General features: G+C 69.2%; 52 protein-coding genes and 5 pseudogenes (2 of these 57 cut by a window edge). 21 read left to right on the top strand and 36 right to left on the bottom strand.

The genetic code is table 11. The features are described 5' to 3' along the window. From HD593_RS24845 to HD593_RS24820, 6 genes are all read left to right on the top strand, one after another. Nucleotides 1-1879, top strand: the 3' portion of a protein-coding gene (locus HD593_RS24845) for a family 43 glycosylhydrolase (RefSeq protein ID WP_221524938.1). Its footprint begins 452 nt before the window's first position; only the last 1879 of its 2331 coding nucleotides appear in the window; its start codon lies off the left edge, out of view; the stop codon is at nt 1877-1879. A gap of 242 nt (nt 1880-2121) precedes the next feature. Further along, a complete protein-coding gene (locus tag HD593_RS24840) occupies nt 2122-3435 on the top strand; it encodes an RICIN domain-containing protein (RefSeq protein ID WP_185104512.1) in 1314 nt (437 codons plus the stop codon). 94 nt (nt 3436-3529) lie between these two features. Further along, on the top strand, nt 3530-5053 hold the full coding sequence (locus HD593_RS24835; protein WP_185104511.1) for an RICIN domain-containing protein: 1524 nt from the start codon (nt 3530-3532) through the stop codon (nt 5051-5053). Between the two features lie 178 nt (nt 5054-5231). Further along, nucleotides 5232-6632: a family 43 glycosylhydrolase gene (locus HD593_RS24830; RefSeq protein ID WP_221524937.1), complete on the top strand. Its 1401-nt coding sequence runs from the start codon at nt 5232-5234 to the stop codon at nt 6630-6632. Between the two features lie 11 nt (nt 6633-6643). Next, a complete protein-coding gene (locus HD593_RS24825) occupies nt 6644-6967 on the top strand; it encodes a hypothetical protein (protein ID WP_185104509.1) in 324 nt (107 codons plus the stop codon). Next, nucleotides 6964-8433, top strand: coding sequence for an RICIN domain-containing protein (locus HD593_RS24820; protein WP_185104508.1), 1470 nt, complete (start codon nt 6964-6966; stop codon nt 8431-8433). The genes HD593_RS24825 and HD593_RS24820 overlap by 4 nt, the downstream gene beginning before the upstream one ends. 355 nt (nt 8434-8788) lie before the next feature. Here HD593_RS24820 and HD593_RS61700 read toward each other — a convergent pair. The 8 genes and pseudogenes from HD593_RS61700 to HD593_RS24775 form a co-directional block, all read right to left on the bottom strand. Next, nucleotides 8789-9163, bottom strand: a pseudogene (locus tag HD593_RS61700) (transposase); the annotation flags it as partial. 28 nt (nt 9164-9191) lie between these two features. Then, complete coding sequence (locus HD593_RS63565) at nt 9192-9398, bottom strand: trehalase-like domain-containing protein (RefSeq protein WP_185104505.1); 207 nt, start codon at nt 9396-9398, stop codon at nt 9192-9194. Further along, the gene (locus tag HD593_RS24800) at nt 9395-9907 is read right to left on the bottom strand and encodes a hypothetical protein (RefSeq protein ID WP_185104504.1); all 513 of its coding nucleotides are present in this window, start codon (nt 9905-9907) and stop codon (nt 9395-9397) included. Before HD593_RS24800 ends, HD593_RS63565 begins: the two co-directional genes overlap by 4 nt. Continuing rightward, nucleotides 9904-11247 carry a molybdopterin-dependent oxidoreductase gene (locus tag HD593_RS24795; RefSeq protein ID WP_312903675.1) on the bottom strand — a complete coding sequence of 448 codons (1344 nt, stop codon included), beginning with the start codon at nt 11245-11247 and terminating at the stop codon, nt 9904-9906. Before HD593_RS24795 ends, HD593_RS24800 begins: the two co-directional genes overlap by 4 nt. Nucleotides 11248-11285: 38 nt before the next feature. Beyond that, the gene (locus HD593_RS24790) at nt 11286-12737 is read right to left on the bottom strand and encodes a glycosyltransferase 87 family protein (RefSeq protein ID WP_221524935.1); all 1452 of its coding nucleotides are present in this window, start codon (nt 12735-12737) and stop codon (nt 11286-11288) included. Then, nucleotides 12734-13747 (bottom strand): NAD-dependent epimerase/dehydratase family protein, encoded by a 1014-nt coding sequence (locus tag HD593_RS24785; protein WP_185104503.1) that lies wholly within the window; start codon nt 13745-13747, stop codon nt 12734-12736. The genes HD593_RS24790 and HD593_RS24785 overlap by 4 nt, the downstream gene beginning before the upstream one ends. Beyond that, on the bottom strand, nt 13744-14397 hold the full coding sequence (locus HD593_RS24780) for a TIGR04282 family arsenosugar biosynthesis glycosyltransferase (RefSeq protein ID WP_185104502.1): 654 nt from the start codon (nt 14395-14397) through the stop codon (nt 13744-13746). Before HD593_RS24780 ends, HD593_RS24785 begins: the two co-directional genes overlap by 4 nt. Nucleotide 14398: 1 nt before the next feature. After that, nucleotides 14399-15058: a glycosyltransferase family 2 protein gene (locus tag HD593_RS24775; RefSeq protein WP_185104501.1), complete on the bottom strand. Its 660-nt coding sequence runs from the start codon at nt 15056-15058 to the stop codon at nt 14399-14401. A gap of 317 nt (nt 15059-15375) precedes the next feature. On the opposite strand from HD593_RS24775, the gene HD593_RS24770 reads away from it, so the two are divergent. Next, the gene (locus HD593_RS24770; protein ID WP_185104500.1) at nt 15376-15987 is read left to right on the top strand and encodes a methyltransferase domain-containing protein; all 612 of its coding nucleotides are present in this window, start codon (nt 15376-15378) and stop codon (nt 15985-15987) included. 117 nt (nt 15988-16104) lie between these two features. On the opposite strand, the gene HD593_RS64965 is transcribed toward HD593_RS24770, so the two are convergent. Then, a complete protein-coding gene (locus tag HD593_RS64965; protein WP_341850712.1) occupies nt 16105-16560 on the bottom strand; it encodes a hypothetical protein in 456 nt (151 codons plus the stop codon). Then, a complete protein-coding gene (locus tag HD593_RS60370) occupies nt 16484-16966 on the bottom strand; it encodes a zinc-binding dehydrogenase (protein WP_221524933.1) in 483 nt (160 codons plus the stop codon). Before HD593_RS60370 ends, HD593_RS64965 begins: the two co-directional genes overlap by 77 nt. 135 nt (nt 16967-17101) lie before the next feature. Between HD593_RS60370 and HD593_RS24760 the strand changes: the two genes are divergently transcribed. Further along, entirely contained in the window at nt 17102-18520 is a 1419-nt protein-coding gene (locus HD593_RS24760; protein WP_185104499.1) for an IS4 family transposase, read from the top strand. Between the two features lie 274 nt (nt 18521-18794). Here HD593_RS24760 and HD593_RS24755 read toward each other — a convergent pair. The 4 genes and pseudogenes from HD593_RS24755 to HD593_RS24740 all read right to left on the bottom strand — a co-directional run. Continuing rightward, nucleotides 18795-19338, bottom strand: a pseudogene (locus HD593_RS24755) (transposase family protein); the annotation flags it as partial. A gap of 252 nt (nt 19339-19590) precedes the next feature. Further along, on the bottom strand, nt 19591-19953 hold the full coding sequence (locus tag HD593_RS24750) for a PadR family transcriptional regulator (RefSeq protein WP_185104497.1): 363 nt from the start codon (nt 19951-19953) through the stop codon (nt 19591-19593). 232 nt (nt 19954-20185) lie between these two features. Then, entirely contained in the window at nt 20186-22651 is a 2466-nt protein-coding gene (locus HD593_RS24745) for a tetratricopeptide repeat protein (protein ID WP_185104496.1), read from the bottom strand. Between the two features lie 203 nt (nt 22652-22854). Next, complete coding sequence (locus HD593_RS24740) at nt 22855-23493, bottom strand: hypothetical protein (protein ID WP_185104495.1); 639 nt, start codon at nt 23491-23493, stop codon at nt 22855-22857. Between the two features lie 283 nt (nt 23494-23776). On the opposite strand from HD593_RS24740, the gene HD593_RS24735 reads away from it, so the two are divergent. Both HD593_RS24735 and HD593_RS24730 read left to right on the top strand, forming a co-directional pair. Next, a complete protein-coding gene (locus HD593_RS24735; protein WP_185104494.1) occupies nt 23777-24196 on the top strand; it encodes a hypothetical protein in 420 nt (139 codons plus the stop codon). 339 nt (nt 24197-24535) lie between these two features. Continuing rightward, entirely contained in the window at nt 24536-26494 is a 1959-nt protein-coding gene (locus tag HD593_RS24730; protein WP_185104493.1) for a WD40 repeat domain-containing protein, read from the top strand. Here the strand turns inward: HD593_RS24730 and HD593_RS24725 are convergent. The 3 genes and pseudogenes from HD593_RS24725 to HD593_RS65175 form a co-directional block, all read right to left on the bottom strand. Next, a complete protein-coding gene (locus HD593_RS24725) occupies nt 26479-28497 on the bottom strand; it encodes a ligand-binding sensor domain-containing protein (protein WP_185104492.1) in 2019 nt (672 codons plus the stop codon). The genes HD593_RS24730 and HD593_RS24725 overlap by 16 nt on opposite strands. A gap of 320 nt (nt 28498-28817) precedes the next feature. Then, nucleotides 28818-28976 (bottom strand): annotated as a pseudogene (locus HD593_RS61690) (IS5-like element ISFal3A family transposase); the annotation flags it as partial. A 31-nt stretch (nt 28977-29007) separates the two neighbouring features. Beyond that, complete coding sequence (locus HD593_RS65175) at nt 29008-29598, bottom strand: tetratricopeptide repeat protein (RefSeq protein ID WP_185104491.1); 591 nt, start codon at nt 29596-29598, stop codon at nt 29008-29010. A 75-nt stretch (nt 29599-29673) separates the two neighbouring features. Here HD593_RS65175 and HD593_RS24715 point away from each other — a divergent pair, with 75 nt between their 5' ends. Next, nucleotides 29674-30189 carry a hypothetical protein gene (locus tag HD593_RS24715; RefSeq protein ID WP_185104490.1) on the top strand — a complete coding sequence of 172 codons (516 nt, stop codon included), beginning with the start codon at nt 29674-29676 and terminating at the stop codon, nt 30187-30189. A gap of 236 nt (nt 30190-30425) precedes the next feature. Here the strand turns inward: HD593_RS24715 and HD593_RS24710 are convergent, their stop codons facing one another. Beyond that, nucleotides 30426-33164, bottom strand: a complete 2739-nt coding sequence (locus tag HD593_RS24710) for a carbohydrate-binding protein (RefSeq protein ID WP_185104489.1) — start codon at nt 33162-33164, stop codon at nt 30426-30428. 119 nt (nt 33165-33283) lie between these two features. Between HD593_RS24710 and HD593_RS24705 the strand changes: the two genes are divergently transcribed. The 6 genes from HD593_RS24705 (at nt 33284) to HD593_RS24680 (ending at nt 39718) form a co-directional block, all read left to right on the top strand. Continuing rightward, nucleotides 33284-33934, top strand: a complete 651-nt coding sequence (locus HD593_RS24705) for a GntR family transcriptional regulator (RefSeq protein WP_185104488.1) — start codon at nt 33284-33286, stop codon at nt 33932-33934. A 77-nt stretch (nt 33935-34011) separates the two neighbouring features. Beyond that, nucleotides 34012-35256 carry an ABC transporter substrate-binding protein gene (locus HD593_RS24700; protein ID WP_185104487.1) on the top strand — a complete coding sequence of 415 codons (1245 nt, stop codon included), beginning with the start codon at nt 34012-34014 and terminating at the stop codon, nt 35254-35256. Further along, on the top strand, nt 35243-36178 hold the full coding sequence (locus HD593_RS24695; protein WP_185104486.1) for a carbohydrate ABC transporter permease: 936 nt from the start codon (nt 35243-35245) through the stop codon (nt 36176-36178). The genes HD593_RS24700 and HD593_RS24695 overlap by 14 nt, the downstream gene beginning before the upstream one ends. Further along, complete coding sequence (locus HD593_RS24690; protein ID WP_221524932.1) at nt 36175-37005, top strand: carbohydrate ABC transporter permease; 831 nt, start codon at nt 36175-36177, stop codon at nt 37003-37005. The genes HD593_RS24695 and HD593_RS24690 overlap by 4 nt, the downstream gene beginning before the upstream one ends. Beyond that, nucleotides 37002-38930 carry a DUF8034 domain-containing protein gene (locus tag HD593_RS24685; RefSeq protein WP_185104485.1) on the top strand — a complete coding sequence of 643 codons (1929 nt, stop codon included), beginning with the start codon at nt 37002-37004 and terminating at the stop codon, nt 38928-38930. The genes HD593_RS24690 and HD593_RS24685 overlap by 4 nt, the downstream gene beginning before the upstream one ends. Further along, complete coding sequence (locus HD593_RS24680; protein ID WP_185104484.1) at nt 38927-39718, top strand: RraA family protein; 792 nt, start codon at nt 38927-38929, stop codon at nt 39716-39718. Before HD593_RS24685 ends, HD593_RS24680 begins: the two co-directional genes overlap by 4 nt. Before the next feature lie 385 nt (nt 39719-40103). Here the strand turns inward: HD593_RS24680 and HD593_RS24675 are convergent, their stop codons facing one another. From HD593_RS24675 to HD593_RS24615, 14 genes and pseudogenes are all read right to left on the bottom strand, one after another. After that, complete coding sequence (locus HD593_RS24675; RefSeq protein ID WP_185104483.1) at nt 40104-41207, bottom strand: SDR family oxidoreductase; 1104 nt, start codon at nt 41205-41207, stop codon at nt 40104-40106. 15 nt (nt 41208-41222) lie between these two features. Then, nucleotides 41223-41678 carry a MerR family transcriptional regulator gene (locus tag HD593_RS24670; RefSeq protein WP_185104482.1) on the bottom strand — a complete coding sequence of 152 codons (456 nt, stop codon included), beginning with the start codon at nt 41676-41678 and terminating at the stop codon, nt 41223-41225. A gap of 88 nt (nt 41679-41766) precedes the next feature. Beyond that, nucleotides 41767-42063 (bottom strand): WhiB family transcriptional regulator, encoded by a 297-nt coding sequence (locus HD593_RS24665; RefSeq protein ID WP_379478794.1) that lies wholly within the window; start codon nt 42061-42063, stop codon nt 41767-41769. A gap of 231 nt (nt 42064-42294) precedes the next feature. Then, the gene (locus tag HD593_RS24660) at nt 42295-42711 is read right to left on the bottom strand and encodes an STAS domain-containing protein (RefSeq protein ID WP_185104481.1); all 417 of its coding nucleotides are present in this window, start codon (nt 42709-42711) and stop codon (nt 42295-42297) included. A 74-nt stretch (nt 42712-42785) separates the two neighbouring features. Further along, complete coding sequence (locus tag HD593_RS24655) at nt 42786-44090, bottom strand: FAD-binding oxidoreductase (protein WP_185104480.1); 1305 nt, start codon at nt 44088-44090, stop codon at nt 42786-42788. Next, nucleotides 44087-45052 (bottom strand): LLM class flavin-dependent oxidoreductase, encoded by a 966-nt coding sequence (locus tag HD593_RS24650; protein ID WP_185104479.1) that lies wholly within the window; start codon nt 45050-45052, stop codon nt 44087-44089. Before HD593_RS24650 ends, HD593_RS24655 begins: the two co-directional genes overlap by 4 nt. A gap of 47 nt (nt 45053-45099) precedes the next feature. Beyond that, the gene (locus tag HD593_RS65170) at nt 45100-45375 is read right to left on the bottom strand and encodes a universal stress protein (protein ID WP_350668603.1); all 276 of its coding nucleotides are present in this window, start codon (nt 45373-45375) and stop codon (nt 45100-45102) included. Between the two features lie 170 nt (nt 45376-45545). Then, nucleotides 45546-45743, bottom strand: a pseudogene (locus tag HD593_RS65165) (universal stress protein); the annotation flags it as partial. 253 nt (nt 45744-45996) lie between these two features. After that, nucleotides 45997-46977, bottom strand: coding sequence for an aldo/keto reductase (locus tag HD593_RS24640; protein WP_185104477.1), 981 nt, complete (start codon nt 46975-46977; stop codon nt 45997-45999). Between the two features lie 414 nt (nt 46978-47391). Further along, nucleotides 47392-47634: a hypothetical protein gene (locus HD593_RS24635; RefSeq protein ID WP_185104476.1), complete on the bottom strand. Its 243-nt coding sequence runs from the start codon at nt 47632-47634 to the stop codon at nt 47392-47394. Nucleotides 47635-47694: 60 nt separating this feature from the next. Then, entirely contained in the window at nt 47695-48429 is a 735-nt protein-coding gene (locus tag HD593_RS24630; RefSeq protein ID WP_185104475.1) for an alpha/beta fold hydrolase, read from the bottom strand. 7 nt (nt 48430-48436) lie between these two features. Then, nucleotides 48437-49162 (bottom strand): alpha/beta fold hydrolase, encoded by a 726-nt coding sequence (locus HD593_RS24625; RefSeq protein WP_185104474.1) that lies wholly within the window; start codon nt 49160-49162, stop codon nt 48437-48439. Further along, the gene (locus HD593_RS24620; protein WP_185104473.1) at nt 49159-50121 is read right to left on the bottom strand and encodes an alpha/beta hydrolase; all 963 of its coding nucleotides are present in this window, start codon (nt 50119-50121) and stop codon (nt 49159-49161) included. Before HD593_RS24620 ends, HD593_RS24625 begins: the two co-directional genes overlap by 4 nt. Nucleotides 50122-50336: 215 nt before the next feature. Then, the gene (locus tag HD593_RS24615) at nt 50337-51083 is read right to left on the bottom strand and encodes an SDR family oxidoreductase (RefSeq protein ID WP_185104472.1); all 747 of its coding nucleotides are present in this window, start codon (nt 51081-51083) and stop codon (nt 50337-50339) included. Nucleotides 51084-51224: 141 nt separating this feature from the next. Between HD593_RS24615 and HD593_RS24610 the strand changes: the two genes are divergently transcribed. Both HD593_RS24610 and HD593_RS24605 read left to right on the top strand, forming a co-directional pair. Beyond that, on the top strand, nt 51225-51701 hold the full coding sequence (locus HD593_RS24610) for a hypothetical protein (RefSeq protein ID WP_185104471.1): 477 nt from the start codon (nt 51225-51227) through the stop codon (nt 51699-51701). After that, nucleotides 51698-52516, top strand: coding sequence for a carotenoid biosynthesis protein (locus HD593_RS24605; RefSeq protein ID WP_185104470.1), 819 nt, complete (start codon nt 51698-51700; stop codon nt 52514-52516). Before HD593_RS24610 ends, HD593_RS24605 begins: the two co-directional genes overlap by 4 nt. Nucleotides 52517-52777: 261 nt before the next feature. On the opposite strand, the gene HD593_RS24600 is transcribed toward HD593_RS24605, so the two are convergent. Continuing rightward, nucleotides 52778-53485 carry a sigma-70 family RNA polymerase sigma factor gene (locus tag HD593_RS24600; RefSeq protein WP_312903673.1) on the bottom strand — a complete coding sequence of 236 codons (708 nt, stop codon included), beginning with the start codon at nt 53483-53485 and terminating at the stop codon, nt 52778-52780. On the opposite strand from HD593_RS24600, the gene HD593_RS24595 reads away from it, so the two are divergent. After that, on the top strand, nt 53440-53658 hold the full coding sequence (locus tag HD593_RS24595) for a hypothetical protein (RefSeq protein WP_185104468.1): 219 nt from the start codon (nt 53440-53442) through the stop codon (nt 53656-53658). The genes HD593_RS24600 and HD593_RS24595 overlap by 46 nt on opposite strands. A 483-nt stretch (nt 53659-54141) precedes the next feature. On the opposite strand, the gene HD593_RS24590 is transcribed toward HD593_RS24595, so the two are convergent. Both HD593_RS24590 and HD593_RS65160 read right to left on the bottom strand, forming a co-directional pair. Then, nucleotides 54142-55077 (bottom strand): DUF5996 family protein, encoded by a 936-nt coding sequence (locus HD593_RS24590; RefSeq protein WP_185104467.1) that lies wholly within the window; start codon nt 55075-55077, stop codon nt 54142-54144. A gap of 814 nt (nt 55078-55891) precedes the next feature. Then, a pseudogene (locus HD593_RS65160) lies at nt 55892-56347 on the bottom strand (SDR family NAD(P)-dependent oxidoreductase); the annotation flags it as partial. Here HD593_RS65160 and HD593_RS24585 point away from each other — a divergent pair. After that, nucleotides 56346-56939, top strand: coding sequence for a TetR/AcrR family transcriptional regulator (locus tag HD593_RS24585; protein WP_246546706.1), 594 nt, complete (start codon nt 56346-56348; stop codon nt 56937-56939). The pseudogene HD593_RS65160 and the gene HD593_RS24585 sit on opposite strands and share 2 nt — an antisense overlap. Before the next feature lie 134 nt (nt 56940-57073). On the opposite strand, the gene HD593_RS24580 is transcribed toward HD593_RS24585, so the two are convergent. Next, on the bottom strand, nt 57074-57531 hold the end of the coding sequence (locus tag HD593_RS24580; protein WP_221524931.1) for a helix-turn-helix transcriptional regulator. It continues 2329 nt past the right edge of the window; only the last 458 of its 2787 coding nucleotides appear in the window; the start codon falls outside the window, past its right edge — the gene reads right to left on this strand; the stop codon is at nt 57074-57076.

The following is a 57531-nucleotide window of genomic DNA, read 5'->3' as shown; positions in this document are numbered from 1 at the left end:
GCTCGCGGCCGCCGACGAGGGGACGTTCCAGACCATCACGAACGATGTCTTCTGGAACGACACGAGCGGCAACCCCATCTATTCGCAAGGCGGCGGTGTCTTCAGGTTCGGCGACACCTACTACTGGTACGGCGTGCACTACACGGGCGCCGAGCTCTACCGGGCCAACCCGACGAGAAAGTACGACGGCGACGTCTCGTTCGTCTCGATCCCCGTGTACTCGTCGAAGGATCTGGTGAACTGGAAGTTCGAGAACCGCGTCGCCACCCGCTCCACGAGCCTCGCCAGCGGGGCCACCCTCGGCCAGGCGGGCTGGGTAGGACGGCTGGGCGTCTCCTACAACGAGAACACCGGAAAGTACGTGCTGGTCGTGCAGGCGTATCTCCCGTCGATGGGTGGCGACGGGGTTCTGTTCCTCCGGGGCGACTCCCCCACCGACACCTTCGACTACGCCTACTTCCAGACCCAGGTCGTCAACTCTCCGACGACGGGCACCGGAGATCAGACCGTCTTCACGGACGAGGACGGAAAGGACTACCTGATCTTCTCCAACCGGGAAGGGCGCTCCCGTGCCTTTGTCTCCAAGCTGAGAGAGTCCGACTCGCTGCGAGTGGAGCCCGCCGTGCAGATCGGCTACAACTCCGCCGGGCGCGAGGGCAACGCCATGTTCAAGCTCGACGGCAAGTACTACCACGCCGCGTCGGACCTGCACGGCTGGAACACCTCGGTGACCCATGTCATCGAGTCGACCGGCAGCAACGTTCAAGGCTCCTACACCGGTGAGTACACCCTCGCCGGCACCGAGATGGACTACAGCCACGTGACCCAGACCGGGTTCTTCGTGACCGTCAAGGGAACCAAGCAGAACACGGTCATCTACGCCGGCGACCGCTGGGCCGACTTCGCCTGGAACGGCATCGGGTACAACCAGTGGATGCCGGTGACCAAGACCGGCGCCCGGCCCCAGTTCCATTCCGTGAGCCAATGGCAGTTCAACGTCACGACCGGAGAATGGCGTGTCGGTCCGGCGAACAACTACGCTCTCAACCCCAATTTCCAGGCCGACCGCATCATCGTCCCCCAGGTTCAGGGGTGGACGAACTTCCGCGAGTCGGGGCCGACCTCCCTCGTGACCAACGTCGACGGCGGCGCCAACGGGTCCCGCTTCGCGCTGCGGATCGGGGCCACGCAATCCTACGCGGGTGGCGTGCGGCAACAGATCACTGTGCCGGCCGGCGTCTACAGGCTGTCGGCGTTCGCCAGGACCACCGGTTCACTCAGCGCCGCGCAGGTGACGATCACGGACGCCGGCGGTGCCTCGCGCACGCTCGACATCCCGGCATCCAGCGGCTGGACCCGCCGCGAACTCACGGAGATCCCGGTGTCCGCGGGCACGGCCACCATCACGATCCGGGCGGCGTCCGGCAACGGATACCTGTTCGTCGACGACCTCGGACTCGTCAGGACGTCCGGGGACACGCCGCCGGGGCAGCGTTACGAGGCCGAGACCGCGCCGGCGGTGTGTCAGGGCACGATCGATGCGAACTGGGCCGGCTTCTCCGGCAGCGGTTTCTGTAACGGCACCAACGCGGCCGGAGCCTATGCCCAGTTCACCGTGAACCCGTCGGCGGCCGGAACGGCGTCGCTCGGAATCCGGTATGCCAACGGCGCCGGCAGCGCCAGGGCCGCCAACCTGATCGTCAACGGATCCGCGGTGGCGACAGTGTCGTTCGAACCCACCGGCGCCTGGACGACGTGGGCCACCAAGACCATGACCGTCCCGCTGACCACCGGCGGCAACACCATCCGAGTGGACCCCACCACCACAGCCGGACTGCCCAACATCGACCACCTCGACCTCGGCCCCACGGCCGGCTGACACCTCACTACGTGAGGTCAGGAGGATGTCCGCGGCGCTGCAGTGTGCGGGCCCGCGTACGACGCCGCGCTGGACAACGGCTGGACCCGCCCGACATCAACAACTCCGGCAACGGCTGAGAGAACCAGGCCGTCTTCAACCGGAACGGCCGCATCCAACCCCAGCGTCTGCGGGCTCCCCTGACAAGCGGACCCAACCGAACTCCGATGGCTACAGCCACCCCTGCACTCAAGGAGTCATCCATGACCATGCAACGGCGGACATTCCTCAGCGTGAGCGCGGCCGGAGCGGCGGGCCTCGGCCTGTCCCTGCTCGGCGCAGGGCAGGCGCTCTCCGCCGTCGGGCCGCTGGACACGGCGCCGACCACGCCGTTCGCGGTCGGCGTGCGCCGGTATGACTGGACCCGGGGCAGCCGCCCGTGTACCACCTACGTCTACTACCCCGCCACCGGCGCCCCCGGCGGCAACCCGGTGACGAACGCCCCGGTCGCCGACGGCGTCTTCCCCGTCTACAACTTCACCCACGGCTACGGCAGCAGCCCGCAGAACTCGCTGTTCATCATCCGGGCCCTGGCCGCGGCCGGCTTCATCGTCCCCGCCCCGCACTTCAACCATAACTTCAACGACGTCAACAACGGCAACACCTCCAAGGACGTCTCGCAGATCCTCACCCAGACCCTCGCCCTCAACACCAGCGGAGCGCTCGCCGGGCACATCAACACCGGCATCGGCGTCGGAGTGTCAGGCCACTCCCTGGGCGGCATGACCACCCACGGCCTGCTGACCTCCTGGCCCGACAGCCGGATCATCTCCGCCAACCCGCAGTCCTGCGTAGACATGGGCAACCCGGCCGGCTCGGTCTCGGCCAAGGTCCTGTTCGTCCACGGCGACCGCGACTCGACCACGCAGTACTCCTCGGCCCGGCAGGCGTACACGGAAATGACCTGGCCCAAGGCGTTCCTCACCTTCGTCGGCGGCAGCCACACCAGCTTCTGGAGCGACAACCGCTTCCCGAACACCGTCGTCGACTGGGCCCGCTGGACCATGTACGGCGACACCGCCGCCCGTGACCGCCTTCCGGCCGGCGCGGCCGGGCCCAACACCAGGTGGGAAGCCCAGCTGGGTGACTCGCCCGGCGGCCCGGCCGCCTACACCCTGGTGGCCCAGCACAGCGGCAAGGCCGCCGACATCGACCAGGCCTCCACCGCCGCCGGCGCACGGCTCATCCAATACACCGCCAACAGCCGCCCCAACCAGCAGTTCGAGTTCGTGGACTCCAGCGACGGCCACGTCCGCGTCAAGGCCCGGCACAGTGGCCTGTTCCTCCAGCCCACGGGCACCGCGACCGGCGCGGACGTCGTCCAACAGGCCGACACCGGCGCCACCGGCCAGCAGTGGCGCGTGGTCGACCACGGCGGTGACGTCATCAGCCTCGTCAACCGGGAGTCCGGCCTGGCCATGGACGTCTGGGAACACTCCACCGCCGACGGCGCCCGCATCTCCCAGTGGACCTACAACGGCAGCTCCAACCAGCGCTTCACCCGCCGCCGCGTCTGACACGAGACCTGACCGGGGCACCGCTCGGACGACAGGGCGGGCGGTGCCCCGACATGGCGCCGGCCACCCTTCACCATCACACGGGACGGGTTCAATGACACAGCCTCTCCACGCTCGGACCTCACCGCGACGTCCGCACAGACGCCGCACCACCTTCGTCCTCCTCGGCGCACTGATCGCGAGCAGCGCCGCCGCACTGGTCACGGAACCGCCGGCGAACGCGGCCGTGATCGACCCGGCGGCGTACTACCAGATCGTCTCCCGGCACAGCGGCAAAGCGATCGACATCGCCGGCCAGTCGACCGCCGACGGCGCCGCCGTCCAGCAACAGACCCGCGCCGGCCAGGCGAGCCAGCAGTTCCAGTTCGCCGACGCCGGCAACGGCCACTACAAGCTCCGAGCCCGGCACAGCGGCAAGGTGATGGACATCGCCTCGGCGTCCACGGCGAACGGGGCGAACGTCGTCCAGTGGACCGACAACGGCGGCACCAACCAGCACTTCCGCGTCGTGGACACCGACAGCGGATATGTCAAGCTCATCAACCGCAACAGCGGCAAGGCCCTCGACGTCTGGGAGCAGTCCACCGCCGACGGCGCCCGCATCTCCCAGTACACCGACACGGGCGCCGCCAACCAGCAGTGGCAACTGGTCCGGGCCGACACGCCATCGGCCCCGAAGTACGCCGGCTATCTGTTCACCTACTTCACCGGCGAGAACACCTCCGCCGGCGAGCAGATCTACTTCGCGCTCAGCCAGGGCAACGACCCGACCCGGTGGCGCCAGCTCAACGGTGGACGGCCCGTGCTGACCTCGACCCTGGGTACCCGCGGCGTACGCGACCCGTTCATCATCCGTTCACCGCAGGGCGACAGGTTCTACCAGATCGCCACCGACCTGCGGATGTACGGCAACGGCAACTGGGAGCAGGTCCAGCGGACCGGCAGCAAGTCCATCGTGGTCTGGGAATCGACCGACCTCGTCAACTGGAGCGCGCCACGCCTGGCACGCGTCTCACCGGACACGGCCGGCAACACATGGGCCCCGGAGGCGTACTACGACGAGGGACTCGGCCAGTACGTCGTGTTCTGGGCGTCGAAACTGTACTCCGCCGGCGACCCCGACCACACCGGCACCACCTACAACCGGATGATGTACGCCACCACATCCGACTTCCGGACCTTCAGCGCCGCGCAGATCTGGGTCGACAAGGGCTACTCGACGATCGACTCGACGATCACCAAGCACAACGGAACCTACTACCGCTTCACGAAGGACGAGCGGAGCACATCGCAGACCCCGTGCGGCAAGTTCATCCTCGCCGAGAAGTCGGCGACCATGCTCAACCGCACCTACTCCTTCGTCGCAGACTGCCTCGGGAACAACGCGATCAGCCAGGGCGAGGGCCCGCTGGTCTTCAAATCGAACACCGACGAGCGCTGGTACATGTTCATCGACGAGTACGGAGGCCGGGGCTACGTACCGTTCACGACCACCGACCTGAACACCCGGCAATGGTCACCCGTCTCCAGCTACACCATGCCCGGCCGGCCGCGCCACGGCACCGTCCTGCCGATCACCCAGGCCGAGTACGACCGGCTACTGCAACACTGGGGCTGAGCCGCCGGCCGCTCGGCACGCCGAGCGGCCCACCCGTGTGATCATCCGTCAGCGGCTCGGCCTGCGCGGTGGCGCGGTCACCGATCCCAATGACGGTGCCTGACCTGGCCGGATGCTAATCAGCTCTCCAGCCAAGATTGATAGCGCTAACATCGATGGCGCTCAGACGGAGGCACGCATGACGGTGAGCAGATGGGCGGCCGCCACGGCCGCGCTCGTTCTGGCCTGCTTCGACCTGGTGGCCACGGCCGCTCCGGCGCTCGCGGCGACGCTGCCGACCGGCGCCCGGTCCCTGGAGTCGGTCAACTACCCCGGCCGGTACGTCCGGCACGCCGACGCGCTCGGCCGCGTCGACCCGGTCACCTCGGCCGCCGCGACCCAAACCAAGCTCGACGCGACCTTCACGATCGTCAACGGCCTGGCCACGCCCTCCTGCTTCTCCTTCCAGACCAAGGAGGGCCGATTTCTGCGACACCGCGACTGGCGGCTGCGTGTGGACGCCAACACCGGCGACGCGACGTTCCGGGCTGACGCCACGTTCTGCGCCGTCGACGATTCCGTCGCCGGATCGACGTCGCTGATTTCCTACAACTATCCGAGCCGCCGGATCAGGCACCGGGACTTCGAGCTCTGGCTGGACCCGTACCAGGACACCGCGACCTTCCGCGCGGACAGCTCGTTCCGGATCGCCGCGCCGTGGGCACCCAAGACGAACCGGAACCCGGTGATTCCCGGCCTGTTCGCCGACCCGCACGTCACCGCGATCAACGGCCGCTACTACCTGTACGCGACGACCGACGGCTACGCGAGCTGGCGCGGCACGTACTACAAGGCATTCTCCTCCGCCGACCTGGTGACCTGGACCGACCACGGCGTTGTCCTGGATCACGGCCCCGACGTGTCCTGGGCAGACGACTCGGCCTGGGCCCCGGCGGTCGCGGCGGCCAATGGCCGCTACTACCTGTACTTCAGCGGCGGCGCCGCCACCGGAAACACCGCCAAGCAGCTAGGCGTCGCGGTCTCCGACTCGCCGACGGGCCCGTTCCGGGACGCGCTCGGACGGCCGCTCATCGCCGCCGGCCAGTACTCCGGCCAGGCGATCGATCCGATGGTCTTCACCGACGACGACGGCCGCTCATACCTCTACTGGGGGCAGGGCGTCGCCCGCGTCGTGCCGCTGAACGGCGACATGACCTCCTTCAACCCAGCGCAAGTACGGACGATCACCCCATCGGGCTACAACGAAGCGCCGTTCGTGTTCAAACGCGGCGGGATCTACTACTTCATGTGGTCGGAGAACGACACCCGCAGCGAGGACTACCGAGTGGCGTATGCGACCGGGTCGAGCCCGCTGGGACCGTGGACCAAGCGCGGCGTGGTGCTGCAGAAGCGGCTGGAGGCCGCGATCAAGGGCACCGGGCACCATTCGGTCGTCCGCATGCCCGACACCGACACGTGGTACATCGCCTACCACCGGTTCGCCGTGCCAGCGGGGAACGGGACCAACAGGGAGGTGGCCGTCGACCGGATGGAGTTCGCCGCAGACGGAACGATCCGTCCGATCGTGCCGACCCTCTGAGCCTGTGGGTGGTGATTCATCATCCGGCCAGGTCGAGCCGCATGCCGATACGCCCTCAGGATGCCTCCAAGCAGGGCGTCCCCAAGACGATCACGTCGATGGATGCCGAGCGCCATGACGCGGATCCCGGCATCGACCAGCACGGCGTCGAAGGCATCGGCAACACGGCCGACGTAAGCCACCGCCGCCGTCCCTACGTACGCAGCAATGTCCCACAACCGCCGATCCTGTTGCTGGAGCAGCACGATGCGGGCGGCCCTGAGGTGCGTCATCAAGATGATGTCGCAAGTGAGGTTCGACCCAGGAATTTGGATCTAGTGATGGGAGTTCCATGACACCGATCACGGCGTTACGCCGGTTACTGACCGCCCTTGTGGTGACCGCGCTCACCGCGGCGGCAAGCCTCGTCGTCTCCGCGGCGCCGGCCCATGCCGCCACCAGCCAGTTCCGAGGCATGAACTGGGCCGTACTGGGTGACAACTTCAGCACCGGCACGCTCGTCCTGCACGGCCTGAGCCAGTCCGACAGCAACGCGACCGTACGCGCCAAGGCCGGCGCCCTCTACGACGACATGGCCTCCACCATGGGCGTCAACACCGTCCGGCTGCCCATCAACACGCACACGGTGGCCAACACCACCTGGTGGAACGCCTACCGCGGCGCCATCGACGCCGCCACCGCCCGCGGATTCAAGGTCATCCTCGCCTACTGGGAGGACGGCGCCGCCTCCGGCGGCAGGATCACGAACCTCGCCGCGTGGAACACGATGTGGTCCAGCGTCACCAGCACCTACGGCTCGAACGGCAACGTCTACTTCGAGCCGATGAACGAGCCGCACGGCTACAGCTCGGCCGAATGGCGCGACGTCGCCGCCGCCTGGCTCGCCCACCACTACTCGGCCCCGGCGAACCGGGTGCTCATCGGCGGCACCGGCTACAGCCAGGACCTGCGCGACATCTGCAACGACAGCCGCTTCAACGCGACCCTGCTGTCCTTCCACCACTACGCCTTCTTCTACAGCGCGATGACCTACGACGCCTTCCGGAACCACATCCAGACGCGGCTGGGCACCTGCGCCTCCCGCGCGATCGCGACCGAGTTCGGCGCGCCGATGTCCACCGGCCTCAACTACGGCGACGCCAACAGCACCGACAACTTCGTGCGCCACATCCGCGCCATGGCCCAGGTCATGCGGGACAACCAGATGGGCGGCACCTACTGGCCCGCCCTCGGCGGCAAACCAGGCGACATCGGCTACGACTGGTACTCGATGTACGCCCTGAGCGGCAGCGGCACCGATCTCCACCTGACCGTCCGCAACCCCTCCGGCGCCGACCGGATCCGGTACGCCTGGGGCGACACCATCGGCCCCACCCCTCCGCCGACGTACTACGCGATCACCGTGCGCCACAGCGGCAAGGCCATGGACGTCCAGCAACCGAACACCGACAACGGAGCCCGCGTCGGCCAGTACACCTACAACGGCAACGCATGGCAGCAGTGGCAGTTCCAGGACGCCGGCAGCGGCTACTGGCGCATCATCAGCCGCCACAGCGGAAGGTGCCTCGACGTGGTGAGCGCTTCGGCCGCCGACGGCGCCGAGCTCATCCAGTACACCTGCGGCACCGGCACCAACCAGCAGTTCCAGCTGATCGCCAACGGCGGCTACTTCCAGCTCCGGGCACGACACAGCGGCAAATGCGTGGACGTACCGTCCGCATCGACCGCGGACGGCGCGATCCTCAAGCAGTACCCGTGCAACACCGGCACCAACCAGCAGTGGTCACGCAGGGCCGTCTGACCATCGTCTCGACGTGACCGCGGGCCCGCGGAACGGCCCTCATGCCCCCGGTGCCGAGCGCGTGCTGTGTGCTTGGTGCCGGGGAGCCGGACGGATCGGGAAACGAGCAAGCGATCGACGATACCAGCGGCGCCTGGCCAATCTGCTGGCCAGGCGCCGTGACGTGGTCGTCGAGCTGCCCGCGGCGCCCACAAGGTGTCGACCTTCCCGCTGCCCTGTGTGGTCAGCCGCGGTGAATGTCCACGACATGCTCCTGATCGACCTCCAAGAAGATCGGCTCGGCTTGGAATGAACCGATCCGGGTTCCTTGGAGGCTGGTGTGCCCCGAGTTGGGTGGAGTCGCGTTTTTGGATTGTCATGCCACGGTGGGTGTGTTCTCGAACTGTATCGGGGTGGGCATGCCCAGGCTGCTGTGTCGTCGTTGCCGGTTGTGCCAGATCTCCAGGTACTCGAAGTTCGCGTTGGCGAGCTCGATGCGGGTGTTCCAGCGCCGGCGGTCGAGGAGTTCGACCTGCATCCGGGATCAGAACGACTCCATCATGGCGTTGTCGAAGCGATCGCCGACGCTGCCCATGGAGGGCAGCAGGCCGGAGTCCTTGGCCCGCTGGGTGAAGGCCCAGGAGCCGAACTGGTCGGAGTGGATGATCGTTCCGGCGGGTGGCGTGCGGTTGTCGATGGCCATGCCTAGCGCGCTGGTCACCAGGGTGGCGGTCTGGGTGGAGTCGATGGACTCAACTCGGGGCACACCACGGCCTCCATCAAACTCGGCGCGGTTCATTCACCTCAGCCGGGCTCGCCGGCCGGATCGCCCAGAAGCCGGCCTCTTCATCCAGTAGCCGGGCGAAGAGCGCCGGACTGTCGAAACGCGGCAGGCACAGCCAGTCGACAGAGCCGTCGGAGGTGACCAGCGCGGCGGACCGGCAGTCCGACAGCATCGCGTAGTCGCCGATCGGCGGGGTACTCAACGGCCGACCCGCCCGGCGGCCAGGCGTCGCAGCACGTAGAGCAGTGCCGAGGCGGCGAAGAGTACCAGGGTGATCAGAATCCATCGGTTGAGATAAGGGATGGTGCTCAAGCCGGCCGCCGCCCTGTAGTTGGGCTCAGCGCCGCGCAGGATGAGCGGGAACCACACCAGCAGCAGCAGACCGGAGAACGCGGTCGGCACACGCAGGTGGTTGATCGCAGCCACCGGCCGCCCCGGCGGCCGAGGCCGAGCCGCTGTACGACGACGGCGACGGGTATGGGTATGGGTGGTGGCGGCCTGGGCGGCGAGGTCGGCGGCGGAGTAGAGGGGAAACAGCACCAGATCGTGGAAGATGACGGCTCCCACGAACCACACCAGGAAGCCCGGCCATATTCCCGCGCCGACCACCCGGGTGGCGGTGTAAGCGGCGAGCAGAAAACAGAGGACGAGTGCGAGCAGGTGCCACGGCGGAGCGCCGTAGGTCCTTGCCCACCGGCTGTGGCTGTTCACGGTCGCTTCCGGGTGAAGTCGAGCTCGCGCACCCACTTCGTGTTGTGTACTCCGGGAGCGTTGGGGACAATGACCCGCGCCGGGTATCCGTGGTCGAGGGACAGGTCGGCACCGTTGACCCGCAGTGCCAGCAGCGAGCGCGGGTCGGCGACCTGCACGGCGCTGAGTGAGGCCTGGCCGAAGTAGCCCCCGCGTTGCAGAGACCTGGTGGTGACGCCTGCCGAGCCGGTCTGGGTCCCGGCGAGCCGGGCGAGGTCGGCCAGCCGTACGCCGGTCCAGGTCTGGACGGTCGACCATCCTTCTACGCAGGCGATCGGCAAGGCGTAGGTGTACAGCGGCATCGCCAGCAGGTCTTCACGGGAAAGTGCCATCCGGTGCGGTCCGACGAGTGCCAGCCGCCAGGACTCGCCGGTGCTGGCCGGTGTGACGCCGAGGCTCGCCGCTGTCTTGTTGACCTGGAAGTCGTTGGGGCCGGTACCGTAGTGGCGCCCATGGGGCGCGAGCAGCGCGGTGCGGCGCAACGGCCCGTCGAGGCACTGGCCGACGGACAGGCCGAACATGATCATGGAGCCGCCGCCGGCGAAGGCCAGCAGGCCGCGTCTGGACATCGTGGCGGGCGCCGGGTGGGTGGCGACCAGGCCGTCGGGGTCCGGCGGCTCAGGGCGGGTGTCGGCCACAGAGGTGCGCAGGTAGTCGCGCAGGCCGTGCTTCCGCAGAGTGCGGAGGACGCGGGGCAGCTTGATGGCGACGTGTACGGCGAAGGCGGCCAGGAAGATCCATGCGCCATAGAAGTGGGCCGGGTAGAAGGAGAACGGGAAGACGTAGAAAAGCTGGATGTTGAGGATCCCGGTCACGAACTGGAATATCGCTCCGCCGACCAGCAGCAGCAGGCTGGCCCGCTCGACGGCCTCCGCCACCGAGCGGGCTGGCGGCCACGCGAACAGCCTGGGGATGACCGACCACAGCTTGGCCAGCAGGATCGGCACCAGTGTCAGCCCGCCGACGACGTGCGCGCCCTGGGTGACCCGGTACAACCAGACCGGGTCCGTGGGCCAGTCGAAGAGGTAGAAGCCCAGCAGGCCCTTGCCCGGGGTGGTGTCGTTGCCCGGCAACCGAGGCTCGTAGGCGGCGTACGAGATCAGTCCGGTGATCGCGACGAGGGTGATCCCGGCCAGCAGGACCAGTCCGAGCACCGAGGTCAGCCAGGGGCCGCGGAGCGGACTGCGCCAGAACTCCGGCCGGAACGGCCCCGGCGGCCCGCTCCACCCCCCAAGGCGCGCGGCCAGGCGGCTCTTCTTGCCGGGCTTGACACGATCGCGCCCCCGCGACACATCCGGCACCGATCCCCCCGAAATCCGATGTCGGCCGTTCGGTCTCCTTACCAGAACGAGCCTCTCCAAAACCGCGCCCCGGCACCCCTTCGCTGTCTTGGGGCGTTGCAGGCGCTGCTGGTCGAGGGACGGACCGCGCGTGCGACAAGCCCGGTGGCCACCGCCAGCGCGGCAAGGGCGTAGCCGATGGTCCCCGCGCCGGTGCCGGGGCCCATGTACGCCGCGCCGCTCGCCAGCGGGACGCCGAGCCACTCCCACCGGCCGTCGAGGGCGACCAGCGCGACGACCAGTACGGCGTACCAGGAATAGCCGGGCGTGAACACGAGGAACCCCACACCGGTCACCGCCAGGGCGCCTTGCCACGGCCGGTCCGCGTCACCGCGGCGCAGTACGTGGAAGATCGCGATTGTGAGGATGAGAAGGGCCGCGGGGAACGCCCACGAGTCCGGGAGGACCAGCCTCAGCAATGCGTACCGGTCCCTGCTGCCGGCGTCGTCGTAACCCTCCTCGGTCACGTAGCCGGAGAAATATCCGAGTACCGAGCCGCGCGAGGCGAGCACGTACGGCAGGTAGGCGAGCGCCACGACGAGGGCGGCGGGGCCGAGCACGGCCAGGGCATCGAGCATCCGGCGCGCCGGCGACCTCCCGTCTGTCGCGAGGATCCCGGAGAGCGCTCCGGGTACGGTGATGGCGGGCAGCAGTTTGACGGCGGTCGCCGCGCCGAGCAGCGTGCCGCCGAGGGCCCTGTGCCTGTTCGTCGTGGTCATGGCGATGACGGCGAGCAGGACGGCGAGCGCGTCGACGTGGGCGTTGTTCACCAGTTCGAGCGGAACGGCGGGGCACCACGCGTAGCAGGCGGCGTACGCGGGAGCGCTGTCCCGGGTCCCGGGCCGGCGGCTGAGTGTGATCAGCAGCACGGCTGAGGTGGCGAGCGCCAGGAGCGCACCGCCGATCTGCAGCGGCTTGTGCCGTGCCCCTTCGGGCGAGAGTCCGTGCACCAGGAGGAAGTACGCCTCCGCCAGGGGCGGATAGATCGTGTGCACGCCGGGGCGGTTGATCCGCGTGCACGACGCGACCGAGTCCCCGGAGGTGATCGGATAACGGTCGGGCCCCTCGCAGCCGGCGCCGCGCGGGAAGAGCCAGAGGTCGCGCAGGGGCGCCAGCACCGCCTCGGCCGGGGCGTGATCGTAGGGCGAGACACCCGCGGCCTGCACCCGCCCGTCCCAGGCGTAGCGGTAGGAGTCGGTGCTGGTGACGGGCGGCGAGAGGAGGCCGGTGGCGGTCACGGCGACCCCACCGGCGATCAGCAGGCACATCGCCTGGCGCGCCCGCAGCCCGCGCACGGCCCACGTCGCCGCGCCGAAGAACGCCCACGCCAGCGCGTACGGCCAGAACAGGCCGTGACGATCCGCGGGAACGGCGTTCTGGCCGGCCGTCCACGCGAGCGTGCCGACCAGTGCGACCAGCAGGACGGCCGTTCCCGCCGCGCGGCAGGTCACTCCGGGCAGGCCAGGGGTGCGGTGGCGAACTCCTTCATCCCCTCGTCGAACCCGATCCGGGCATGGAACCCGAGCTCCGCGCCCGCCTTGTGCGGAGCGGCCACGATGTGGCGGACGTCGCCCAGCCGGTATCCCCCCGTTATCACCGGCTCCGGCCCGCCGCAGTGCGTGGCCAGTGCCACCGCCATGTCGCCGACACTGCGCGGCTGCCCGCTGGCGATGTTGTACGCGGCCAGCAGGCCCGGCCGGCCGCCGCGGAGCGCGGCGACGTTCGCGCAAGCGACGTCCCGGACGTGGACGAAATCCCGCAACTGCGCGCCGTCCTCGAACACCCTGGGTGCTCGACCGGCCTCCAGCGCGGATCGGAAGATCGCCGCCACCCCGGAGTACGGCGTGTCCTGGGGCATCCTGGGCCCGTACACGTTGTGGTACCGCAACGCGACGGCCGTGCCCCCGGTCTCGCGCGCCCAGTTGGCGGCCAGATGCTCCTGCGCCAGCTTGCTGGTGGCGTACGCGTTGCGGGGATCGGCCGGCGCGTCCTCCTCGATGCCGGCGTAGACCACCTCCGAATCGCACCGGGGGCAATGCGGTTCGAAGTGCCCGCGTGCCAGGGCGGCGGCGGAACGGGGTGCGGGCCGTACCCTGCCGTGAGTCGGACAGTCGTAGGCGCCCTCGCCGTAGACCACCATCGAGGAGGCCAGCACCAGCCGAGCGATGTCATGCCGGGCCATCGCGGCCAGCAGCACGGCCGTGCCGTACACGTTGACCGAGGCGTAGTCCGGCAGGTCGGCCACGTTCACGCCGAGCCCGACCTTGGCCGCCTGGTGCACGACGACGCCGACGCCTGCCATCGCGCGGTCGAGTGCGGCACCGTCGCGCACATCGTCGCCGGTCCTGAGATCGAGGCGGACCACCTCGTGTCCGGCCGCTTCCAGCGCCTCCGCCACATGGCTCCCGATGAATCCGGCCGCGCCGGTGACCAGCACCTTCGCCTCGCGGGGAGGGATCATGACCGCACCGCCGTTCCGGCCAGCGCGACGGCGAAGCGGGAGCGTGGAGCCAGTGCCGCCACCTCGACCGCGTCCGCCATGGTGTCCACATCGGTCAGGCAAGGCAGGCAGGCGACGCTCATCCCGGCCTCAGTCAGTCTCTTCAGCTGGATCTCCCCTGTGGTCGGCTCGGACATCGGCACGCCGAGCAGCAGATCGGGGTCGGGGGCGCGCAGCCCGAGAAGCCAGAATCCCCCGTCCGTCGCGGGGCCGAACACCGCGTCGTGGGAGCCGAGCAAGGACACGGCGTCGGCCAGCAGGCCGGCGGACACCTGCGGGGTGTCCATGCCGATGAGCACGATCGGGATGTGCGACAGCCTGTGGGCGTCGTCGAACGCGGCGGCGAGCCGTTCGTCCAGGCCGCCGCCGCGCTGCGGAACGACCGTGAACCCGGCGGGCAGCCACGGCCCAGGAGCCCCGTCGAGAGCGAGCACGCGGCGGGCCACCGGAACCCGGGCGACCGTCCGCAACGTGTCCTCCAGCGCGGCACCGGCCAGCGCGGCGGCCTCGCGGGGAGTGCAGGGCGGGCTCAGCCGGGTCTTCACCTTCCCCGGTACGGGCTCCTTGGCGATCACCAGGAGCTGCGCGCCGCCGAGACGATGAGAACTCACCTCATGCCGTCCTGTCGGCCATGACCCGGCGCATGTCACCGATCGCCCGCAGTGTGCCGCGCACCGTCCCGGTCACCTTCGACCTCCCCGTACGGGCCAGATAGTCCACATCGACCTCGGCGATCCGCCAGCCGGCCGCACCGGCGCGCAGCACCATCTCCAAGGGGTAGCCGAACCGCCGGTCCACCAGTTCCAAGGCCAGCAGGGCGGCACGTCCGCACGCCCGCATCGGCCCCAGGTCGTGCAGGTCGGCACCGGTACGACGGCGCAGCCTGCGGGCCAGCACGGCGTTGCCGAGCCGGGCGTGCACCGGCCAGGAGGCGCCCGCCCCGAGGACGCGGCGACCGAGGACCAGATCGGCCCTGCCCGCCTGGACCGGCCCCGCGACGCACGGCAACTGCCCGGGATCGAGAGATGCGTCGGCGTCCATGAAGCACACCACCTCCGCCGTCGCGGCCGTCAGCCCCGCGTGGCACGCGGCCCCGAATCCGGGCCGGGGCTCGACCACCACCGACGCGCCCAACTCCGTCGCGACCCTCGCGGACCCGTCGGTCGAACCGTTGTCGACCACGATCGGGCGGAAGCCGGGCGGCATCCGCCCGAGCACCCAGGGCAGGGCCGCCTCCTCATTCAGGCAGGGCAGAACCACATCGATCTCCATGGGCCGACGCTAACGCGGCGGCAGCGCCCCTTTCCCTTACGAAGACATGACGTCGTTCCGAGAAATGACCGGAACGGGTCCGCGAAAATGCATTTTTATGGTGTACGCCGCGGTTTGGGCCGCTGGTTTCTATGTCCTGAGCGGGGCGTGCGGCCTGTCCCGTCTGCCAGATTCTGACTTTCCCCTGAGGGCACGCTGAACGCTTTTTTGCCAGGCGACCGCGGCCCCGCGTCCATGACGGCTCCGCAAGGATCGGCACCGGCCCACCAGGGTAATGGTGGCCGTGTGAACATCGTGCTCCTCTATGGAAAAGCCGCGTGATTGGCGCCTTCTACGAGAGTTGCCTTAGAGGTGGAGACGTCGACATCGAATATGCCGACGGCCGGATACGGTCACTCGCCGCCCAGCGCTGGCTCCGGTACAACGAGGGCGACGAACACATTCTGGCCCGATGCGGCGGACCCACTCTCGATGTCGGTTCGGGGCCCGGAAGACTGACCGTGGCACTCACCCGTATGGGAATTCCCGCTCTGGGCATCGACATCACGCCCCTGGCCGTGGAGCTGACCCGCCGCGCAGGCGGCCCGGCGCTGCGCAGATGCGTCTTCGAACCCCTTCCGGGAACCGGGTGGTGGGCCGAGGCGCTCCTGGCCGACGGCAACATCGGCATCGGCGGCGACCCGGCAGCCCTCCTGCAGCGCCTGCGCGAGCTGGTCAGGCCGGGAGGAACGGTGATCGCGGAGCTCTCGCCGCCGGGCGCACAGAGCGGGGTCCACACCATCCGGCTGCGCCAGGCCGGCCGTACGAGCGACTGGTTCACCTGGGCGACTGTCTCGATCGACGATATCGCCCCCCTTGCCGGGCGATCCGGGTTCCCCGTCGTCGAGCGCTGGAACGCGGCGGGGCGATGGTTCGCATCCCTCTCATGACTCGCCCGGTCCGCCGCCGAACTTGCGTCGCGCCGGGACGGTCGGGTGAGAACGGGCCGGCCTGGCCGCGCTACCAGGTGCATGTCCTGACATCGATGGGGGAGGATCAACTTTTCGTCACGGAAGAGGGCCAGTTGGATGCGGTCGTTGCCGGGGCGGGAGACCAGGGCATGATCGTGGTGCCAGGTGTCCGGGCTGACGAGGCTCGGGTCGGGCACGCCGGTGAGGTACTGCCACTTGATCGCATCGAGGGTGAGCGCCTCGCGGATCGCCGCCTCGGTCTGCGGAGTCTGCTCGCACTGGTAGTCCCAGACCGTCCCCCAGAAGGCGTCGACGAAGCCGGCCTCGTAGGCGTTGCCGTTCTGGGTGATGATCGCGCTGATCGCCGCGGGGTCGTTCAGGGCGAGGCGCCATCCGATCGGGGCACCGTAGTCCTGGACGTAGATGGCGTAATGGGCGACGCCCAGGTGGTCGAGCAGGGCGGCGGTCAGGTCGGTCAGCGTCGAAGGTGTAGGCGAACTCGTCTGCGGGTGGCGCATCGGAGAGCCCGAAGCCCAGATGGTCGGGGGCGATGACGTGGTAGTCGTCGGCCAGCGCGGGGACGAGGCCGCGGAACATGAACGAGCTGGTGGGAATCCGTGCAGGAGCACCACGGCCGGCATGTCAGCGGGGCCCGCCTCACGTGCGCCTCGCGTACCTGCTCGAAGCCGAAGACACGCGACGGCTTGGCCTTCAGCCGGCCCTCCGCCACCTGCTCGGCGATCTCCTGCAAGGGAACGTCGGACAGCGGGAAACCGGGGGTCCCGAAGACGAAACTGCCGAAGAACGTCAGATAGACGCCGCTGGCCATCTGCAGCAGCGGATTGAAGTCGGCGATCGGATCCAGGCCGCCCAGCCAGCCGGCCAGGCAGGCGCGACCGCCACGCCGCAGCATCGCCAGGGAATCGAGGATGGTGCTGTTGCCCACCAGGTCCAGCACCGAGGGGGCTCACCCAAGGCCAGGTAGTTAAGGTCGTCGTGGTGCTGTCAAGCACGCGAGTTCTCAGAACATGGCAACGGAGATCCAGTAGAACGGTGATCTTCCACAACCAGCCGTCGAAGAACTGGATCTCCGTTGCTTGCCGAGTATGCCAGCTTTGCTGTTTCCCACGCTGTCGAGACGGGATCTTCGCCCCGCTCAGCAGCCGGGAGATTGTTCGCTCCCGGGCATTTGGGGGAGCTGACCGCGCTCGTACCGTTCGAGCTCGTCGATGCAGTCCTTGAGGAAACCCGCGGCGTGCAGCGCCGCCTGCGCGCGCTGCCCTCGCGTGTCGGGGTCTACTTCCTGCTGGCGATGTGTCTGTCCCCCGAGGTCGGCTACCTGCTGGTCTGGCAGAAGCTGACGGCCTCGCTGGCTGCCCTGCCGGTCGTGACGCCCACCGCCAAAGCGCTGCGTGACCTGCGCCGCAGAGTCGGCTGCGCGCCGATGCGGCGCCTGTTCGAGGTGCTGAGCGGACCGCTGGCCCAGCCCACGACGCCTGGAGTACGGTTCGGGAACTACCGCACGGTCTCCTTCGACGGCTCCAGTTCACTCAAGGCGCCCGACACCGTCCGTCATCGGGCCTGGCTGGGCAGCCCGGGTCACGGCGGCTACCCGCTGCTGGAGCTGATGACGCTGGCAGAGACCGGAACGCGGGCCCTGATTGGCGCGGTTTTCGGCCCCACCGGCGAGGGCGAGAGCGGCTATGCCCGGCGCCTGCTGCACCTACTGACGCCCGACATGCTCGTGTTATGGGACAAGGGCTTCGACGGCAACGCCTTCCTCGCCCAGGTCAACGCCACCGGCGCTAAGGTGCTCGGCCGGCTGCGCAGCAACCGCCGCACCCCCATCCTGACCACCATCACCGACGGCTCCTATCTCTCGATGATCGGCAGCTTGCAGATCCGCGTTATCGAGGCCCGCATCACGGTGACCTGCGCCGACGGCACCACCTTCACCGGCACCTACCGCCTGGTCACCACCTTGACCGATGCCCGCCGCTACCCGGCCGCCACCCTGGTCAGGCTCTACCACCAGCGATGGGAACACGAGTCCGCCTACTACGCGCTCCGCCACACCATCATGCAAGGACGGATCCTGCGCTCGGGCGACCCCGCCGGACTGGAGCAGGAGATGTGGTCGGTGCTCACGCTCCATCAACTGCTGCGCAGCGTGATGGTCGACGCCGCTGAATCCCGGCCCGGCACCGACCCCGACCGCTGCAGCTTCTCCATCGCCCTGCACACCGCCCGCGACCTGGTCATTCAGCCGGGCGACAACCCCGGCATGCCCACCGGCCTGATCGCAACCATCGCACGCCGCGTCCTGGCGGCGCTACTGCCACCACGCCGCCCGCGCGTCAGCACCCGCAAGGTCAAATCACCCACCTCCCGCTACAACGAACGGCTCGACGACGGCCGGCCTGACCACAGCCGCACCATCACCGACCTCGACATCACTCTCCTGCCACCCCCGCCACGCTGCCCGCCGCGTCCCGGGACGAGCGACCCATGACCCCACCGACCGCCGCAGACAACAACAGGTCCTGGCCCTCCTTCACCAAGATCCCAACCGCCCCTGGAAGGCCCGTGACATCGCCCAACACCTCGGCGATGTCACCCTGAACACGATGTATCGGCAGCTATCGCGCGGGGCCGCCAGCCAACTCATCCGCAAGATAAGACCAGGCATCTACACCGCCGAGCCGATCTCCACAGCGCGCTTGCCAACCGCCCAGAAACCTTGACTACCTGGCCTTGGGTGAGCCCCCCGGGCCTTCGGCGCCTTGGTACCCCTTGTCGGCCAGGGTCCGGACGCCGGCCTGCGTCAGCGCTCGCAGGATGCCCCCAGATGCGGGCGGCGGTCAGGTCATGGGTGCTGCCGGGCAGCGAGCCGGAGGTCCAGATGATCGTGCCGTCGGGCGCGGCGATGACCTGGACGTTCATGCCGTGCATGCGGTGCTTGGCCGAGTAGTACGGCCGGTCGGCGCGCACGCGGTCGATAGGAATGAGCATGCCGTCCAGCACCAGGTAGTGCAGCCCGTCCCGGATGGCCTGGCGTAAGGCGCGGTCGACCTTGGCGGCGCGGGCGCGCAGCAGGGCGACGGTTTCTTCCACGTACCGCCAGGCGGTGGCCACCGAGACGCCGAACCCGGCGCTGAGCTCGGTGAACGTCTCGCCTTTGCGCAGGTAGACCAGCACCAGCAGGGCCTGCTGGGCGGGGTTGAGCCGCCGCCAGGTGGAGCCGATGGCCTTGCGGTGGCGGCGGATGATGCCGGCCATGTAGTTCAGCGTTGGGCGCGACAAATCGACGGCAGCACGATAGAAAAGCATCCGAGCCCCTGGTGGTGACGGCGTTGATTGTGGTGATCCACCCGTCTACCAGGGGTTTCGATACATCCTCAGGCGAACGTCGGACTCTCGATCATGCTGTGATCAGCATCCTCCCAACCAAGGATGAAAACAGCTCACAGTACCGGCGACGAGCGGACCATCGGACCAACCTGCGGGCCAGCCAGGGAGAGACGTCGCACGTCTCGTTGACGAGCAGTCCCAGTATGGCGTCGAGGACGATCTCACCGCCGTTCAACAGGCCTCACCGCCCTGGACCTTCCCGTATCCCAGGAGAGAGACGCCGAACGCAGGCTTTGGGCAGAGAGCGGATGGTCTCCTCTCGGCGAGGAGTGTGCGTGCGACTGCCGCACCTTCCCCAGTGAGATGGTAGAAACGCCGCCTTGGGCCGGGTTGGTCAGGGCCAAGCTCTTCCCACGCGCCGGTGATCATACCGGCGTCTTCGAGACGGTCAAGCGCCTTATAGACAGTAGGACCTGCTCGTTTAGTCCTTTTGATGATGGCCCAACCGTGAATGTCCTCGTTGTTGTCGAAGGCGTGAAGGAGCGTCTCAAGGACGTCAAGGGTGGGCTGAGTGATCCGTTCAAGACCTGCCATGCCGCTATCGTACCTAGATGAAATAAACTCGCGCGGCTTATGGTGAGGTGCGGTTCGTAGCAGTCCGGGCTGCCCAGGACTGGCAACGTGACGTATTCGACTGTGTCGTATCCGCCGCTCGGATGGTGCAATGTGGGGCGGGTGGGGCCTGGTCGCCGAAGGGCCTGGATGATCTTCCCCGTGTAACTGGATTAGATTGGCCCGATAATCGCCTCGAAGTCCGAATGTGAACCTACTGATTCTCGTTGGAGGAACCCGCATTTCCGTCCTCGCAGCGCCGCGTCCAGTAGGCGAGGTGGGCTCGGGCGGTCAGCGTGTCCGGATGCTCGGCACCCGAGACCCGCTCACGGATCGGCACCAGCGCCGCGAACTGATCACGCGCCCCCACCACATCCCCCGCCTCCCCCGACCAGCGCGCCAGGTTGGCCCGGTCGGCCAGCGTGTCCGGATGCTCGGCACCCGAGACCCGCTCGCGGATCGGCACCAGCGCCGCGAACTGATCACGCGCCCCCACCACATCCCCCGCCTCCCCCGACCAGCGCGCCAGGTTGGCCCGGTCGGCCAGCGTGTCCGGATGCTCGGCGCCCAAGACCCGCTCGCGGATCGACAGCAGCGCCGCGGACTGATCACGCGCCCCCACCACATCCCCGGCCCGCCCCGACCAGTAGGCCAGGTTGGCCCGGTCGGTCAGCGTGTCCGGATGCTCGGCACCCGAAACCCGCTCACGGATCGGCAGCAGCGCCGCGGACTGATCACGCGCCCCGGCCGCATCCCCCGCCTCCCCCCACCAGTAGGCCAGGTGGGCCCGGACGTTCAGCGTGTCCGGATGCTCAGCACCCGAGACCCGCTCACGGATCGGTACCAGCTCGGCGAGTTGATCGCGCGCCCCGGCCGCATCCCCCGCCTCCCCCGACCAGCGCGCCAGGTTGGCCCGGACGGCCAGCGTGTCCGGATGCTCGGCACCCGAGACCCGCTCGCGGATCGGCAGCAGCGCCGCGAACTGATCACGCGCCCCCACCACATCGCCCACCATGGCGGTGTAATAGGCCAGCTCAGCCTGGGCGACCAGGGTGCGGAGGTGGTGCGGGCCATCGCGATCAAGCAGGGCTCGGTAGCGGTGGTGTTGCACGGTCATGGCGGTGGCGTAGGCGCCGCTGGCCTTCAGGTAGTCGATCACCTGGTTCATCGCGTCCGATTCGGGCGCCAGAGCCGTGCGTGCGTGGGGAAGCAGCCGTCCGTAGAGAGCCCAGGTGCCGATCACGGTCGGGTTCTCGGGCAGCGCGGCCGCCAGCACGCTGGCCGCCTCCTCCCTAACGGTTCGGCGCTGCTGGCCGGACAGGTCGGCCAGGGTGACGGCCTGGACCAGGCGATGCACGCTGACCGCGTCCCGATCGTTGCTGATGGTGATCATGCTGTAGGAGGCCAGCAACGCCAGCGCCTTACCGACCCGCACAGGCTCGACCTCGGGCAGGTGGTGCAGCACATCAACGGGCAACTGGTCAGGGGCATAGCAGGCCAGCAGCGCCAGCAGCCGCGGCGCCAGCGCGTCGCGTTCGGCGATCCGCTGACGGGTGATCGCCCACACCCGGGCCAGCACCTCCTCCCCATCGGGAGCCTGGTGCAGCAGCCGGCGGTAGTCGGTGACGGTTACTCCGGGGGTGCGGGCGATGAACGCGCCCGCCTGCCGCAACGCCAGCGGCAAGAACCCCAGCTCCTCGGCCAGGCGCGCCAGCTCCCGCGCCGCCGGTTCTTCGCCGTCTTCGGTGGTGGGCCGGATGCCGATCAGCTTGGCCAGCAGCTGCCGGGCCGCCTCGGGCTCCAGCACCTCCAGGCTGATGGGGGTGCAGCCCACGTCCTGCCAGCCGGTATCGCGGCGGCTGGTGATCAGCACCCGCCCGCCGCTCAGCCGCCCCAAAGACGGGTGCAGATCCTCGGCATCCTCGACGTTGTCGAAGATCAGCAGCCAGCCCGGGTGGGCGGCCAGCCACACCAGCGCCCAGGCCGCGGCCTCCTCCGCACTCGCCTGCGCCGCCGCCACCGAATCAGCCCCCACGCACACGGTTCGCGCCAGCTCGGCCAGCGACGCCTGAATCTGGGTGGGGTTGTCGGCCTCGGACCACCACACCAGCGTGTACTTGTCGCGGTGGCGGGCGGCGTACTGCAACGCCAGCTCGCTCTTCCCGATACCGCCTAGCCCGTAGACGGCCGCTTGCGTGATCACCACCGATCCCGTCTTCTGCGTCCTGGTCAGCGTCCGGTGCAACCGGGTCAGAACCTGGCCGCGGCCCAGGAACACCGCCGCCGGCGGGCGCGGGAGCCTGCCCAGCCCATCCGGCGCGGCGGTCGTGGCGGCGTCGGGCAACGCCCGTCGGTTCGGCGTCGCCGGCCCGGGTTGGATAAGGTCGGGGCCGGCTGCGGCCAGTGGCGGTCGTCCCACCGGCGCCTCATGAGCGGGGTCCTCATCCTGCGGCAGGTCCAGCTGGTCAGGCGAGCTTGTGCGTTCGCGCTGCTGTTCATCGGCGGGGCGGACGGCCGGGCGGGATGGCGGGCCGCTGGTGCGGGACTGCCGCAGCGCCAGCGCCGCCAGCAGCAGCGAGGCCAGCCCGATGGTGGCACCGGCCGGATCGACGCTCCCCTCGGAGGTGACCCACACGACCACCACGGCCGCGATGAACCCCACCGCGCCGGCGCCCGCCAAGACCCGGAAGACCCACGTGCGGCGGCGCCTGATTCCCGACATCATCGACGGCCTACCGTCGGCGCCGCGATCGGCTGGTTCCTCCTGGTGTCCACGTGGTCATCGTCGCGGCCGTACATGCGAACCGGCATCAGATGCACACAAATCGTCCACCGACCACGGGAAGACCGTCAGCACACTGCGTGGCTTGGGCGGTGAGCCCTTCATGGCCTTGCCGAACCGGACGTAGGCCACACCCCGGTTTCCGAATTCCGCGGCGTGGTGATTGCGGCCGAAGTCCGCCAGGTCGAGCATCTGGGCTTCACGGCGACGCAGCCCGTAGGCGTACGCGGTCTTGAACAGGGTCGCGTCCCGGAACGCGGCAGCCAGCCTTTGCGCCCCTCGCTACGGATCCGGGCCACCTCGGCGTCGGCATGGTCGAAGAACGCCTGTAGTTCCTCTCGCGTGAACGCACGCTTGACCGGGTCACCCTCGGCGTCCTGAAGATGGGTGATCGCGGTCCACTCGTGCACGACCTGGACCGGATGCGTGCCGAACCGCGCCTGGCGCTCCGCTGGCCAGGCGTAGACCTGGTCGGTGATGTAGTGGCAGAACAGTTTCACCGACAACTGATAGTTCCGTAGCGTCGACCTGCGGAGCCGCCGCACCGCCTGCAGATCGGTCATCCACTCATCCACCATCTGCGGAGACCACACCCACGGGAACGCCCCGGCATGCGCGGTGAACATCCGCACGCTCCGCTCCCGGCCTTCCACCGTCGCGAACGCCAGGCGCCGAGCCAGTTGCTGGTTTCGCCAGCCGTCCAGCATCGCGGCGAAGACCTGCTCCTCCGGCCGCAGCAACGGCAGGCCGCCAACGAGATGAAGCCGCGCCGATCCCGGCCCAACCCCTCCGCACTCACCCGGAACCCCTCCGGACCGTTGCATCTGATGCGAAAAATTCGCATAGATACAAGTTCCAGTGAACCACCCAGGTCAGCCCTTCGCACCCCCTTTCAGCGGATCGAATCCCGCTGGTCGCCCCAGCCGCAGGCCCAGCTCTGTCGAGCGGCAGGAGGACGTCAGCCAGCCGCGACACCCAATGTCAGTAGCAGAATGTGATCAGGCAGGTAGACGGAGAGTCTCGATGAACAGCGGCACCGAGGCCGCCCTTGACGCCTGGGCGGGGGCCCGAGCTCTGGCCGACGACGTCCGCTACCGCGCTCCGCTCACTGACGAAGAAGCCAACATCCTGCTGGCCGCCTACGTCCTCCACGGCCACGGTGAATATGACAGCTGGCGCCAGGACCACCTCGACGCCGAACAAGCGCTGAAGGACAGCGGCCTGATCCACAGCCAGAACGGGCCGCACCGCGTCAGCCTGGACGACGATGTTCGTTTCAGTCTTGACCACCGGCCCATTGCGCTGGCCGACACCTATGCACCGCGAGACGGTCCCGCGCGCCACGCCGCCCGGCTTCACCTTCAGAAGCACAGTGACTCAGCGTCACCCTCACTGACATCAACTTGTCGCGAGCCACTGCCAAGAACCTGTCGTTTCCACTGACAGTGCCAACTGCCACGAGAGTGTCAGTGGTCCTTTGCCATGAGCCCGCCAGTGACGCCTGTCACATCACGTCTTCGGGTCGAGCATCAGGGGGTCGTCGCCCTAGCGCAAGTCCTCCCCCGAATCGAGGCGTGCCCGCCGCCGCCCTCGCTGAAGTTGGTCAGCCTCGGCCGCTACGCCCGGCTCACCGCGGAGACCTCCGCTCGCATCACGCCAAGAACGACCTGCAACCCGACGGCGCCGGCGCTAGTCACCTACACCACGGTGTGTTCCTGACTTGCCAGGATCCTCTGAGCGAATTACGGTCAGGTCCGTTATGCATTGATCGTGGAGGCCTTCATGCGTGTCATCCTGGTAGCGCTACTCCTCGTCTTATCCATCTCCTCTCCGGCCCGGGCCGAATCGACAGCATCCCCACCCACAGGATGCGGCTTCCAGACCCTCGGCACGCTGCCCCTCACCGGCGCCACCACTGCGGGCACCGCCCTGGACGCCCGGCATCCGCAGGGCCCGCGCGTCTACTCCGTCACCTCCAGCGCCTCAGGCCCGGCGCTCCTGGGGATCAGGGACGCGCGGGACGGCCGCTTGATCGGCGAGCGGCCGCTGCCCCTGGCGCTGGGCTCGTGGGCCGTGACCGTGGCCCCCGACCACTCCGTCTACGTGGGGAGCTACAACGCCACAGCCGGCGCCATGGGCCGTCTCTTCCGCTACAGCCCGGCCACCGACCAGGTGAACGAGCTGGGCATTCCCATCGCGACCGAAACGTTCGTCTGGACGGTGGCCGCCACCCCCGACGGATCTGCCGTTTACGGCGGCACCTCGCCGTCGGGCAAGCTCTTCCGGTACGACACCGCGACCGGCCGGAGCACCGACCTGGGCAGCCCCGTGCCCGGCGACCAGTTCGTGAGAGACCTCGCCGTCGGCGAGGACGGCACCGTGTACGCCGGCGTCGGCGCGCTCAGCATGAAGGTCGCGGTGCTGGCCCGCGAAGGGACGGTCGAGCGGGTGATCGACCCGCCTGTCCAGGGCACCGGCTACGCCTACGACGTGGACGTGGCGGGCCGTTACCTGCTGGTCCGCTTCGTCACCTCCACGGGAGCCAACCCGATGGGCGTGTACGACCTGGTCGCGAGCAGATGGAAGGACGTCGTCGAGGACGTCGACAGCCTGACCGTCGGAGGCGGCCGTCTCGGCGCCGACCTCTACCTGTTCCAGAACGACGAGCTCGTCACGTACGACCTCAGGTCCGGAAAGATCACGAAGCTGGGCTTCAAGGACTACGGTGACGGCGCGGCCCGCCCCCTCGGCTGGGTCGGTCACACGCTCGTCGGCACCAGCTCGACGGGCCGCATCTGGCACTTCGACCGCAAGAAGGGCCAGGGCGAGCTGCTCGACGCGACCCTGACCGGCCAGCACGTCAGCATCCGTTCCCTCGGCGCGGGGCCGGACGGCCGCGTCTACGCCGGCGGCTTCTTCACCGGCGGCCTGGCGGCCTACGACCCCGCCGGCGGGCAGACGCAGAACTGGCCGGGCGTCGGCCAGAGCGAGGGCATCGTCACCCACAAGGGCAAGCTCTACCTCGGCGTCTATCCGGGAGCCCGCATCTACGAGTTCGACGGGAACGCGCCCCGGCTGCTGCTCGACCTCGGCGGGCAGGAACAGGACCGCCCGTTCGCGATGATCTCAGCCGGCGACTGGCTTGCCTTCGGCACGGTGCCCAAGTCAGGCACGCTGGGCGGGGCGCTCGGCCTGCTCGATCCCGCCACCGGCCAGTCGGTGATCAGGCGGAACATCGTCCCCGGGCACAGCGTCGTGGGCCTGGCCTACCGCGACGGCGTGATCTACGGCGCCACCTCCGCCTTCGGGGGCACCGCCACTCCGCAGGGCGAGGCGGCGGCCTTCGCGTACGACGTCGCCACGGACTCCGTGCTGTGGCGGACCACCCCGGTCGCCGGAGACCTGGCACTCGGCTCAATCGCCTTCGACGGCGAGGGGCGGCTGTGGGGGCTGACCCCGGACATGCTGTTCGAGCTCGACCCGGCGACGGGGCGGACAGTCAGGTCGGTCAAGCACCAGACCTACCCGTGGGCCACCGCCACGCAGGTCTGGCTCGACACCAACCTGGTGTTCCACCAGGGGTTCCTCTGGGGCAAGGTGCAGGGGAAGGCGTACCGGATAGATCCGGGGACGATGGCGCTCACGCTCATCGCCCGCCCGATCTCCAACCTCCTCCTCGGCCCTGACGGCCACCTCTACTTGTCACGCTTCGAGAACTTCTACACCTACCGGATCTGCTGACGGGTCAGCCGGAACAGGCGTGGCCCCTCGGCGAAGTAGACGTCTCCGGACCCGTGCACCGCGAGCTGGTGCACGGGTCCCTCCTTCACCACGGCGTGCCGGCCGGTCAGCGGGTTCAGGGAGAAGACGTATTGGCCGGCGTGCGCTCCGTACAGGGTCAGGTCGCGCCGGTTGAAGGTGAGCTGTCCGCTGGCGCTCTTGCTGTCCGACAGCGTGACGCGCCGGGTCACCTTGCGGGTCGTCGTGCTGATGGAGAACACCTCGCCACCCGCGATGCCCCACAGCCGGCCCAGCGCGTCGAACGTCAGCGCGGGGACGGCCGGCTTGCCGGGGGCGGGGACGAGCTCCCACAGCAGCCGGTCCTCCTTCACCGACCAGGCGAACACCTTGGCTTCCGGCTGCGTGGGCGGTGTGGCGGACTGGCCGCTGTAGATGGAGGTGCCGCCGTAGAGCACGCCGTCGCGGTAGGCGAGCGAGACGATGCTCTGGTCCTTGACCACGTTCCGCTCGGCGTGCTTGAGCGCCCCCGTACGCGGGTCCCAGATCGCCAGCACGCCGCCCAGATGGCCCAGGTCGGGCATGGTGCCGGCGGCGAGATAGCGGCCCGCCGAGGCCAGCGCCCGCGGGCGGATCTGGTGGTCGGGGGCGAGGTCGAACAGCCGGGCGGGGTTCGGCGCAGGGCCCGGCTCCGGGCTTGGGGAGTACTCGGTACTGTGCCACGGCAGCTTGGGGTCGTAGGCGTAGACCCTGGCCTCGGGGTAGGCGCCGACGTAGAGCTTGCCGTCGTGCGCGGTCATGTCCTCGCTCTGGGAGAACGTGTGGAACTCCGCCCGCTCGCCGGTCTCCGGGTCCAGCGCGGCGAAGCCGCCGTTGAGGAACCCTCCGGCGTACATGCGCCGGTCGGGGCCCTCCGCGAGGGCGGTCACGTCAATGGGCTCCCCCCTGACGCCCGTCTGCACGAACGACTTGGCCCCGGTCTGCGGGTTGTAGCGGAACATCAGGCCGCGCCAGAGCAGGCCGACGACGCTCTTGCCCGGATAGTCCGGCAGGCCCAGCTCCGCCCAGCCGATGCCGCGGGTGTTGGCGACGCGGCCCGTGATCGGCACCCCCGTTCCCGTGGCGGTCTTCGTCGTCGCGTCGTAGCGGACGAGCTCGCCGTCCCTGACCAGGTAAACGGCGCCGTCCTGGTCGGGGGGCGAGACGTCCAGGCCGTGCGCGGACTGCAGGACGTCGCTCCACCGTCCAGCGGCGATGTCCCACACGTGCAGCGGCCCGGGAGAGGCGCCACCGTAGCGTACGTAGAGGTGACCGGCGGCCACGTTCACGTCGTAGGCCCACTTCCCCGCGGGATCCAGGCCGTCGGGCACGGGGAGTTGCCTGGCCGCGCCGGAGACCGCGTCGATCTCGAAGACGGCGGCGGGGGCCTCGGTGCCCGCGTAGATCTTCCCGTCGGCATAGGCGACACTGCGGACGTAGGCGTGGGACGGCGAGAGCCGGCCGTAGTCGCGCACCCCTGTCGCGGGGTCGTAGGCGAACAGGCGGCCGCCCGGCGAGGTGCCCCCGTAGATCGTGGCGCCTTCGCCCGCAGCCACGGACCAGATGAAGTTCTCCGAGGCCAGGGGCCGGCCGAGGTCCGTAATCCCGCCGCCGTCCTTCCAGCGGTAGAGGCGGCCGTCGCCGTACGTGCCCGCGTACACGCTGCCGTCAGGGGTGGCCTCCAGGGCCCACGAGCCACCTGCGCCCGGCAGGTCGTACCTGGCCTTCTCGGCGCCTGTGGCGGGGTCGACGGCGTTGAGGTGAGCGGGATCGCCGGAGGAGGCGCCCCACAGGACGGTCTCGCCGCCCGGCCCCGCCGCCACGACGCCGCCGATCAGCAGCACGTCCTCGAGAGGGATCCCCAGGTCCTCGATCCGGCGGGCGGACGCGTCCGCCGGGGCCGCGACGGTGAACGCGGCGAGCACGGCACCCAGCCCGGCCGCTAACGATCGTTTGATTAAGGTCATGACCGAAATCTTGAAACGCGCGCCATGTCTCGTCAATAGGGCATTACGGTGAAGGCCGAAACGAAACGACCGAACCTATGTGGGAAGATCGGCGATGCGAGATGGTTCCGATGGCCGCCTGCGCCGGGCGAGCGGGATTGCTCGCCGCAGGACCACCGTCACTCGCGGGAGGGATGCGGGCCAGCTCACGCGTTGCCGGCCCCTCGTCGGTCTCGTGTCGATGCGTTGGCGTCGCAGCCGGGCCGGAGTCCAGGTGGGCGCCGGAAGAAGGAAGAAGAGGCCTCCCGCGATGAGGGCCGAGTGGCTTTCCCCGTCCAGCGTGCGGTCATGACGACGACCGTGGCGAGCAGGCCTGTGGTGTCGGTGACGATGAATCGCTTACGGCCGTCGGCCTTCTTGCGCGCGTCGTAGCCGCGGATGTCGGCGCCCTTGACGCTTTGCGAGCCGACGATCCCCGCCGGCGGCTCGTCTTCCCGTCCGGCCTGGCGAATCCCACTGTGCGTCGGTCATCTACCGGTGGGGCCAATACAACCGTGCACCAGCGGGACCCCCGGCCGCGGTCAGGTGCAGCTCGGTGTCGGCGAGTTGGGCGCGGATGCGACTGGCGTCGGGGTGAGCGAGCTCATCGAGAATGGTGAGGGCTTGCCGCCAGGTGTCGCGGGCATTGTCATGATCGCCGCCGGTGTGGTGGGCGTTGCCGAGACGGATCAGCGCCTCGACTTCGCCGATGCGGTCGCCCAGGTCCAGGTGCAGTTTGAGCGCCTGCTGGTGACAGCGTTTGGCCAGGTCGTACTGACCGAGGTGGTGGTGTGCGTAGCCGAGACCGTCGAGAGATGCGGCCTGGCCGTTGAGGTCGCCGAGTTCCTGGAACAGGGTGAGGGCTCGGCGGCAGTACGCAAGAGCTCGGTTGTGGTATCCGAGTAGGGCGTGGCAGTTGCCGACTCCGTTGAGCGCCTTGGCGTGTCCAGGGAAGTGGCCGGCGGCTCGGAACAGGTCGAGGGCTCGCTCCGCGTGGTCGAGTGCCTCTCTGTAGCGACCTTGTCGTGACAGGGCCCAGGTGAGCTCGTGATGTGCGTGCGCCCGGCCGGGCTGATCGCCCACGCGCACACCCGGCTGCCCGGCGCGTACCAGTTCGAGCTGCCGGACACCCGGCTTGTGATCGACTGGACGTGACCCATGGACGCGCCCCTTGACCTCGCACAGATCGCGCAGCGCTTCCCGCTGACTGCGCGGCCCATACCCCTGTACCGGCCGCTGCAGGCTCGCATCGACGAGGTGCTCACGCTGGCACGCACGACGTACGCCGACGAGGGCAGCCCAGTCCTGCCCGACGGACAGCCGGCCAAAACGGAGATCGCGGCCATGCCACAGCGATATCTCGCCTTCAAGCCCGCCGACGAGCTGATCGTCTTCCGCACGCGACTTGGCCTGGCCGTGATCGACTTCGCCAGCGGCCCGAGCCGGCAAGACGCCAAGCCGATCGCCGCCATGCTCGTGGACGACATCCTCACCACACAAGACGGATACGCAGCGCAGGACATGCTCGCCACGAGGCATGCCGCGCGGCTCTCCCGCAAGCGCGCCTGCAGTGCCCTCACCACGGCCGCCCAAGCTGCCGGGCTCGGCACCGACGCCCTTCCCACCCACTCGCAGCCGACCTTCACACCGCAGTCGAGGCGAGCGAAACACTGATCATGGCCCACTACGGTGCCCGTCTTGGCTTAAGCGTGCCAGGTGTGCGACCTTCTGGCCCTCGTCCCATCGACGGGGCCGGCCACACACGCCCGGTGGAGGAGCCACGGCTGACGGGTTCACCGGCAGGAGACGAGCCGCTGCATGTATGGTTCGTCACCCACTGCGCGGCCCATCCGCCCGCTGAGGCGTACAACGCAACCGGAATCACAAAAAATATGTCCCGGATGTCGGGGCTACTCCAACGCCACCCAGTCGATGTTGGCGACGCCCGCTCCACCGGTCGCCACCAGGAACACGTCGTGCATGCCGGTAGTGCTCGCGATGGTGGTGCTCTGCGTCGCGAAGCGGGTCCAACCGCCGGTCGGGGACGTCGTGAGCGTGCCGATCACCGGGCCCGCCGGGTCGTCGATACGGATCTCGAAGGTCTGGCCCGCGTAGGCGGGCTCCACGGCCAGGGAGGCGGAGAGTGACGTGCGGCCTGTCCCGAAGTCGACGGAGCGGAAGGCCAGGCTGTCGCCGCCGTCGAAGCTGCCGGCGAACATCCCAGTTCCGCCGACCGCCACGCTCGTGCCGAAGCCGGCGTCTGCGTGCTCCGCCTCCAGCTTCGCCGGGGTACGGGTGAAGGCGATCGTGTCGATGTCGCCGACGCCCGCACCTGTGCCGAGGGCGATGAGGTAGACGTCGTGGGTACCGCTGGTGGGAGTGATCGGGGTGTACTGGGGGACGAACCGGTCGAAGCTTCCGGTCGAGGAGACCGTCGCGGTGCCGATGACGGAGCCGGTGGGGGAATCGAGGCGGATCTCGAAGCGCTGATTGGCGTACTGGGTCTCGGTCGCGAGGGTTGCGGCGAACATGGTGCGGCCGTTGCCGAAGGGCACGTTCGCGTAGCGGAGCCAGTCGCCGCCGTCGAAGCTGCCGACGACAGTGCCGGTGCCGCCGGAGCGGGTGTTGGTGCCGGAGCTGGCCGCGGCAGACTCCGCCTGGATGGCTGCGGCGGTGGAGCGCACGCCGCCGGTCCACTTCGCCGCGCCGTACTGGTAGGCGCCGATGGTGGGGGTCGCGTCGGTGGAGCCGTCCGTCCAGGGTGGCAGCACCGCGCCGGCGTTGCGGGCCGGGGAGCCGGCGGTGACCGTGAAGTCGAGCGCGGCGGCGTTCGTGAAGTGCGGGTTGGTGGAGTTGGGCAGGTTGTTGGTGACGGTGACCCCTGGCGCGGTGTCGACCGTGCCGATGTTGTTCTTCACCTCGGAGGTGGAGTAGGTGCCGCCGAACAGGCTGACGGCCTTCGGGTCGGTGCCACTCGTGTTGCCGTAGATCTTGTTGCCCGAGGTGGTGCCGCCGTTCGGGTTGATGAGGACGACGCCGTAGGTGGTGCGGTTCCAGGCGACGTTGTCGGCGACCGTGGCGTTGTGGGTCTCCAGGTCGAGGTAGACGCCGGGCGCCGGGCCGTCCTGGGCGACGCCGGGGGCCGCGTCGTGCAGCAGGTTGTGGTCGATGACCGTGCCGGCCAGGTCCACGCGGCAGCAGACGTAGATGGCGCCGACGTCGTTGACGAGCTTGCCGTAGTCGCCGAAGTCGTTGTAGCGGATCAGATGACCCGGCGCGGTGGTGCCGGCGACCTTGTTGTCGATGTTGAGGTTGCTGCGCCCGCTGCCCCATGCCGTGTTGTGGCTGATGAGGTGGCCGCTGCCGAGCACGTTGATGCTCGCGGCGTAGCTGCCCATGTAGTCGGCGTTCGTGATGCGGTTGTTGGTCACCGTGTTGCCGGTGCCGGCCACCAGCACGCCGTTGCCCGCGCTCCAGTCGATCGTGCTGTTGCGCAGCATGTTGGCCGTGCCGCGCAGCTGGATGCCGCTGGTGGTCTCGCCGGCGGTGAGCACGTCGCAGGGGTCGGCGGGCGTGATCTTGCCTGGGTCGACGACCAGGTCGCTGTACGCCGAGACGTAGCGCGCGGTGATCCCGTCGAGCACCACGTGGTGGGTGGTGGACGAGGTCCGCACGGTGGCGCCCTTGATCCCGATCCCCAGCACGGTCGTGTACGCCCGGCCGGACAGGTCGAAGGCGAGGTCGCGCTTCTTCAGCTCGACGGCGTGACTGGATGGGGCGGCCCCGTCGGGGGTCCAGAGGTAGAGGTGGCCGTCGTCCGGGCGGTAGTGCCATTCGCCGGGCCTGCCGAGCAGGGCCAGCTTGCCGCTCAGCGAGTAGAGGTTGCGCTGGTTGGGGCTGAGCCCGACGCAGGCCGGCAGGCTGCCGGCGGTCACCGACCCCACCGCCGAGCTGGTCACGGTGCCGGTCTCGCTGACGAACCAGTTGTGGGACGTGAGCCGGGCGCCGACCCACCACCCGGCCGGTTGGGTGAGCGCCGGGTCGGAGAGCGTGGTCTGGGTGCCGGATTGCGCGGAGGCGAGCACCGGCTCGGCCGGGTTGTTGCCCGGGTGTGGCCAGGCGGCCTCGGGTTGCATCGCGCCGTCCACGAACACCTGCTGCCCGGGCAGGCCGCCGTTGACGGTGACGGCGGCGCGGTGGATCCGGCCGGCGGTGACGGCGGCGGCGAACTCCGACCCGTTGAGGGTGGGGTCGTCCGCCTGCAGCGCGGCCAGGTGCGCCGGGGTGACCTGTGTCCAGCCGGTCACCGGGTCGCTGCCGTCGACGACGACGGCGGCGCCCGGGGCGGCGGTGTAGGTGATGCGGGCGGACGCCGTGCCGTCGGCGGCCGGGGTGATGGTCTCGCGGTAGGTCCCGGAGGCGATCTGGCAGGTGTCCCCCGCGGTCATGACCGTGGCGCAGCGCTGGATGTGCCGGAACGGCGAGCTGGAGGTCCCGGGGTTGGCGTCGGAGCCGGAGGGACTGACGTGGTAGGTGGTCCCTGCCGCGGCTGTGGCCGGGAACGCGCTGGTGAGGGTGCCGCTGAGTAGGACTGCGGCGGTGATTGTGGCGAGTGCGGCGGCACGCGCCGCAACGCTCCGAGGGGCCATGCGGAGATCCAATCACTAATCGATTATCGAAAGTTAGCGAGCAAGATCCCGCGCGGTCAATGGGGACAATCGACTATCGCTAGCCTAGGCAGCACCACCGGACCACAGGGAAAGGCGCCATGACTGACACCGGAATCAACCGGGGACTGCTCTCAGACCAGGTGTACGACCTGATCCTCACCTCGATCCTCGACGGCACGCGCGCGCCCGGATCCCGTGTCGTGGAGTCGGAGCTCGCCCGTCAGCTCAGCATCAGCCAGGCGCCCGTGCGCGAGGCGGTGAAGCGGCTGGTACACGCGGGGCTCGTCGTCTCGGTCCCCCGCCACGGTAGCTACGTGACCGAGATCTCGCCCGAGGAGTTCGCGGTCGCGCGGCAGATGCGAGCCTCGATCGAGGCCGCGGGTGCCCGAATCGCGGTCACCACCGCGAACGCCACCGTTCTCGCCCGGCTGCGGGCGATCGTCACACGAATGCAGGCGGCCGTCGACGCCGACGACTGGGCGGCCTTCCGCAAACTCGACGTCGAGTTCCACCGCAGCGTGATCGCCTCCACCGGCGTCTCGGTGCTCGCCAGGCTGTGGGACACGCTGGAGCCGATGCTCATCAGCCAGCGCGCCATCGGCGACCCCTCCTATCTGGGGGATCGCGCGCAGGTTGTCCGCTGGCACGCCGACCTCATCGACGCGCTCACGAGCGGAGATCCCGAGGTCGCGGCGAGCGCCTTCACCGCGCACGCATCCGGTGACCTGGGGACGCAGAAGGCTCCCTAGGCTTGCCGCTCAGCGCGCGGGGGCGTACTGTGCCAATCGCCTATCGATAGGCGATTACTTCAGATCAAGGAAGACTCATGCGACACAGCATGCGCGGTATCGCGATCCTGCTGGTTTCGGCCGTGACGGCCGGACTGCTGACGGGATGCGCGACCGGCGGCGGGGACAGCGGAGGCGGCGGGGGCGAGCTCCGCATCCTGGCCAACATCACCCCCGTCCTGACCAAGGAGTACTACCAGAACCTCGTCCAGCCCTGGGTCGACCAGCACAAGGGTGTGACCGTCACCATCGAGGTGCCGAGCGCCGAGGACGTGCAGGCGACCCTCCAGCAGGAGCTCGCCTCGGGCGACGTGCCGGACATCGTCGCCAGCAACCTCGACCCGGTGGTGGCGCCGCAGCTCCTCGCCTTCCCGGAGGAGGACTGGGTGCTCGACACGCCGCTCGCCCAGCAGAACAAGGTCGGCGGCAAGATCTGGCAGGTCGCCACCGGCGCGCAGATCCAGTCGCTGGTCTTCTACAACAAGAAGGCGTTCGCCGACGCCGGCATCGACGGGCCGCCCGTCAGCCTCGGGGAGTTCACCGAGGACCTCAAGGCCCTCAAGAAGGCCGGCTACCTGCCGCTGCAAACGGCCGGCGAATGGGTCACCGGGGCGCAGTTCGCCATGCTGGCCAACCCGCAGTTGCTCGCCTCCGTCGATTTCTACGCCCAGCGCACCGCCGGCTCGGCCACCTTCGCGGCCAGCGCGTACAAGGACTACCTCGACGCCTACGCCGGCTGGATCGCCGACGGGCTGGTGGACCGCGACGCGCTCGGTCTGAAGTACCAGGACTCGATCGACGGCTTCACCTCCGGCAAGGCGGCGACGTACGTGATGGGCAACTGGATCGTGCCGTCGATCGACGAGGCCAAGCCCCCGTTCGGCGTGGGCGTCTTCGCGGCGCCGTCGACCGACGGGAGCCCCGCGGGGCAGCTCGGCGGGCCCGCGCAGCCGTACTCGATCCTGCAGGGCTCCAAGAACCGGGACCTGGCGCTCAGTCTGGTCAAATACCTGGTCAGCGACAAGAAGGCGGTCTCCGCGTCGCTCGCCTCCGAGGGCAACTTCCGCCAGGGGTTCCCGTACGAGGGCAGCCCGCTCAACCGGGAGGTCGCGGCGATCCACGACGCCGCTGCCCGCCTCGTGATCGGCACCTCCGGGCCGACGATCCCCGGCGGCTTCGGCGACGAGCTCAACAAGCAGGTGCAGGCCCTCTACGTCGGCACCGAGCCGGCGAAGGCGGCGGCCGCCCTGGACTCCTGGTGGGATCTGAATGCCGGGTCGTGACGCCCGGACCGGAGCCGCCGGGGCGGCTCCGGTCACCCGCCGCCGGGGCGCCCGCCTCGACCTGCTCACCGACACCGTCATGATCGCACCGGCGCTCGTGCTGGTCGCGCTGTTCGTCATCGTCCCGATCGCGATCGCGGTGTACCTCAGCCTCACCGACTGGGACGGCTTCACGATCCCGCCCTCGTGGGTCGGTACCCGCAACTACCAGCGGCTCGTCCAGGATCCCGAGGTGCTGCGAGCCGCCGGCTTCACCGCCGTGATCGCCGTCGTGGGCACCCTCGCCTGCAACGCGCTCGGCCTCGGCGTCGCCGTGCTGCTCAACCGCAGCACCCGCGTCAACACGGTCATGCGCGTACTGGTCTTCTCCCCATACGTGATCGGACCCGTCATCCTCGGCTTCCTCTGGGCCTCGATCCTCGGCAGCAACGGCGCGGTCAACGCGTTGCTCACCGGCCTCGGCCTGGAACGCCTCCCCTTCCTCGCCAGCCCCGCCTGGGCCACCGTCACGACCGTGGTGGTGATCATCTGGGCGAGTTTCGGGGTCAACGTCGTGCTCTACCTCGCGGGTCTGCAGACGATCGACGCCTCGCTGCTGGAGGCGGCCGTCATCGACGGGGCCGGACCGTGGCAGACCTTCTGGCGGGTCAAGCTGCCCGTGCTCGCCCCAGCCGTCACGCTCAACGTCGTGCTCGCCGCGATCGGCCTGCTCCGCGTGTACGAGCTGGTGCTCGCGCTCACCGCCGGCGGGCCGGCGGGGGCCACGCAGACGTCCGTGTTCGCCATCCTCACGACCTCCTTCAGCCGCTCGCAGCTCGGCTACGGCGCGGCCCAGTCGGTCGTGCTCATGATCGCGATCATCGCGATGACGGTCGTCGTCACCCAGCTCCGCCGCCGCGGTGAGCAGGCGGTGGCCGCGTGAGCGCCGCCCGCCTGCTCCGGGGCGCCGTGCTCGTCGTCCTCGCCGCCGTGATGGCCGCGCCGCTCTACCTGCTCGTGACCAACGCCTTCAAGAGCCAGGACGACATCGTCGGGGCGCCGTTCGGCGTGCCCGCCGGCGGGTTCACGCTCGACAACATCGTCCGAGCCGCGACCTCCGCCGACTTCAACGTGATCGCCGCGTACGGCACGACCGCGCTGCTCGTGGCGGCCGTCAACGTGCTGTCGATCCTCATCACCGGCCCGGCCGCGTACGCGATCGCCCGCGGCACCCGGCGCGGCCACCGGCTGGTGCTGCTCGTACTGCTGACCGGCCTGTTCATTCCGAGCCAGGCGATCGTCATCCCGGTGATCTACGTGCTGCGGACGATCGGCCTCATGGGCACCGTCCCCGGCCTCGTCCTGTTCCAGACGGCGCTGACGATCCCGACGACGGTGTTCCTGTTCACCGCGTTCGTGCAGAGCATCCCACGTGAGCTGGACAAGGCGGCCCGCATCGACGGGGCCGGCCGGATGGGCACCTTCTGGCGCATCATCTTCCCCCTCATGCGGCCGGCCGTCGCGACGGCCGTCGTGCTCAACTCCGTGAGCGTCTGGTCGGACTTCGTGAACCCGCGCATCATCCTGGGACCCGGCTCCGGGATCTACACGGTGACCACCGGCGTGTTCGCGGCGGTCAGCAAGTACTCGACCGACTTCACGATCGTCTACTCGAACATGCTGCTCGCGGTCGCGCCCGCGATCGTGTTCTACGTCCTGCTGCAGAAGCGCATCATCGGCGGTCTCACTTCGGGGGCGATCAAGGGATGATCAGGATCTCCGCCACCGTGCCCGTCCGGGCACTGCCCCGCTGGGCGCTGCTCGAACGCGAGCTGCTCGCGCGCCTCGACCGGGCCTGGCGCACGTTCGAGAGCCGCTTCTGCGAGCCCGACGGCCGGCTGCGCTACCGGGGCCGGATGTACGGCCGCGACGGCGTCGACGACTTCTACGAGCCGTTCTTCAACTGGCCCGTGCTCTACCGCCTCGGCGGGGCCGGCGACCTGCTCGACGCCGCCAAGCATCACTGGGAGGGCGTCACCCGGCAACTCGCCGGGTTCGGGTTCGTGCGGGAGGAGTACGAGGTCGGCTACGACTGGTTTCACCAGGGCGAGTCGCTGCCGTTCTTCCTCGCGATCTGCGCCGCGGACCCCGCCGATGCCGCGTTCCGCGCGCGGGCCCGCCGCTTCGCCGAGCTCTACCTGCCCGGCGCCGGCAACTACGATCCGGCCACCCGGACGATCGTGGCCCCGCACACCGGGTCGGGCGGCCCGCGCTGGGGCGTCGGCGAGGACTGGGAGGAGTACCGCGCCGATCAGCCCGGCATGGAGATCTACGGCCTGCCGCTGCTCGACGTCCCCGGCGTCCGCACCTGGGACGATCTGCGCGACCCGGCCGCGGCCCGCGCCATGGGCCGGGCGATGCAGGAGCGCATGGGCCGCGGCGACACCGCCGTGAACCTCGCCGCGACGACCCTGGCGACCAACGCCTGGCTCTACGACCACGACCCGCGCCTGTCGGACTGGGTGATCGAGTACGTCGACGCCTGGCGCGAGCGCGCGGCCGCGAACGGCGGCGTGCTGCCCGACAACGTGGGCCCCGGCGGGACCGTCGGCGAGCTGCACGGCGGCGCCTGGTACGGCGGCCACTACGGCTGGACCTGGCCCCACGGCCTGCACTCGATCGCCCCCGCCGCCACGGTCGCCGCGCTCAACTCCGTCGTGCTCACCGGCACGCTCGACCGGCTCGACCTCGTCGGCGGCACCCTCGACGCCGTGATGGCGCAGGGCGAGGTCGCCGACCGCATCGCCACCCGCGGCAGCCTCGGCCCCGGCTGGGCCGAACGGCTCGGCGCCGACGACAGCACCCGCGAGCTGCTCGTGCCCTACCGGCACGGCCCGCAGGGCTGGTTCGACCGGCACCCGGTGCCGCTCGCGCCCGTGCTGTGGCTGGCGTGGGCGCGCGGCGACGTCGCGCACGACCCCCGCCTGGAGCGGCTGCGCGCCGACTCCGACTCCGACTGGGAGGCGGTGCGCTGGTTCCATGACAAGGAGGAGCAGGGCCACGAGGCGCCCTGGATCGGCTACCTCGCCGGCCGCAACCCGGACTACCCCGAACGCGCGCTGGAGCTGGCCCTCGCCCAGACCCTCCGCAGAACGGCCCTGATCGCGCAGGCCCCGGACGAGCCGGAGGACGGCGACATCCACTTCTGGCAGCGCCTCAACCCCGTGGTGACGGAGGTGCTGACCCAGCTCGTGTCCGGCGCCCCGCCGGCCGTCTACTACGGCGGCCTCGCGCTCGCCCGCGTCGTCATCGGCGACGGCACGCGCGGGCGCCCCGGCCTGCCGCCCGGGGTCGCGGCCCTGGTCAGCGCGGCCGAGGAGCGCCGCATCGTGCTGGAGCTGGTCAACACCGGCGACGACGACCAGCTCGCGGTCGTGCAGGCCGGCGCTTTCGGTGAGGACGAGATCGTCAGCGCCGGCCACGACATCGCCGAACCCGGTTACCCCGGCGACGACCGCCGCTACGACATCCCGCCCGCCCCTGCCGGGCGCCGCCGCGTCCCGGCCGGTACCCCGCGGATCGAGGTGTTCCTGCCCGCCCGCACGCGGATCACCCTCGACCTCGAGATCAACCGGCGCGTCCACCGCGCCGCCCACCAGAACTTCGCCCGTACCGCTCAGGAGAACAACGCATGAACACCTCCCCCGGGTCGCCGTCCGCCGTCTGGCCCCTGCCGGTCCGCGGCGAGCCCTTCGACCGGGCCGACCCCGACATCCTGCGCCGCCTGAAGGTGGTCAGCGCCGCCACCGCCTGCGCCAAGCTCAACGGCATGGGCATCAGCCGCACCGCCGTGCAGGGCCCCGCCCCGCTGGAGCGCGGCAGGGCCGTCGTCGGCTCGGCGCTGACGCTGCAGTTCATGCCGCAGCGCGAGGACGTCGCGAGCGGCCTCGGCCAGGAGTACGTCGAGCGCGACACCGCCCTGTGGGCCGTGCTGGAGACCGTGCAGGAAGGCGACGTACTCGTCGTACAGGCCTACGGCAGCTCGTTCACCGGCTGCTTCGGCGACATGCTCGTGCGCTACTTCAAGCGTCGTGGCGGCGCCGGCATCGTCGTCGACGGCCGCATCCGGGACGCCGCGCGGGTGCGCGAGCTCGGCGTGCCGATCTGGTGCACCGGCACGACGCCGCACTACGCCTCGCAGATGGACCTGTTTCCCTGGGCGTACGACGTGCCGGTCGCCGCCGGCGGGGTGCTCTGCCTGCCAGGCGACGTCGTGATCGCCGACGACGACGGTGCGGTGATCGTACCCGCGGGCAAGGCCGCGGAGCTGGTGCGCTCGGCCGAGGACCACGAGAACTGGGAGGAGTTCAGCCGGATGCGGCTCGAACAAGGCGCCCGGCTGTCCGACTACTACCCGCTCAGCCCGGACAGCCGCGCCGAGTACGAGGCCTGGCGCGACGCCGGCCGCCGGCCGCTCGTCTGAGCCCGCTGAAAATCTTCGACGCCCACGTCCCATGTCCTGGGGCAGATCTCCCCGACGGGCCGGCTCGCCCCGGCCCGTCGGGGGATCTGCCGGACATTGCAGGCTCGACGGCTCACCGAGGACAGCGATGCGGAAGCCGAGCGGCCGCTGCCGAGCGTCGCTCGCCGACCCGGCGATTGTGCACAAGTCGGCTGGGTGGAGCTCACCCGCTGGGACCTTGCGGCATGGCCCGCACCGCTGCCCAGGTAGAAGGCGGACCGAGCCGGCGACAAGAGCAAGACCCGTCGCTCCGAGAGGCGTTTCTGCCCGTGCGTCTGCCCCGGGGGCGGCGCGCTCGCCGCACGCCAAAGGATCGGGAAGAGCGAACTTCTGGACGCCTGTCGGGTCAGGCGTGATCGTGCTCTGCCGACCGAGGAGCCGGTTGACTGTCGATCAGCCCGTGCCGGAAGAGGCTCTCCGCGGTGTCGACGATGGTGGTGACCACGTCGCGTGGCTGCCAGCCGAGCAGCTTGCGGGCCTTGTCGGTGCGCAGGACGGGGATCTTGCCCAGTTGGCTGAGGGCCTCCCGGAGGGCAGGATTGGTGCGCGCGCCTTCGCGCAGCTGCTCCGCGGTCAGCTCCCGGACGGGTACCCGGGCGGCGCGCTCGCCCAGGTGCTCGGTGAGGATGTTCGCTATCCGCAGGAAGCTGATCGCCTCACCGCTGCTGACGAGGAACCGCTCCCCTGCGGCCTCCGGGCAGGTCATCGCCCGCACATGGACGTCGGCCACGTCACGGACGTCCGCCACGCCGAAGTACTGCGGAGGCACGACCGCAAGTGCTCCATCGAGCATCGCTTTGACGAAAGCCACAGAGACGGCCAGGTGGTCGTTGAGGATCGGGCCGAAGATGCCGCTGGGAGCGATCACTGTCAAGTCCAGGTCACCGCCCTCGGCCTGCATGAAGTTCCATGCTGCCCGCTCGGCGACGGTCTTGGACTTGATGTACGGGGTGAGGTCGTCGTCGGGATCGGTCCAGTCGTGCTCGTCGTACTCGTCGCCCGGCTTGCGGGTGTATCCGATGGCGGCGAAGGACGACGTCATCACCACCCGCTCGACACCCTCATCCCGTGCCGCCCGCAGGACGCGCAGCGCGCCGTCACGAGCAGGAATGATCACCTCGTCTTCGTGCCGCGGCTGACCCGCCGGGAAGGGCGAGGCCACGTGGAGAACGTAGGTGCAGTTCCGCGCCGCCTCGTGCCATCCCTCGTCGGCGTTCAGATCCGCCTGGACGACTTCCAGTCGTTCGTCCGGATCGGGACCGGCGCCCGCCGCTGTCGCACGGATCTGGCCGGCCCGATCCAGCGACCGCACCGTCGTGCGCACCCGATAACCGGCCCGCAGCAAGGAGCTGATCACATGCGACCCCAGATAGCCGTTACCGCCGGTTACCAGAACCAGTTCGCCGTCCCCTGACCCTTCGGCCTGCTCAACGCGCGTACTGTGTGACATATTGATCTTCTTTCTTTATCGAAGGTCAGCAATGGTGCTGGTGATGTCCTGCACGACCTGGCGTTCCCTGGCCGTGTCGCCGTCCTGGCGCGCGGCCCACAAGTCGGCCTTGAGCTGCAGATAGCGCAGCCGAACCTGCATCTGCTCGATCTCCTGCGCCACCCGCTCGGCGTTCCTCAGGAACAGATCCCGCATCTCGGCCGCGTGGGCGTCGGCGCCGTCCAGGTACCGCAGGTAGGCGCGCATGTCCTGCACGCTCATCCCGGCCGCTCGCAGGCAGCTCAGCGCCTCGATCGTCTCGACGGCCCTGCTGTCATAGCGCCGGTGGCCGCTGCTCTCGTCCCGGGGTACCGGGCCGATCAGGCCGATCTTCTCGTAGTAACGCAGCGTCGGTTCCGACAGGCCACTCACCCGAGAAACGTCCTGAATCGACACCGCGGAGACGGTTGCGTTCTTCCCCGTCGTTGCCATGTCCACAGCCTGCAACACCTCAAGCGCTTCAAGTCAAACGCCGGGTCCGGCGCGCCGGCGGGGCCCGTGGGGCGGACCGGGCGGATGGTCATGCCGTGGCCGGGGCCTGTTGCTCGCGGGCGCGTAGCCGTCGGCGTTCCTCCGGGGTGGTACCGCCCCACAGGCCGTCCGGTTCGCCGGTGCGTAGGGCCCAGTCGAGACAGGCCGGCTGTACGGGGCAGGCCTGGCAGATGCGCCGTGCCTGATCGTCGGCCTGACCCTGCTGCGAGGTGTCCCCGATGACCGGGAAGAAAAGGCCGGGATCGGCATCCTGACAGGCGGCGCGGGTCATCCAGCGCAGGGGTGGTCGGGGGGCGTGATTGTGGCGGGTGTGCTGCAGCGTCATGGTGGCCGCCTGTTATGCGTGGGTGTGATTCGTGCGTGGATCGCGGGCAAGACCAGATGGGCCTGTGGCGACAGGCAGACACGGTCGCGTCCCTGACCAGCTGGCGTGGCGGGCAGGAACGGTCTGACGGGTCTTGATCGCTGTGGCAGGTGGGGGTTTCACTCGGGCGAAGGGTGCGCGGGCGAGCCGCCGGAGAGCCGTGCGCGGGGCCGTGGTACTGGCCGTCAGGGTCTACATGGTCCCTGCACAGACGGTGATGGGCAGGGCGGTGAGGGCCTGCTCGACCGTGCTTACCATGGGCAGGAGCGAGTGAATCCGGACAAGGTGCATCAGCCTGGCGGGTACGCCATGCACCCCCGCCAGGAGTACCACCGCGTCGTCCTCGGCGGCCTGCCGAGCGCTGGCGATCAGGACCCGCAGACCGGAGCAGTCCAGGAACAGCAAGCGGGTCAGGTCGAACACCACATGGTCGCCGGGCCGGCGGACGCAATTGACGTAGTCGGCCAGCCGGCCGCTGCTGGCAAGGTCGACCTCGCCGCCGACCGCGATCACACTCGTGCCGGGCAGATGCCGATGGCTGAGCCTGAACGTGGTGGCGGAGGCCCTCGCCGGGCCGGTCGGAGAGTCGTGCTGGCTGGAGGCACCCATGTGTGCACCAGGGTCCTTTCGCTTTGGCATCGATTGCCCGCGTCCGCGCCGTGAAGAGGGTTCGCATGTGCAGCTCAGAAGGCGCGCAAGATGCGGTCGGGGTCGTACCGGTTCCACAGGCCGATGACGCGTTCGCCTGTCGCACCCGGGTAGATCCGGGAGAATGCCTCCGGGCCGGGGCGGCTCTCGAAGCCGGTGTAGGCTCCGTCGACTCGTTCGGCCAGCGGGTGCCAGGCGGCATCGAGTTCCACGCCGCCTTGCGGCGGGAACGTCGAGACGATGACCAGGGTGTGCTGATGCCGGTGCGGATAGGCGGTCGCGTCGGCCGGGACGTCGTTGACCGCACCGCCCACCGAGCGCAGCTGGACCAGAGGGTGCGGGGGCAGGGTCGCGGTGGCCGTGAGGGCCGCAGCGTCATCGTCGGTCATCGCCGCGAGCAAGCCGTTGGTGGTCGTGCTGGGCTGCTGGCCGGTGTTGGGGTGCAGGTGCGCGGTGGAGACCAGAGCGGGGTAGGGAGCCAGTTGGGCGTGCAGGTCGAGCAGCCGGGTGCCGATCTTCAGCAGCGGTCCGATCGCTGCCCGCAGGCGAGGCTCGTCCGCATCGGCGACGACGGCGGTGATGGAGGCGATCAGAGCCGAGCCGTGGGACTGCAGGGTGACGGCAGTGGTCAACTCGCGCGTGGCGGATGCCATGTGCTCGGCCCATTGCCGCAGGGCGTGGCCGTCCCGGTCCATCTGCACGGCGATCTGCGCGTATCCGACGTTGCGCAGCTCCATTGCCTCGATCTCGAACGCCACCACGATGCCGGCCCCGGACCCGGCGCCGCGAACCGCCCACAGCAGGTCCGGCTCATGCTCGGCGTCGGTGCGCACGGTGGTGCCGTCGGCAAGGACCACCTCCGCCGCGCGGATGTGGTCAATGGTCAATCCGTAGTGGCGGACCAGCCAGCCGATGCCGCCTCCGGTGGCCAGGCCGCCGACACCGACATTGCCGTGATCGCCGGAGCTGATCGCCAGCCCGTGCGGCGCCAGAGCCTGCGCGACCGTGGCCCAGCGGGCGCCGGCCTCCACTCGGACGAGCCGTGCCGTGCGGTCGAGCACCTGGATGCGGTTCAGCGCCGACAGGTCGATGACCACGCCGCCGTTGTTGGAGGAACGCCCGGACAAGCCGTGCCCTCCGCTGCGCACGCTCAGTGGCAGGCCCTGCTCGCGGGCGAAGCGCAACGCTGCGACGACCTCGGGGGCGCTTTCGGGAGTGAGGACGGCCGCGGGCTCGGCCACCGTGGTGTACGTGGAGCGCAGCAGGCGATACCGCGAGTCCCCGGGGGTGACGATCTTGCCTTCCAGCTCGGGTGGAACCGTGGACAGCTTGGGCGTCATCGTCGGCCCCGGATCTGGCCGACTTGCTCCCGGACGGCGGGGACGACCTCGGCGGCGAACACCGCGAGCTGGGACAGGGGTGCGGTCATCGGCCAGAAGATGAACGTGTCAAAACCCAGCTCGGTCGCCCACACGGTGAGTGTCTCTGTCCATAGCCGCACGTCGCCGACCAAGCCGCGGCCGCGACGCACATCGCCGATCACGCCGATCACGTTGTAGATCCGGCGGATCGCCGCCGGGTCGCGCCCGGCCGAGCGAGCGGCGTCGTCGATGATCTTCTGTTTGGCGGGGACCTCGTCCGGGGGGACGTAGATGTTGAGCGGTGAGATCCAGCCGTCGCTGGAGCGGCCGGTGACGGCGAGCATCCGGGGCCCTTGGCTGCCGAGCCACAGCGGGATGGGCGACGCCGGGACGGGGCCGGCGGTGTAGCCCTCGATCGCGTGCTGGTCGCTGTGTAGCCGGACGGCACCGCCGGTCAGCGCGGCGCGCATGATGTGCAGCGCCTGTTCGGTGTAGGCCACCATCTCGCGGCCGGTGCGCCGTCCGCCCCCCATCCCGGCGATGGCGTCGGCGAACGCCCCGCCGCCGACTCCGAGGATGATCCGGCCCTCGGCCAGGACGCCGAGCGACGCTGCAGCGTTGGCCAGCATGGCAGGAGGACGCAGCTGCAGATCCGCGACATCGGTGAGGAACGAGATGCGCCCGGTCTGCGTGGCAAGGTGCGTGATCAGCGTCCAGGCGTCCAGGTGACCGGGTTGGTACGCGTGGTCCTGCACAGCGAGGATGTCCAGGCCGCCGTCCGCTGCGGCCCTGGCCAGCTGCCTGGTCTGGGGGAGCCTGTCCGCGTCGGGATCGAGACTCAGCCCGAAGCTCATGGGATGTCCGTAGTCGGTCACGATGACAGCTTTCTGAGGTGTTTCATGGTTTTCCTTGGAGGAACGACACGTCCAGGTGGTCTTCATGGCGCGGTCGCCGCACCACCTGCTCGTCAAGATCAGGTTGAGTAGGTCTACGGGTGGAGGCTGATGATCGCCGCTGGGCAGGCCGCCTGATGCAGTGCCGTCTGGCTGACCGAACCCTTCATCAACGCGCTGACCTCGGAATGGTGGTGGGAACCGACCACAAGCAGCGACGCCTGATCCGCGGTGCGCACCAGTGCCTTGCCGGGGCGACCGGTGAGTTCCTCTCGGGCGACCGCGACCTCGGGGAATCTGTCGTACCAACGCTGACATGCGCGAAGGTCACAACGTTCGCGGTCCGGGCGGCGAGCTCGGCACCGACCGATTCGAGCAGCAGGCCGCCGATCTTGCCGAGTCCGCGGCTGCCCACGACGAGAACTTCTGCATGGTGGGAACGTTGCAGGAGAGCGGACGCGGGTGCATGCTCCATCATGCGGGTGGTCACGTCGAGACCGGGCGCGACTGCCTGCGCACGGTCCAGCGCGGTGGCCAGGATCCGCTCGGCGGCGTGCCGGAGCCCGCCCTGGCCGACAGGCGCGCCCAGCGCCGGTCCGAGGGGGACTCCCAAGCGCGGCCAGTAGAAGCCGTGCACGATCTCCAACGGTAGCCGTCGGCGCACGGCCTCGCCCGCCGCCCACTCCACGGCCCGCAGGCTCGCCTCGGAGTCGTCCACGCCCACGATCACAGGGCTCATCGTCATACGTCCTTTCAGAGGTGAGGGCCGCCAGTACGCCGTCAGGGGGCACCGTGCCCCTGGTCACATGCCTCGATGGCGGACTCTTCCTGGGCCGCGCCGTGCGTGGCTCCTCCTGAGCGACGAGCCATGACCCGTCGTGGGATGTCACGCATGAGCGCCGCGATCTCCTGGAGATCGGTGGATCTCCCCCACGTCGCCCCCGAGACCGGATCACCAACATGGCCTCCAGTGCGGAGTTGGGCCACAGTGGTTAGCGGTCGGTTCCCTCGGCGACCGCGACGAAGTCGCGATGGCCGACGATCTCGGCGGCGGTGAACGCGCCTGCCAGGCGGCCGAGGTCGTGGTCGGTGAGTTCGATGTCGAGGGCGGCGATGTTCTCGTCGAGGCGGGCGCGGCGGCGAGTGCCAGGGATCGGGACCGCGCCCTGGGCCAGCACCCAGGCCAGAGCGAGCTGCGCGATCGTGACCTGCTTGTCGGATGCGATGGCCTTCAGCCGCTCGACCAGGGCGAGGTTCGCGGCGAAGGCGTCGGGCTGGAAACGCGGCAGCCCGCGGCGGGCGTCGTCGGATGCGAGGTCGTCAAGACCGCGTACGCCGCTGGTGAGCACGCCGCGCCCGAGCGGAGAGAAGGCCACGAGACCGATGCCGAGCTCATCCATGACCGCCTTCTCGCCGTTGTGCAGCACGTCCTGGGAGAACAGCGACAGCTCCGACTGCACGGCGGCCAGGGGATGTACGGCGTGCGCCCGCCTGATGGTCTGCGCCGAGGCCTCCGACAGACCGATGTGGCGGACCTTGCCGGCGGCCACAAGCTCGGACATCGCTCCGACCGACTCCTCGATCGGCGCGTTCGGATCCACGCGATGCAGGTAGTACAGGTCGATCACGCCGGTGCCGAGATGGCGCAGCGATCGGTCGGCCGCACGCCGGATGTAGGCGGGGGTGCCGTTACGGCCGTGCACGGTGCCGTCGTCATCGGTTTCCGCCGAGGCCTTGGTGGCCAGCACGACCTGGTCGCGGCGGTCGCCGAGGGCTCGGGCGATCAGCTTCTCGTTCTCGAAAGGCCCGTACGCCTCGGCGGTGTCGATGAAGGTGACGCCGGAGTCGACGGCGTGCCGCAGCGTCGCGATCGATTCCCGCTCGTCGCTGCTGCCGTAGAAGGCGCTCATGCCCATCGCGCCGAAGCCGATTGCAGACACGGTCAAGCCGTCGCCGAGGGGTGTCGTTCTCATCGATTCTCCTGTTCTCCACGATCGTCCGGTAAGCGGCGGTCTCGGCGTTGATGACGGCGAGATGACTCTTCATTGGCTCCAGCTGCTCGATCACCCGGCCCCGATGCCGGGACCGGGACGCCAGCCGTTCGGTCTCGGTCCCTCTTGCCAGCTCAGATCGGTGATCACGCAGATGTCGGCGATCGACATCCCGCTCTCGCGTAGCATCACCAGGCCGACGATCCACGCAAGGTCGAGCTCGCGGTACCGCGGCCGGCCGCCGAGATCGTGCGGCGTGGGGGCCGAGGAGCAATCCCTCACGCGCGCGGTACCGCAGTCGATCCCACGCCGGTCACCTGCGCTGCCTGGCTTATCGGAAACCGATCGCCCGTGCCGCTGCTGAGGTGTGCGGCAACGCTGCCGGTGATGTCCCTGTCAGACACGCCCGTCTTCGGTGCCGGGATGGGGCGGAGAGCCGTTTTCCAGCTCCATGATCGCGCCCAGCACACCGCGCAATCCCACTTCCTCCCGCTCGGTGTCGGTCGGATCGATCAGCCACTCGGTGACGGGCAGATCGACAGCGTTCTGCGTCCGGCTGACCTCCACCACCCTCAGCTCCTGCCGGACTTCAACCTCCAGCTCGTGCAGAAACTCGTTACCGCCAGTCGGGGTCGTCATGGCGCATCCTGGCCTCTCCTTAGGGGTCGGCAGGTAAAGGTGAGACGCCGGGTAGCTTGGTCAGCCACCGTCGTGCCGCTGCCAGTGCTCGTGAAGGGCGGCTGCGACCTGCGCGGGCTGCTGCAGCACTGTCCAGTGGTTGCAGTCGAGCTTGATCACGTGCTCCGCCCGGATGGCGCGGCCGAGTTCGTCGGCGAACTCGACCTGGCAGGCGGGGTCCCGCGCGCCCCAGAACACCAGGGCGGGCGCGGCCATCTCCGCCAGCTCGGGCTCCCATTCGGCGCCCATGTGAAGCGCGGAGCGGTAGAGCCTCAGGATGCTGTCCTTCATCGCCTCGTCCACGTGCCGCGCAGTTTCCCGGGCCAGGCCGGGAGGCACGTCGAAGCCAGCGGTCAGGTCGTCGGCGAACCGGTCCAGGTCGAGGTCGGCCATGAACCGGTCGCCCTCGACCGGGTCCTGCCAGGTCTTCGCCAGGGGATGCCACTGGTAGCGGGCGCTGATCGGGCCGTTCCCGCCGGCCCAGGTGCGTACCAGGTCGGGCCGCAGGGACGCGACCCGGGCGGTGAGGATGCAGCCCCAGTCGTGGCCGACCAGGTCGACCGGCTCGCCGACCTGCTCCAGGCGGTCGATCAGCCAGCCGGCGTACTCCTCCTTGGCGCTGGTGAAGCCCTCCGGCCGCGGGGCGCCGAACCCGGGCAGGTCCCAGGCTTCCACGTCCGTACGCCTCAGGTGACGGCGAACGCCCTCCCAGACGCGGTGGGTGTCGGGCACGCCGTGAATCAGGATCGCAGGCATGAGCACCTCACCCGCGCACGTGACGGGCGGCGTCGAGGATGGCGGCGGCCACGGCGTCGGGCTGCGAGACCGCGATCGCGTGCGAGGCGCCGGCGACCTCGCGGGTGCCGCGCGAGCCGGCCCGTTCGGCCATGAACCGCAGCGCCGCGACCGGGATGTTGCGGTCGCTCTCGCCGAAGACGAACCAGGACGGAAGGCTCCGCCAGCCCGGCTCGCTCACCGTCAGCTCTCCGTACAGCGCGCGCTCGGTGACCGGCCGTTGCGTGGCCGCCATCAACGCGGCCTCGCCCGCGTCCAGGTCGGCGCAGAACTGGTGGTGAAACTTTTCTTCGGCGATGCGGAACTCCTGACCACCAGCGGCCAGCGGGTAGGCCACCAGCGCCTCGCCCAGGGTGCTGCCCGGAAATTTGCCGGACAGCTGGCCCGCGCTCTCGCCTGGTGCGGGGGCGAAGGCGCCGACGTAGACCAGGGCGCGGACGGCCGGGTTCCGCGCCGCCGCCTCGCTGATCACCATGCCGCCGTAGGAGTGACCGGCCAGCACCACCGGCCGGCCGAGCCCCGCGATCACATCGCGCAGGTAGGTGGCGTCGTCTTCCACGCTGCGCAGCGGGTTGGCGACGGCCAGGGCGTCCAGCCCGCGATCACGCAGGTGCAGGATCACGCGGTTCCAGCTCGCCGACTCGGCGAAGGCGCCGTGCACCAGGACGACGGTGGGCTGTTCGGCGGAGCTCATGCGCCGACCTTTCCGGTGTGCAGGGCGGCCTTCAGCACCGCGATGGCCTGGGCGACGGCAGCGCCGGCGGCCTGAGTGGAGCGGACCGGGTTGAGCATCATGAAGTCGTGGATGATGCCGTTGTAGCGGACGCTGGTGGTCGGCACGCCGGCTGTGGTGAGCTTGCGGGCGTAGGCCTCGCCCTCGTCGCGCAGCACGTCGTTCTCGTCGACGATGACGAACGCGGGCGGCAGCCCCGCCAGGTCCTCCAGCGTGGCCCGTAGCGGGGAGGCGGTGATCTCGGCGCGCTGGGCGGGATCGGTGGTGTAGCAGTCCCAGAACCAGGCCATGCCCTTGGCGGTCAGGAAGGGGCCGTCGGCGAACTCGCGGTAGCTGCCGGTGTCCTGGCCGGCGTCGGTGACCGGGTAGTACAGCGACTGGTGCACGAAACGCACGTCGCCCCGCTGCTTGGCCATGATGGCCAAGGCGGCGGTCATGTTGCCGCCGACCGAGTCGCCGGCCACCGCGAGCCTGGTCGCGTCCAGGCCCTCGCCGGCGCCGTGCCGGGTGATCCACTGGGCGGTGGCGTAGGCCTGCTCGATGGCCACCGGGTAGCGGGCCTCGGGCGAGCGGTCGTACTCCACGAAGACGACCGCCGCGCCCGCGCCCACGGCCAGTTCGCGAACGAGCCGGTCGTGGGTGCCGGCATTGCCCAACACCCAGCCGCCGCCGTGCACGTACAGCACGGTGGGCAGCGCCCCCGCGGCGCCCACCGGCTTGACGATGCGCACCCGCACCTCTCCGACCTCGGCCGGCACGGTGATCCACTTGTCGTCGACGTCGGGCTTGTCGATCGGGGCCGCCTGCAGGTCATCCAGCACCTTGCGGGCGCCGTCGGGCCCCAACTCGTACAGGAACGGCGGCTTGGAGGTCGCGTCGGCGATCTCTTGTGCCGCAGGCTCCAATACATGCTTGCTCATGAGGAGATCCCTTTCACTATCAGATGGTGATGAGCCGGACATGGAAGCGAGCGGCTCATGGCGCGGTGCGGAGGTTCCGTCTGGCAGGCCCTCACCCCGACGGTCTTCAGACTGTCACCGCACGACACCGCCCGGACCCGGGGAAGACCCTGGTCGACCCCCTGGGAGAAGCACTGGCCCCCAGGGATCACGTCGTTACGCGGCAGTGGACTTGGTCATGCGGGCGTCGCAGAGGTCTTCTCCCTGAGCCAGTCAGCAAACGTCTGCGTGCCGCGAGGACCGGAGTCGGTCGGAAGCAGGCGGCCACTACTCGTCCCGCCGGGAAGGTACAGGGGCAGCACCGGACGCCGGCGGGCGCCGCCCGCGGCGATGAGGCGCCGGGTCATGTCGACCAGCGACTCTACCTGCGGGCCGGCGAGCTCGGGGGCCATCGCCTGCGGCGCCTCGAGGATGAGACCGGCGAGGGCTTCGGCCACTTCTCGTACGGCGACGGGCTGGATCCGTGCCGCCGGTACCACCGCGATCGGCCCTGGCACGCCACTCAGTACCTGCCCCGCGAAGTCATGGAACTGCGTCGCCCGCAGAATGGTCCACGGCACCGCACCGCTCCGGACGATCTCCTCCTGCCGCAGCTTGCCCGCGTAGTACGGGTTCTTGACCCGATCGACCCCCACGATCGACAGCGTGACGAGGTGCCGTACCCCGGCTCGCGCAGCCGCCCCGACGAGGTGTCGCCCCGCCCGGTCGAAGAAGTCCACCGACACCGACTTCCGGAGCGTGGTCACGTTGCTGACGTCGATGACCGCCTCTACCCCGGCCAGTGCCGCATCCAGTCCGGACCCATCCAGCAGATCGACGCCCTGCCCGCGCGACAGCGCCATGGGCGCATGCCCACGAGCCCGCAGTGCCTCCACCACCAGCCGCCCTGTCATCCCGGTCCCACCGGCAACTGCGATCTTCATGACTACTCCTGTCTCCCGGCGCTGTACGTGAGAAGGACGACCGGGGTGACAGATTTCGTGACACCTCTCCCACAGCCGGAACCACACCACCCCACTCGGGTGCCGTGTCACGAAAGACGTCAGGCCAGGCGTCATATGGATATGCAACCTGGATCCGCCAAGAAGTGGCTACGTGGCGGGCTGCTCGCCCTGGCCGCCCTGCAGACGGTCGCCTCGGTCTGGCAGTACGTCTTCCCCCGCTCCTTCTACGACGACTTCCCCACGGTGAAACTCGATCCCCCGTACAACGAGCACCTGATCTCCGACGTCGGCGGCCTCGGGCTCGCGCTGACCGCCATGCTGTACTTCGCCGCCTGGGCGCTCGACAGCAAGGTCGTCCTGTCGGCGCTCATCGGCTACCTCATCTATGCGGCCACCCACTTCACCTTCCACATCCGGCACTTCGACCACTTCTCCTTCCTCGAGGCCGTCGGTGTGGGCACCGGGCTCGGCTTGGAGGTGGCGCTCGCGCTGGTGTTCCTCTACGTCGGCTGGCGCGTGCACCGGGCGGAGTCCGCTGCGACAACCCGCACGGAGGCCGTGACCCGCCGCGACGTTTCCGATCAAGAGCCGGTATGAGAACCTTCTGGACCACCACCACGTGGATCCTCGCCGCCGCCGCGGTGGTGCTGGCAGTGGTGCTGCCGTTCGTGGCCACAGGAGCAGCGGCCATCCTTCCGGTGCTGCTGCTGGCGGTGCCGATCGCGCTCATCGACGGCATCCGACGGTACGGCTGGGCGACGCTGCTCTTCTTCGCCGCCGAAACGCTCCTGATCAGCAACTTCTTCGAGAACCTGAGCGTCGAGACCGGGTTCCCGTTCGGCCACTATCACTACACCGGTGGCCCGCAACTCATCCACGTGCCGATCTACATCGGCCCGGTGTATTTCGGTCTCGGCTATCTCTGCTGGCGCGTGGCCGAACTGCTGCTCGCCGGTGACAGGCGCCGGACCATGGACCTCTTCGGGGTGCCGGCCTTGGCCGCGGTGCTGATGACGGTGTTCGACCTGGGCAGCGACTCCGTCGCCTCGACCGTGAATCACGTCTGGGAGTGGGAGCGCGGTGGTGGCGTCTTCGGCGTGCCGTTCACCAACTATCTGGGCTGGTGGCTGGTCACCTACCTGTTCTTCCAGGTTTTCGCCATCTACCTTCATCGCCGCCAGGCGGTGGTCCGGGAGACGCCCCAGGCGCCGGCGCCGGTCGTGTACGCGGCACTCGCTCTGAACGCCGTGGCCTACTTCCTGGCCGCTGAGGACATCGCGGTCACCGACCCTTCCGGAGCGGTCTGGAGCCACCAGGCCCTGGCGGAGACCATGATGGTGATCAATCTGTTCGTCGTTCTGCCCTTCGCCCTGCTCGCTCTCCGCTCGGCCACCCGGAACTGGCACAGGTAAAGCATCCACGCCGCCCCAAGCGTGCCGAGCCGGTCGGCCCGTGCCCGAAATCCGACCGCTGCCCGGGTGTTCTGCCGCATCGTCGGTCGGCGCGGCGCATTCGTGGTGCGTCTGATCAGATCGGCTGGCATCGCGACCATCCGACGTGGATCAGGGCCATGCGCGTCGCCTCGGTCAGGGGGAGGCCACGGCTGCTCCGCCGCACTGAGAGGGACCAAGTGGTGGTGTCCCGGCCGCTACCCGCGATGGGCCGCCGCCGGGTCAGTTCTTTCGGGCGAGTTCGGCGAGTGGCGCCAGGTCACCCTGGTGGGCGGCGTCCAGGAACGCTGCGAAGAGGCGGAACCGCTCCACCGGCGGCGCCTGACGGCCGCGGCCGTCCACCAGGCGTACCCGTGCGCGGCGGATCAGCTGGCGGGCGTTCGGCTCGCTGAGCCCGAGCAGCTCACCGATGTTGCGGTACGGCAGGTCGAACGCCTCACGGAGGATGAAGGCGACCTGTTCCCGTTTGTCGAGCCTGGTCACCAGCACGGCCATCGCCGTCAAGAGCTGCTCGGCGTTCTCAACGAGTTCGGCAGGATCCGTGGCGGCGCGTACGGCGTCGCCCGGCTGGAGTCCTGCTGCCGTCTGGTACCGGGCGTACGCGGTCCGCGTCATGGTGATGGACAGCCGGGCAGTGGTTCGGCTCAGAAAGGCCGGTGTGCTGCGGACGATCGTGCGGTCGGTACTGTTCCACCGCAGCCAGGCTTCCTGGACGACGTCCTCGGCGTCCGTGGCCGTGACGATCCGGCTCGCGATTCCCACAAGCAGGTTGCGGACCTGAAGGAACTCGGTCAGGCCATCGTTGGGAAGGTCCGGGGCGGCCGCGCCGCCGTTCCGGGACCGCTCATGTCCGGACGTGGGCCACCGCCTCAAGGATAGTCTCGGTGACCGCGACGGGGTGCGACGCGCCGATGACCGCCCGGCTGCCACGCACCCTGGCGCGCTCGGCGCTGAACTGCTGCGCCGTGGTCGGGATGTTCAGGCCGGCGCTGTCCCAGGCCGACCAGCTCGGGATGCTGGACCAGGCGGGTGTGACGATGACGCCGCGTACGAAATGGTGCCGTCCAGGACGGGCGGGTCGCGCTCGCTGGACTGGTCGATGACGCCGTTCCCAGTCGACCGTCGTGGCGAACGTCCCATGAACAAGAACAACAGTGGGTGCCATCATCTCTCCTGATCGGTCTTCAGAGTGGTAGACAGGGAAATGGATTGGTGCTTTCGGCAGCATGGGCGTTACGCAGGGCGCTGAGCATCATGCGGCAGTCGATGACGCCGCGCTGCAGTGACCGAGACCGTCGCCGTGCAGCTTGTTTTTCGCAGGTCTCGCCGTGGTCGCGCGGCATCGGGGCTGACAGTCATGGCCGGCTGCGGCTCTGGCCGAGTCCTCCGGGCTGTTCCGCAGCAGGATGCAGTGACCTGGGCACATGCGAGGTGATCGGTGGTCTACCGGTCGCACGAAGCTGTTCGATCGCGAGCTGATGGCGGGCCTCGGAAGGGGACCGCCACGTGAGGCGGTAGTGCCGATAGGGCCGTAGTCCCAGCTCAGATGCTGTCCGGCGGCTCATCTGAGGGTGCTTGACCGCGGCTCATGGCCGCTGATGCTGCTTCCAGCGGTCCGGGTCTTCCTCTACGGAGGCCCGATCCCAGTGCGCCAGCTCCGCGGCGGCCTCGTAGGTGGAGCTGAGGAACTCCAACAGCACGTCATCCGGGTCCTTCGCATCGGCGACCACTTCATAGGGCAGCAGGAACTGGCCGTTGTCGCGCTTGTAGTACGCGGCCTCTGGAGCCACCGGAAAGCCCGCGTACCCCTCGGGCTCCGGGTAGGCATAGGCGTAGAAGGCTCCCTCCTCGCCCCCGCCCGGCCAGAACCCGCAGCTGGCCAGTTCCCGCGAATATCCCTCGACCATCACCCAGTTCCCGCAGTTGGGCGCGCCGCCAGGATGCGGTGGTGCGGACCGGCCGGAGAACCTGGTACAGGCCAAATCCATCGAGCCCCAAAAGAAGTGCACGGGGCTGACCTTGCCGACAAACCGTGACCTGAATTTTCCGAGTACCCGATTCGCCTGCAACAGCTGCCGCCAGAACAGATGCGCGGCCTGAGCATCGTAAGAGGCATGCTGGCGATCTTCAGCGAAGGGAATCGCCGGCTCCACCTCGTTCGGCGCCGCTTGAATCTCTGTCGGGATCCTGAGCTCGGCCAGAGCCGCCATGGTCTCGCCATAGAAGTCGGCCACCGGCTTAGGTTCCAGGGCCACCTCCCGGGTGCCGCCATCACTGCTGCGGACATGCAGCAGATGTTCGACGAAGTCAAACTCCAGGTCGAACGCTCCATCCTCGTACGGGATAGCCGAGGTGGTCAGCCCACGGGGACTCACGTACAGTGTGACTTGCCACCAATGATTGACCAGCGGCGCGTGAGCCAGCCGGATTTTCCCGACTATCTGGGTCCACATATGCAGGGTGTCGCGTGTTTCCACCCACTCCGATACTCGCAGCCGAGGCCACGCCTGTTGTGCCGCCATTCATGCTCCCCACTTCGCTGGACAGCTGGGTCCGGATTGGCCGCCGGCCAAGGACGGCAGGCTCGGCGGTGTCGGTGATCGACGTCATCAAGTCGCACGGACTCCAACCGTTCATGGCGTTCCTCACATCTCGCCGTTCCCTGACATGTCGTGGGCTGTTCAGCGTGACGCGCAGGACCAGCTTGATCTGCGTACGGCGTGTTGTCCGCCGCGTGGTTCTCAGCCTGTCATCGCAAGACTCGCGTCGGACCCGGTAGAAGCACTGGTCGATACCCTGGGGGGCGGCACCGCTCCCCTGGTGCTGGTGCAGCCCACTTTGACGGTGCCGTGCATGCAGGCAGGGCGTCCGCCGTGCCGCCGCCGCACCAGATGCGCGATCTTGCGTTCGACTTGAGCCGGGTGGCGCGGTGACGGAAGGCGCAGGCGGCGCACCCCGAACGCAGCCTCCAACGCCGTCGCGGTGCCATCGGATTGCAGTGAGTGAGCTGGTCCGGGCAGCTCGTTTGCCCGACCTCCCGACTGGCAGCGAAGGCGCCCGCGGAGCGTCGGCCACCAGTCCAGCGGCTGGTTCAGCACCACCCCCGTTGCTCGGCGTCATCCGGGGTGGCGGTGATGATCTCGCTGTCGGGTTTTCGGTAATGTGCCCCTGTGCACCCGTCGGAGGACCGAACATCCGCTCGGCGGCGTCCGTCCACTCGACGCCCGGCTTGCCCAGAGAACTCTTCGCGAAGGCCGCCATGGCCGCCCGGGCCGGCTCATAGTCGTCGAGCGTCCGCGCCGCTTGGCGGAGGTTCTGGAAGAACGGAGTGGTGAACCCCGCCGGCTCGATGATCGTCACGTGGATGCCCAGCGGGTCGAGCTCTTTCGCCAGCCCTTCACCGATGCCTTCGACAGCGAACTTTGAGCTGGTGTAGGCGGACATTGTCGGCAAGCTGACGTGGCCGCCCATGGAGGAAGTGATGAGGATGTGGCCTGCCCGTCGCTCCCGCATCTGCGGGAGGACGGCCTGAATGACGTTCACCACACCGAACACGTTGGTCTCATACTGAGTGCGCCACTGCTCGAGGGAGACCTCCTCCAACGTGCCCAGTTGAGCGAAGCCGGCGTTGTTGACCAGCACGTCGATCCCGCCGAATCGCTCAGTGGTCTCGGCGACGGCCGTACGAATTGTCTCCGGCCTGGTGACATCGAGGGGAAGCACGAGGAACTCCGGGAGCCCGGCGAAGGACGGTTCCGCCTTCGTCGGGTCGCGCAGAGTCGCGGCGACCATGGACACCATGACCACCCGCAGTCCCGGCGATCCGCAACGCCGTGGGCACGTCCTGGCCGCGGCGCTGCAGGTCTTCGCCCGCTACGGCTTCCGCAAGGCGTCGATGGACGAGGTCGCCCGCGCTGCGGATATCTCGCGTCCGGGGCTGTACTTCCTGTTCGCCACCAAGGAGGAGTTGTTCCGCGCCACAGTGGAGCATGAGCTGCAGCAAGGCATCGCCGCGGTCACCGATGCGCTGTCAGCACCGCACCTGTCACTGCGGGAGCGTCTGGTGGCGGCGTTCGACCGATGGCTCGGCCGTTACATCGAGCCCGGGGCCTCGGACGTTGGCATGCTCGTCGAGACGAGCGCGGCCCCGCTGGGAGGCTTGCTCGCGGAGTACGCCGCCCGTTTCGACGTACTGGTTGCCGAGGCCGTCGCGCGGCATGCCGATGCGATCCGCGCCGAGCGCGGTACTCCCGAGGCGGTCGCGGCCGTCCTGCACGCGATCGCAACGGGATTGAAACACCAGGTCACCGACCGCGAAGAATTCAACGGGCGAATGGACACCGCGATCCATCTCATTCTTGAGGACCGGCCGGCCACCGGCTAGATGTACCAACACGGTCGCGCGACTGCCCATTCTTCCCAGGTCGTCGACGCGTTGCGAGATGGAGCGATTCTGGTTGACTTGAGAGAAGGCAACACAAGGTCAGATGCCGATGAGGGCTGTCCGATGATGTCGCGTCAGGCCATGGCCCCCGTGCCTTCGAGCAGCGTGGCGCGGAGCTGTTTACGGGACACGATGCCGAGCTTGCCGAATACCTTGCGCAAATGCCATTCGACGGTGCGGGGGCTGATGAAGAGCTGGGAGCCGATCTCGGGGTTCGTCAGCCCTTCACCGGCCAGACGCGCTATCTGGACTTCCTGGGTGGTGAGGGTGGCTCGCGCCTCGGCAGTGCGCTTGCTGACCTTCTCACCGGTAGCCTGAAGCTCGCGCCGGGCACGTTCCGCGAACGCCTCGGCCCCCATCTGGCTGAGCATCTCGTAGGCGACGCCCAGGTGCTCACGTGCGTCCATGCGGCGGTTCTCTCGGCGCAGCCACTCGCCGTAGAGCAGCCGACTGCGGGCGAGCATCATCCGGGCCTCGGTGCGTTCGAGCCGCTCGATCGCCTCACGGTACAGAGTCTCGGCGGCCGGGCCGT

Source organism: Nonomuraea rubra (assembly GCF_014207985.1).
In the GTDB taxonomy this organism is placed as follows: domain Bacteria; phylum Actinomycetota; class Actinomycetes; order Streptosporangiales; family Streptosporangiaceae; genus Nonomuraea; species Nonomuraea rubra.
The sequence above is the reverse complement of the archived record's forward strand: the minus strand, read 5'-3'. Positions and strand labels throughout refer to the sequence as shown.

Coding starts and splice junctions, on each gene's coding strand:
- HD593_RS24840 (WP_185104512.1), top strand. CDS start 2,122: ATGACCATGCAACGGCGGACATTCCTCAGCGTGAGCGCGGCCGGAGCG.
- HD593_RS24835 (WP_185104511.1), top strand. CDS start 3,530: ATGACACAGCCTCTCCACGCTCGGACCTCACCGCGACGTCCGCACAGA.
- HD593_RS24830 (WP_221524937.1), top strand. CDS start 5,232: ATGACGGTGAGCAGATGGGCGGCCGCCACGGCCGCGCTCGTTCTGGCC.
- HD593_RS24820 (WP_185104508.1), top strand. CDS start 6,964: ATGACACCGATCACGGCGTTACGCCGGTTACTGACCGCCCTTGTGGTG.
- HD593_RS24785 (WP_185104503.1), bottom strand. CDS start 13,747: ATGATCCCTCCCCGCGAGGCGAAGGTGCTGGTCACCGGCGCGGCCGGA.
- HD593_RS24775 (WP_185104501.1), bottom strand. CDS start 15,058: ATGGAGATCGATGTGGTTCTGCCCTGCCTGAATGAGGAGGCGGCCCTG.
- HD593_RS24750 (WP_185104497.1), bottom strand. CDS start 19,953: ATGGCAGGTCTTGAACGGATCACTCAGCCCACCCTTGACGTCCTTGAG.
- HD593_RS24735 (WP_185104494.1), top strand. CDS start 23,777: ATGAACAGCGGCACCGAGGCCGCCCTTGACGCCTGGGCGGGGGCCCGA.
- HD593_RS24730 (WP_185104493.1), top strand. CDS start 24,536: ATGCGTGTCATCCTGGTAGCGCTACTCCTCGTCTTATCCATCTCCTCT.
- HD593_RS24725 (WP_185104492.1), bottom strand. CDS start 28,497: ATGACCTTAATCAAACGATCGTTAGCGGCCGGGCTGGGTGCCGTGCTC.
- HD593_RS24715 (WP_185104490.1), top strand. CDS start 29,674: ATGGACGCGCCCCTTGACCTCGCACAGATCGCGCAGCGCTTCCCGCTG.
- HD593_RS24710 (WP_185104489.1), bottom strand. CDS start 33,164: ATGGCCCCTCGGAGCGTTGCGGCGCGTGCCGCCGCACTCGCCACAATC.
- HD593_RS24705 (WP_185104488.1), top strand. CDS start 33,284: ATGACTGACACCGGAATCAACCGGGGACTGCTCTCAGACCAGGTGTAC.
- HD593_RS24700 (WP_185104487.1), top strand. CDS start 34,012: ATGCGACACAGCATGCGCGGTATCGCGATCCTGCTGGTTTCGGCCGTG.
- HD593_RS24695 (WP_185104486.1), top strand. CDS start 35,243: ATGCCGGGTCGTGACGCCCGGACCGGAGCCGCCGGGGCGGCTCCGGTC.
- HD593_RS24685 (WP_185104485.1), top strand. CDS start 37,002: ATGATCAGGATCTCCGCCACCGTGCCCGTCCGGGCACTGCCCCGCTGG.
- HD593_RS24680 (WP_185104484.1), top strand. CDS start 38,927: ATGAACACCTCCCCCGGGTCGCCGTCCGCCGTCTGGCCCCTGCCGGTC.
- HD593_RS24675 (WP_185104483.1), bottom strand. CDS start 41,207: ATGTCACACAGTACGCGCGTTGAGCAGGCCGAAGGGTCAGGGGACGGC.
- HD593_RS24670 (WP_185104482.1), bottom strand. CDS start 41,678: ATGGCAACGACGGGGAAGAACGCAACCGTCTCCGCGGTGTCGATTCAG.
- HD593_RS24665 (WP_379478794.1), bottom strand. CDS start 42,063: ATGACGCTGCAGCACACCCGCCACAATCACGCCCCCCGACCACCCCTG.
- HD593_RS24660 (WP_185104481.1), bottom strand. CDS start 42,711: ATGGGTGCCTCCAGCCAGCACGACTCTCCGACCGGCCCGGCGAGGGCC.
- HD593_RS24655 (WP_185104480.1), bottom strand. CDS start 44,090: ATGACGCCCAAGCTGTCCACGGTTCCACCCGAGCTGGAAGGCAAGATC.
- HD593_RS24650 (WP_185104479.1), bottom strand. CDS start 45,052: ATGAAGACCACCTGGACGTGTCGTTCCTCCAAGGAAAACCATGAAACA.
- HD593_RS24640 (WP_185104477.1), bottom strand. CDS start 46,977: ATGAGAACGACACCCCTCGGCGACGGCTTGACCGTGTCTGCAATCGGC.
- HD593_RS24635 (WP_185104476.1), bottom strand. CDS start 47,634: ATGACGACCCCGACTGGCGGTAACGAGTTTCTGCACGAGCTGGAGGTT.
- HD593_RS24630 (WP_185104475.1), bottom strand. CDS start 48,429: ATGCCTGCGATCCTGATTCACGGCGTGCCCGACACCCACCGCGTCTGG.
- HD593_RS24625 (WP_185104474.1), bottom strand. CDS start 49,162: ATGAGCTCCGCCGAACAGCCCACCGTCGTCCTGGTGCACGGCGCCTTC.
- HD593_RS24620 (WP_185104473.1), bottom strand. CDS start 50,121: ATGAGCAAGCATGTATTGGAGCCTGCGGCACAAGAGATCGCCGACGCG.
- HD593_RS24615 (WP_185104472.1), bottom strand. CDS start 51,083: ATGAAGATCGCAGTTGCCGGTGGGACCGGGATGACAGGGCGGCTGGTG.
- HD593_RS24610 (WP_185104471.1), top strand. CDS start 51,225: ATGCAACCTGGATCCGCCAAGAAGTGGCTACGTGGCGGGCTGCTCGCC.
- HD593_RS24605 (WP_185104470.1), top strand. CDS start 51,698: ATGAGAACCTTCTGGACCACCACCACGTGGATCCTCGCCGCCGCCGCG.
- HD593_RS24590 (WP_185104467.1), bottom strand. CDS start 55,077: ATGGCGGCACAACAGGCGTGGCCTCGGCTGCGAGTATCGGAGTGGGTG.
- HD593_RS24585 (WP_246546706.1), top strand. CDS start 56,346: ATGGACACCATGACCACCCGCAGTCCCGGCGATCCGCAACGCCGTGGG.